Raw genomic sequence first — 55,356 nt, forward strand, 5'->3', positions numbered from 1 at the left:
CGATGAACGTGATGCTGCTTTCGGTGTCGGTCTGGTCCGGGGCCAGTGATGCCACCCGGGACTTGTTCCACTGGATTTCGGCGGCGATCGCGCTGCCCGCGATCGCATTCTCGGGGCAGCCGTTTTTCGTGAACGCCTGGAGCGCGCTGCGGGTGCGGCGGCTGAACATGGACGTGCCCATCGTGCTGGCCATCCTGCTGGCGCTGGCCACGTCGCTCTGGGAAACCTCGCTGAGCGGAGAGCATGCCTATTTCGACGCGGCGCTGACGTTGACCTTCTTCCTGCTGGCGGGCCGTTACCTCGATCATCGAACCCGGGCGGTCGCCTGCTCCGCCGCTGAGGAACTGGCCGCGCTGGAAGTGCATCGCGCGATCCGGTTGACCGAGGCGGGCGAGGTACAGGTTGCGGTGGCCGAACTGACTCCTGGCGATCTGGTGCTGGTACGGCCCGGCGGGCGGATGCCGGTGGATGGCGAGATCACCGAAGGGCGTTCGGAACTGGACCGCTCGCTGCTGACTGGAGAGACGCTGCCGGTCTATGCCGAACCGGGGCTCGCGGTCAGTGCGGGCGAGGTCAACCTGACCGGGCCACTGACTGTGCGCGTCACCGCCGTGGGGCAAGAGACCTCCCTGCACCGCATGGCCGATCTGGTGGCCATCGCCGAATCCGGGCGCTCGCGCTATTCATCACTGGCCGACAGCGCTGCCAAGCTGTATGCGCCCGGCGTGCATATTCTGTCAGCACTCAGCTTTCTGGGCTGGTATGTCTATTCCGGTGATCTGCGTGTTGCGCTCAACATTGCCGCCGCCGTACTGATCATCACCTGCCCTTGCGCGCTGGGTCTTGCAGTGCCTGCGGTGACCACCGCCGCCTCGGGGCGTCTGTTCCGCAAGGGGATGCTGATCAAGCACGCCACGGCGCTTGAGCGGCTTGCAGAGATTGACACGGTGGTGTTTGACAAGACCGGGACGCTGACCGCAGGCACGCCCGAACTCGTGAACCTGGCCGACATTCCTCTGCGCAAGGCGCAGATCGCGCTGGCGCTGGCGCAGGCCTCGTCACATCCGCTTTCAGTGTCGATCGCCGCTGCCGTGGGCAAGGCCGGGATGACGCCTGCCAAGCTCACCGATATTGAAGAGGTGCCGGGCTTTGGCACGCAGGGGATGTTCGAGGGGCAACAGGTTCGGTTGGGCCGCGCCGCGTGGGTCGGGGCAAAACCCGGTGCGCAGACCGCTGCCTGGTTGGCTATCGGCACCGAGGCGCCACTCGCGTTCCTTTTCCATGACGCTCTCCGACCCGGTGCGGTCGAGGCTATGAAAGCGTTGCAGCAGGCGGGCAAGGACGTGCTGCTGATGTCCGGCGACACACAACCCGCTGTTGCGGCTCTAGCCGACCGTCTAGGCATTAAAACCTGGCAGGCCGAGGCGCTGCCCGAGGACAAGGCGCGCCGGGTTCGTGACCTGACCGATCAGGGCAACAAGGTTCTGATGGTGGGCGACGGGCTGAACGATACGGCGGCTTTGGCAGCGGCGCATGTGTCGATCTCACCGGCCTCGGCGCTGGATGCGGCGCGGGTGGCATCGGACATCGTGCTGCTAGGCCATGACCTGTCACCGCTCGCCGATGCCTGCACTATCGCGGTGAAAGCCACGCGGCGCATCCGCGAGAACTTCCGCATCGCGACGGTCTATAACCTGATCGCCGTGCCGCTGGCGGTGGCGGGGCTTGCGACACCTCTTATTGCCGCATTGGCGATGTCGGTTTCTTCGATTACAGTATCGCTCAACGCGCTGCGCCTGAGGTAAGTGATGAATATCCTGACCTATCTAATCCCGATCTCGCTGCTTCTGGGCGGCGTCGGGTTGCTGGGTTTCATCTATACGATGCGCAGCAATCAATATGACGATCCTGAGGGCGACGCGCGCCGTATCCTGAGCGATGAATGGGACGATAACCCGAAACCATGACCTCGCTGCGTGATCCCCTGCATGCAGCCCTTGAAATCGCCGCAATGCCCGGCTATGTCCCGCCCATCCGCTAGCAGAGAGACGTGTGCCACATGGCTATCACTAACCCGATCCAGTTCATCCAGCAGGTCCGCGCCGAGGTTTCCAAGGTCGTTTGGCCGACCCGCCGCGAGGTGCTGCTGACCACGGTGATGGTTTTCATCATGGCGGCCCTGACGGCTGTTTTCTTTGCGCTGGTTGATCTTGGCATCCGCAGCGGGCTGCAGGCCATCCTGGGCGCATTCAACTAAACCGGACCCGGTTTCTTCCCGATCCCTCTTGCGTATCGGGGGTACTCGGAGTAGGTCAGCGCCACCCTTCGGGACGGGCGTGCGGCGATTCGAGTTGCGCGCCGCTTTTTGTTCCGGCGGAAGCGGCTCTGCCGCACAAGAAATTTCAATGTCAGATGCAGTTCGGCAGACGGGCGCATCGCAAGCAGGACAAGGACGGCAAGTTCATGGCGAAACGGTGGTACTCGGTCAGCGTTCTCTCGAATTTCGAGAAGAAGATCGCAGAGCAGATCCGCACCTCGGCCGCCGAGCTTGGGCTTGAGGATGAGATCGACGAGGTTCTGGTGCCCACCGAAGAGGTGATCGAAGTGCGCCGGGGCAAGAAGGTCACGACCGAACGCCGCTTCATGCCCGGTTACGTCCTGGTGCATATGGAAATGTCCGATCAGGGTTATCACCTGGTCAACTCTATCAACCGCGTCACCGGGTTTCTGGGTCCGCAGGGCCGCCCGATGCCGATGCGCGATGCCGAGGTGAACCAGATCCTGAACCGAGTGCAGGAAGGCGAAGATGCGCCGCGCACCCTGATCACCTTTGAGATCGGCGAAAAGGTCAAGGTCAACGACGGCCCGTTCGAGGATTTCGACGGCATGGTCGAAGGCGTTGACGACGACAACCAGAAGCTCAAGGTCACCGTCTCGATCTTTGGTCGGGAAACTCCGGTCGAGCTGGATTTCACGCAGGTCACGAAGCAATCGTGATCTGCTGAACCGGGGATTTCCGCACGGGAAATCCCACACATTCGTGGAAGGCGGTCGTCACGCGTGACGGCACCGGACCACGGGCAACCCTGTCCGGCCATCGCGGTGGTTCGGATGCTTTAAAAGGAGAAAACCAGATGGCCAAGAAGCTTGCTGGTACAATGAAGCTGCAGGTTCCTGCAGGTCAAGCCAACCCCTCTCCGCCGGTTGGTCCGGCGCTGGGTCAGCGCGGCATCAACATCATGGAATTCTGCAAGGCGTTCAACGCCAAGACCGCAGATCTGGAGCCCGGCGCGCCGTGCCCGACCGTGATCACCTACTATCAGGACAAGTCCTTTACCATGGACATCAAGACGCCGCCTGCGTCTTATTACCTGAAGAAGGCCGCCAAGCTGAAATCGGGTGCCAGGAACCCCAGCCGCGAGATCGTCGGCTCCGTCACCTCGAAGCAGGTGCGCGAGATCGCCGAAGCGAAGATGAAGGATCTCAACGCCAACGACATCGAGGGCGCAATGCAGATCATCCTGGGCTCTGCCCGCTCCATGGGCATCGAGGTGAAGTAAGATGGCAAAGCTCGGAAAACGCACCCGCGCAGCGCGCGAAGCAGTGGCTGGCAAGAATAACCTGTCGGTCGAAGAAGCCGTTGCTCTGGTCAAGGCCAATGCAACTTCGAAATTCGACGAAACCGTCGAGATCGCTCTGAACCTGGGCGTTGACACCCGCCACGCAGACCAAATGGTACGCGGCGTGGTCGGTCTGCCCAACGGTACCGGCAAAGCCATGCGCGTTGCCGTGTTCGCACGTGGTCCCAAAGCCGAAGAGGCACAGGCCGCAGGCGCGGACATAGTTGGCGCCGAAGACCTGATGGAGACGATTCAGGGCGGCACCATCGAATTCGATCGCTGCATTGCAACACCGGACATGATGCCGATCGTCGGTCGTCTGGGCAAGGTTCTGGGTCCCCGCAACCTGATGCCGAACCCCAAGGTCGGCACCGTGACCATGGACGTGAAAGCGGCCGTGGAAGCAGCGAAGGGCGGCGAAGTTCAGTTCAAGGCGGAAAAAGGCGGCGTTGTGCATGCCGGTGTCGGCAAAGCGTCCTTCGACGAAGGCAAGCTGGTCGAAAACGTCCGTGCCTTCATCTCGGCTGTGGCCAAAGCCAAGCCAACAGGCGCCAAGGGCACCTACATGAAGAAAATCGCGCTGAGCTCGACCATGGGCCCCGGCGTGACCCTCGACGTGGCAAGCGCCTCGGGCGAATAAGCCAAGGCCCTCGGGCCAGAAGATCAGACCCCGGGGTGCGCGAACCGCGCCCCGGGTTTTTTATGCGCGCCTGCATGACCTGCTGGCCAGTCTGGGTCAATCCACGGTGACGGGCTCGGTAAGTGCCCGCCGCAGCCGGTGTTGCAGGTGTCGGGATTTTTGTGCCTCGAACTCGGTTGGATTGTAGTCCTCACCCGATATTTCCAGCCAGTCTTTCAGCAGCCTTCCCCGGATGCAGAAATCCAGTATGTCCATATCGATTGGGTGGCGGTAGAGTCGAAAGAACATCTCTTTGTTTTTCCTGAGGATACCGCTGCGGTCCAGATCTTGTCCGGTATCATCGCGGAACACATCCGCCTTCAGGAAATCGACAATGTCATAGACCGCCAGTTTCTCGATCACTTCGGTGAAATCCAACCCGAAAACCGTGCCCTGGCCGAGGATTAGGTTCAACCCGTGAAAATCGCCATGTGAAAAGACGCGCAGATCGGGTTGGCTACGCAGCCGCCCGGCATCGGCGCGCATGATGTTCATCATCATCCGACAGTCCTGCGCGATATCGGGCCGGGCGGTTTTGGCCAGTTCCCGGGTGCTTTCCATCATCCATTGCGGCCAGAACGGTATATGTGTGGGGGTGCGAAAGCGGTGCAGGTCATGCAGCCAGGACCCGGCCCGGCGATAGACCTGCGCGACCTTGCCGTCATCAGGGGAGTCATAAATCAGATCAACCGCCGTGGGCCGGTCGATGAACACGGTGACGAAAAAGGCGTGTCCCGGCGAGTAATACACCGGGCGCACGACCTGTGAGGTTTCATTGCCCTGAAAATAGGTGTGCAGGTCCTGCAGGACTCCAAACTCTGCCTTCAGTCGCCCGGTCAGGGGCGACTCGGAGTCGATCTTCAGCGCGTAGGACTCATCGGCGGTGCTGACCCGCATGACGAGACGCGTCTGGGGAAAATTGCTTGAGCGATAGATGCAGTCGAAGGTCGGGCTGGCACCGCCAAGGCAGGCCCTTGCGAACTCGTCCACATAGGTCGACGCAAGCTGCGTTTCATGTTGGGAAAGGGTCAGCATTTGTGATCTGTGGTGCTACTGTGGGTCAGGGAGGGCGCGCCGCTGGCTGCACGACCAGCGCCCGGGCAAATGGACAGGACAGTTTGCATGATGTCAACGGCAGCCAATGGACGGTTGGGACCTAATGCGCGCCTGACGGGTTTCGGTCGCTTCCGAAGCGGTGCAGGATGGGGGCAGACATGCATCGCGAGCAGACCATCGGAGTACCAAATGAGCAAAGATACCCATCTGGCAGAAGTACGTACCTTCTATGACAGCCATCCGATCAGCCTGCCGCAAATCCTGGAAAAACTGGAGCGGGACGGTGTGGATTTGGACACCCTGACCGAAGAGACACTTCAGGCCTATGATCAGGACCACTATTCGGGAGTTGCGGCAAATGACGCTCTGGCCAAGCGGGCGGGCCTCACGGAGAGCGATCATGTGCTGGATATCTGCTGCGGGTTGGGCGGGCCGGCGCGGTATCTTGCCCGCAACTACGGGTGCCGGGTGACCGGAGTCGATCTGACCGCCAGCCGGATCGAGGGCGCGAAACGGCTGACCCGGATGACAGGGCAGGCGGATCGCGTGACATTCCATTGCGCCGACGCGATGAATTCGCCTTTTCCGGATGATGAATTCGATGTGGCCATCAGTCAGGAAGCGTTCTGCCATATACCCGACAAGGGTCAGGTCCTGAGCGAGACCGCGCGGGTTCTCAAATCGGGCGGCAGGCTGGCATTTACCGATATCGTTGCCACTGAAGCGACCTCGGGCGAGAGCCGAGAGCGGCTGGAAAGGGAGCTGGCCTTTGCAGGGCTGTGCACGATCCCCGAATATTGCCAGCGGCTTGAGCGGGCCGGCTTCACAGTGAGGCAGGCGGATGATCTGGGTGAGATCTGGCGCGATATTCTGATCGAGCGCCTTGCGATGTACCGCAGCCTGAAAGACCAGACGGTAGACCGTTTCGGTCTGGCGCATTTCGAAAGCTGGGACAGCGCCTATGCTTTCTTTGTCGGACAGTACAAAATCGGCGGTTTGAGCGGTGTGCGGCTACTGGCCACTCGGCGCTGAGCGCCCGTCCTCGTCTGTTTGGTTTGTAAGATTGCGCGATTTTTGTAGGGTGATTGCCAAGCGCATTGTCAAGCAACGGTTTTTTAGAGGGGTCAGATATGCAGAAGCCATGGGAAAAACACTATTCACAGGCGGCTCTGACATTCGATCCGGCCAGCACCGAGAACCGGACCCTTGCACAGTTGTTCAGGGCGGCCAGCCGATCCTATGGTGATCGTCCTGCGCTGACGACGATCCTACCGACCGGGTCGGAGACCACGATCACCTATGCCGAACTGGACGCGCTGTCGGATCATTTCGCGGGCTTTCTACGCGAAGATCTTGGGATTGCGGCTGGCGAAACGGTCGCATTGATGGCCCCCAACTGCATCGGGTTTTGCGTGGCATCCTTAGGCATCGCAAAGGCCGGGTGTGTCAGTACCAATGTCAATCCGCTTTATACCGCGCAGGAGCTTGAACATCAGCTGACCGACAGCAACGCAACCGTCCTGGTGATTATCGATCTGTTCGGCGACAAGGTCGACCAGGTGATCGGGCAAACGGGTGTCAAACATGTGATCACTCTGTCGCTGGTCGATTTTTTTCCGGCGCTCAAGAAAGCTTTGCTTGGTTTCGTGTTGAAACGAGTGCGAAAGGTGATCCCACACATGTTGACTCCGCATGTCACGATGTCTGAGGCGCTGGCCCGGGGCCGCAAATCCGTTCAGGGCAAGGACGTAGCTGTCTATTCTGATCACGTTGAGCCAACAGATACGGCCTTGTTTCAATACACCAGCGGTACGACCGGGCGCAGCAAAGGTGCCGAGTTGTCCCATGAAGCCGTTGTGCTGAATGCCCATCAAGCGTTTCTGATGACTGAGAGTGAGTTGGGAGACAGTGGTGAAACCGCCTTTGTGGTGCTGCCGCTTTATCATATCACCGCGTATGTGCTGATCTTCGTCGCAGCGTTGAAAATCGGTGGTCACGGGGTGCTGGTGCCCAGCCCGCGCCCGATTTCGAACCTAAAAACGGCGTTTGAGAAATACAATCCCACGTGGTTCACCGGGATCAACACTTTGTTTGCCGCCATGATGGTCGAGCCCTGGTTCGACAGAAGGATGTTTGAAAACATACGTTTCTGCGCATCGGGCGGCGCCGCGCAGCAGGTCGGCGTGGCCACCAAATGGCAGGATCAGACCGGCATCCCTATCCATCAGGGCTATGGGATGACCGAAATCGCCGGTGTTCTCACGCTGAACCCACCGTCCAATAACCGCTTGGGCAAAGTCGGCATTCCGGTGCCGGGGGCAGAAGTTCGCATAGTGGATGAGAACGGCAATGATGTGCCGCTGGGCGAACCGGGAGAGGTGATTGCGCGCAGCCCGACGCTGATGACCGGATATCTGAACCGCCCGGATGCCACGGCCGAGACACTACGCGACGGTTGGCTCTATTCCGGTGACATCGGTGTCATGGATGAAGACGGCTTCCTTGAAATCGTTGACCGCAAGAAGGACATGATCCTCGTCTCCGGCTTTAACGTCTCGCCAAACGAGATCGAGGATGTCATTTCAACGGTGCCGGGTGTGGTTCAGGTCGGTGTTATCGGAATCCCGGACGAGAAATCCGCCGAAGTTCCCGCCGCTTTTGTTGTTCGTGCCGATAAGAGCGTAACCGAGGATGCGATACTTGCTGCCTGTCGCGCTGGGCTGACCAATTACAAGATCCCGAAGCGGGTCAATTTTGTCGATGAAGTGCCCGTGACATTGTCCGGCAAAGTGCTGCGGCGAAAGTTGAGAGAAGATTACCTAAAGTAACCTGCAGACCCCGTGCCGAAGTGGGTGAATCTGTCACTTTACCTCTTGGAAACCCCGCCACTCTGGCCTAAATAGGGCTGCGGAATAAAGCGTGCGATTCGTCGTGCGCTTTATTTTGTTTCGTCCAAGACGGTGGGTGACCCTGCAAGGGGTCTTAATTTCCTGCCTGAGACGGGTAAAGACCAATGAGATCGAGGGCGTGACCTTCGGGCGAATTTTGGCTCAACCCCGTAACAACGGACCTGAACGCCGGGGCCCTGGCCGCGGCAAATATGAGCCGGGATGTCTGACATCCCTAACTTGGAGAGAACTGTGGATAGAGCCCAGAAAGAGAAAGTGGTCGAGGAACTCGGCCAGATCTTCGAAAGCTCTGGCGTCGTTGTGGTTGCCCACTACGTCGGTCTGACAGTTGCTGAAATGCAGGATCTGCGCGCGCGTGCACGCGAGGCGGGTGGATCTGTGCGTGTTGCCAAAAACAGGCTCGCCAAAATCGCCCTTGAGGGTAAGCCGTGTGAAAGCATCGCTGACCTGCTGACAGGGATGACTGTTCTGACCTATTCCGAGGACCCCGTGGCAGCAGCCAAGGTGGCCGAGGACTTCGCCAAGGAGAACAAGAAGTTCGCAATCCTTGGCGGTTCGATGGGTGAGAACGCTCTGGACCGTGCCGGCGTCGAAGCCGTGTCGAAAATGCCGTCGCGCGAGGAGCTTATTGCTACCATCGCGGGCATGATCGGCGCACCTGCTTCGAACATCGCTGGCGCAATTGGCGCACCTGCAAGCAACATCGCAAGCATCCTTTCGACCATCGAAGAGAAGGCGGAAGCTGCGTAAGCGGTTGGCACTGAATGACCGGCGTGGGGTGAGCACCCTGACGTTGGAACACACACTGAAAAACGGAAAGAGCTGATACAATGGCTGATCTGAAAGCACTCGCAGAAAGCATCGTGGGTCTGACCCTGCTGGAAGCACAAGAACTGAAAACCATCCTCAAGGACGAGTACGGCATCGAGCCCGCCGCTGGCGGTGCAGTTGTCATGGCTGGCCCTGCTGACGCCGGTGGCGCAGCCGAGGAAGAAAAGACCGAATTCGACGTCGTTCTGAAGAACGCCGGCGCTTCGAAAATCAACGTGATCAAAGAAGTCCGCGCACTGACCGGTCTTGGCCTGAAAGAAGCCAAGGAACTGGTCGAAGCGGGTGGCAAGATCAAAGAAGCTGTGTCGAAAGACGAAGCTGAAGAAGTCAAAGGCAAGCTGGAAGCAGCTGGCGCCGAAGTCGAAGTGGCCTAAGCCATTCGGCAGGCGCATCAATGATGTGCCGCATAATTTGGCTGGGCCCGGAGAAATCCGGGTCCAGCCGAACCTGTCTTAGAAAGGGCTTTGCCCGATAGAGCGCTTTCTAAGGCAGGGTTTTCGGATCGGGAGGCCGCCACTCGGGACGGTGGCCATGAATTGATCCGGACCTGCTGTCTCGTAGGGGCAAGCTGCCGGGGCCCGACGGCAGTCTTGACCGCTGAGAACCTGAAAGGTGACATCTGACATGGCTCAAACGTTCCTTGGCCAGAAACGTCTTCGTAAATATTACGGCAAAATCCGCGAAGTTCTGGATATGCCGAACCTCATTGAGGTCCAGAAATCTTCCTATGATCTCTTCCTGCGCTCCGGCGATTCCGACCTGCCGCTTGACGGCGAAGGCATCAAGGGCGTGTTCCAGTCGGTCTTCCCGATCAAGGACTTCAACGAAACCTCCGTTCTGGAGTTCGTAAAATACGATCTGGAACGTCCCAAATACGACGTCGAAGAGTGCATGCAGCGCGACATGACCTACAGCGCGCCGCTGAAGGTCACCCTGCGCCTAATCGTGTTCGATGTCGACGAGGATACCGGTGCCAAGTCGGTCAAGGACATCAAGGAACAGGATGTCTTCATGGGCGACATGCCCCTGATGACCCCGAACGGCACCTTCATCGTGAACGGCACCGAGCGGGTGATCGTCAGCCAGATGCATCGCTCGCCCGGTGTGTTCTTTGACCATGACAAGGGCAAAACCCATTCTTCGGGCAAACTGCTCTTTGCCTGTCGCATCATCCCGTATCGCGGCAGCTGGCTGGATTTCGAGTTCGACGCCAAAGATATCGTCTTTGCCCGTATCGACCGTCGCCGCAAACTGCCGGTGACAACCCTGCTTTATGCGCTGGGTCTCGATCAGGAAGGCATCATGGATGCCTATTACAACACCGTGCCGTTCAAGCTGGAGAAGAAGAAAGGTTGGGTCACCCCGTTCTTCCCCGAGCGTGTGCGCGGCACCCGCCCGACCTATGATCTGGTCGACGCGAAATCCGGCGAAGTGATTGCCGAAGCGAGCAAGAAGGTCACCCCGCGCGCTGTCAAGAAGCTGATCGAAGAGGGCGCGGTCACCGATCTGCTAGTGCCGTTCGACCATATCGTGGGCAAGTTCGTCTCCAAGGATATCATCAACGAAGAAACGGGCGCGATCTATGTCGAAGCCGGTGATGAGTTGACGCTGGAATATGACAAGGACGGCGAACTCATCGGCGGCACTGTCAAGGACCTGATCGATGCGGGCATCACCGACATTCCGGTTTTGGACATCGACAACATCAATGTCGGCCCCTACATGCGCAACACCATGGCGGCAGACAAGAACATGGGCCGCGATACCGCGCTTATGGATATCTACCGCGTGATGCGCCCGGGCGAGCCACCCACCGTCGAAGCGGCCTCGGCGCTCTTCGACACGCTGTTCTTCGACAGCGAGCGCTACGACCTGTCCGCCGTTGGCCGGGTCAAGATGAACATGCGTTTGGCGCTGGATGCCGAAGACACGCAGCGTACCCTGCGCAAGGAAGACATCATCGCCTGTATCAAGGCGCTGGTGGAACTGCGTGATGGCAAGGGCGACGTGGACGATATTGACCACCTCGGCAACCGCCGTGTGCGTTCGGTCGGCGAGCTGATGGAAAACCAGTACCGCGTTGGCCTGCTGCGGATGGAACGCGCGATCAAGGAACGCATGTCCAGCGTTGAGATCGACACTGTCATGCCACAGGATCTGATCAACGCGAAACCTGCTGCCGCTGCCGTGCGCGAATTCTTCGGCTCCTCGCAGCTGTCGCAGTTCATGGACCAGACCAACCCGCTGTCCGAAGTGACCCACAAACGCCGCCTCTCGGCACTTGGCCCCGGCGGTCTGACCCGCGAGCGTGCGGGCTTTGAGGTCCGCGACGTGCACCCGACCCACTATGGCCGGATGTGCCCGATTGAAACGCCTGAAGGCCCGAACATCGGTCTGATCAACTCGCTGGCGACCTTTGCCCGCGTGAATAAATACGGCTTTATCGAAACGCCCTACCGTGTCGTGACAGAAGGCAAAGTGACCGACGAGGTTCACTATATGTCAGCGACCGAGGAAATGCGTCACACCGTGGCGCAGGCCAACGCGACGCTGGACGGTGAGGGCCGGTTCATCAACGAGATGGTCAACACCCGTCAGTCCGGCGACTATACGCTCGCGCCTGTCGATGCTGTCGACCTGATTGACGTCAGCCCGAAACAGCTGGTCTCGGTCGCGGCCTCGCTGATCCCGTTCCTTGAAAACGATGACGCCAACCGCGCTCTGATGGGCTCGAACATGCAGCGTCAGGCGGTCCCGCTTCTGCGGGCTGAGGCGCCGCTGGTCGGCACCGGGATCGAAGAAGTCGTGGCGCGCGATTCTGGTGCTGCGATCATGGCGAAACGCGCCGGCATCATCGACCAGGTCGACGCCCAGCGGATCGTGATCCGGGCAACCGAGGATCTGGAATTGGGCGACGCCGGTGTGGACATCTACCGGATGCGCAAATTCCAGCGCTCGAACCAGAACACCTGCATCAACCAGCGCCCGCTGGTGAAGGTGGGTCAGACCGTTCAGAAGGGCGAAGTGCTGGCCGATGGTCCGTCCACCGATATGGGGGAACTGGCGCTCGGCAAGAACGTCGTCGTCGCCTTCATGCCGTGGAATGGCTACAACTACGAAGACTCGATCCTGATCTCTGAGCGTATCGCGCGCGATGACGTCTTTACCTCGGTCCATATCGAGGAATTCGAGGTCGCGGCCCGTGACACCAAGCTGGGCCCCGAAGAGATCACCCGCGACATCCCGAATGTCGGTGAAGAGGCGCTGCGCAACCTCGACGAGGCGGGCATCGTTTACATCGGCGCGGATGTTGAGCCGGGCGATATTCTGGTCGGCAAGATCACTCCGAAGGGCGAAAGCCCGATGACACCGGAAGAAAAGCTGCTGCGCGCCATCTTTGGCGAGAAAGCATCCGACGTGCGTGACACAAGCTTGCGCGTCAAACCGGGCGATTTCGGAACCGTGGTCGAGGTGCGTGTCTTCAACCGTCACGGCGTCGAGAAAGATGAACGTGCGCTGCAGATCGAGCGTGAGGAAGTCGAGCGTCTGGCCCGTGACCGGGATGACGAACTCGCCATCCTCGACCGCAACATCTATGCACGCCTGAAGTCGATGATCCTGGGCAAAAAAGCCGTCAAAGGTCCGAAAGGCGTCAAGGCAGGCTCTGAGATTAACGAGGATCTGCTGGATACCCTGACCCGTGGTCAGTGGTGGCAGCTGGCGCTTGAGGACGAGCGGGACGCACAGGTCGTCGAGGCTCTGAACGAGCAGTACGAAGTGCAGAAGCGTGCTCTGGACGCGCGGTTCGAAGACAAGGTCGAGAAGGTTCGCCGTGGCGACGACCTGCCGCCGGGTGTGATGAAGATGGTCAAGGTCTTCATCGCTGTGAAGCGCAAGCTGCAGCCGGGCGACAAGATGGCTGGTCGTCACGGGAACAAAGGTGTGATTTCCAAGGTTGTTCCGATGGAAGACATGCCGTTCCTGGCCGATGGTACTCCGGTTGACTTCTGTCTGAACCCATTGGGTGTTCCGTCGCGGATGAACGTTGGTCAGATCCTTGAAACCCATATGGGTTGGGCTGCGCGTGGTCTGGGTGTGAATATCGACGAGGCTCTGGGTGAATACCGCCGCTCCGGCGATCTGACTCCGGTGCGCGAGGCGATGAAGCTCGCATATGGCGAGGATGTCTATGAAGAAGGCATTTCGGTCATGGACGAGGTTGATCTGGTCGAGGCGGCAGACAATGTCACCAACGGCGTCCCGATCGCGACCCCGGTCTTTGACGGCGCCAAAGAGGCCGACGTCAACGACGCGCTGATGCGCTCGGGCTTTGACACATCCGGCCAGTCGGTGCTGTTCGACGGTCGGACAGGCGAGCAATTCGCGCGCCCCGTCACCGTGGGCATCAAGTACCTGCTGAAACTGCACCACCTTGTGGATGACAAGATCCACGCGCGTTCGACCGGGCCCTACAGCCTCGTCACCCAGCAGCCGCTGGGCGGTAAGGCGCAGTTCGGTGGTCAGCGCTTTGGTGAGATGGAGGTCTGGGCTCTGGAAGCTTACGGCGCCGCCTACACCCTGCAGGAGATGCTGACGGTGAAGTCGGATGACGTGGCGGGCCGGACCAAGGTCTACGAGTCGATCGTCAAGGGCGAGGACAACTTCGAAGCGGGCGTTCCCGAGAGCTTCAACGTTCTTGTGAAAGAAGTCCGCGGCCTCGGCCTGAACATGGAACTCCTGGATGCGGAAGAGACCGAGTGAGGGCTGTTACCCTCACTCCAATCAACCCTTCCGCACGAATTTGAGGTATCAAAATGAACCAGGAACTGACCAACAACCCGTTTAACCCGCTGACCCCGCAGAAGGTCTTTGATGAAATCAAGGTCTCGCTGGCGAGCCCGGAACGGATTCTCTCTTGGTCCTATGGTGAGATCAAGAAACCCGAAACCATCAACTACCGCACGTTCAAGCCCGAGCGTGACGGTCTGTTCTGCGCCCGTATCTTTGGCCCGATCAAGGATTACGAATGCCTTTGCGGTAAGTATAAGCGCATGAAGTATCGCGGCGTTGTCTGCGAAAAATGCGGTGTGGAAGTCACTCTGCAGAAAGTCCGCCGCGAGCGGATGGGCCATATCGAACTGGCCGCGCCCGTTGCCCATATCTGGTTCCTGAAATCGCTTCCCTCCCGCATCGGCCTGATGCTGGACATGACGCTGCGCGATCTGGAGCGGGTTCTGTACTTCGAGAACTACGTTGTGATCGAGCCCGGTCTGACCGACCTGTCCTATGGCCAGATGCTGACCGAAGAAGAGTTCATGGACGCGCAGGATGCTTATGGCATGGACGCGTTCACGGCCAATATCGGTGCCGAAGCCATCCGCGAGATGCTGGCGCAGATCGACCTCGAGGCCGAAGCAGAGCAACTGCGCGCTGATCTGGCCGAGGCCACCGGCGAGCTAAAGCCCAAGAAGATCATCAAGCGCCTGAAAGTGGTCGAAAGCTTCCTGGAATCCGGCAACCGCCCGGAATGGATGGTTCTGACCGTGATCCCTGTGATCCCGCCGGAACTGCGCCCGCTGGTGCCGCTGGATGGTGGCCGTTTCGCGACGTCCGATCTGAACGATCTCTATCGCCGGGTCATCAACCGGAACAACCGTCTGAAGCGTCTGATCGAACTGCGCGCGCCTGACATCATCGTCCGTAACGAAAAGCGGATGCTGCAAGAGTCGGTGGATGCTCTGTTCGACAACGGCCGTCGTGGCCGCGTGATCACCGGTGCCAACAAGCGCCCGCTGAAATCGCTGTCGGACATGCTGAAAGGCAAGCAGGGCCGCTTCCGTCAGAACCTTCTGGGTAAGCGCGTCGACTTCTCAGGCCGTTCGGTCATTGTGACCGGTCCGGAGCTTAAGCTGCACCAATGTGGTTTGCCCAAAAAGATGGCGCTGGAACTTTTCAAGCCGTTCATCTACTCGCGCCTTGAAGCCAAGGGTCTGTCTTCGACCGTGAAACAGGCGAAGAAACTGGTTGAGAAAGAGCGTCCCGAAGTGTGGGATATCCTTGACGAGGTGATCCGCGAACATCCCGTGATGCTGAACCGCGCACCGACGCTGCACCGTCTTGGCATTCAGGCGTTTGAACCGGTTCTGATCGAAGGCAAGGCGATCCAGCTGCACCCGCTGGTCTGTTCGGCCTTCAACGCCGATTTTGACGGCGACCAGATGGCCGTTCACGTCCCGCTGAGCCTTGAGGCCCAGCTGGAAGCGCGGGTTCTGATGATGTCGACGAACAACGTTCTGTCGCCTGCAAATGGCGCGCCGATTATCGTTCCGTCGCAGGACATGATCCTTGGTCTCTACTATGTGACCCTGGAACGGGAAGGCATGCCGGGCGAAGGCAAGGTGTTCGGTTCGATCGAAGAAGTTCAGCATGCGCTGGACGCAGGTGAAGTGCACCTGCACACCAAGATCACCGCGCGGATCACCCAGATCGACGAAAATGGCTTGGAAGTGCAACAGCGGTTCGAGACCACGCCGGGCCGTGTCCGTCTGGGCGCGCTGCTGCCGCTGAACGCCAAGGCGCCGTTTGAACTGGTCAACCGCCTGCTGCGGAAGAAAGAAGTGCAGCAGGTCATCGACACCGTCTACCGTTACTGCGGTCAGAAAGAGTCGGTCATCTTCTGCGACCAGATCATGACCATGGGCTTCCGCGAAGCGTTCAAGGCGGGCATCTCTTTCGGCAAGGACGACATGGTGATCCCCGATGACAAATGGGGCATCGTCGAAGACACCCGCAGCCATGTGAAGGATTTCGAACAACAGTACATGGACGGCCTGATCACTCAGGGCGAAAAGTACAACAAGGTTGTCGATGCCTGGTCCAAGTGTAACGACCGCGTCACCGATGCGATGATGGGCACGATCTCGTCCTCGGATCGCGACGAGAACGGGGCCGAACAGGAACCGAATTCGGTCTACATGATGGCCCACTCCGGTGCCCGTGGCTCGGTTACGCAGATGAAGCAGCTGGGCGGGATGCGCGGCCTGATGGCGAAGCCGAATGGCGACATCATCGAAACGCCGATCATCTCGAATTTCAAGGAAGGTCTGACCGTTCTTGAATACTTCAACTCGACCCACGGCGCACGGAAAGGTCTGTCCGATACCGCTCTGAAGACTGCGAACTCGGGCTATCTGACACGTCGTTTGGTGGACGTGGCGCAGGACTGCATCGTGCGGGCGCATGAATGCGGCACCGACCGTGCTATCACAGCTGAGGCTGCGGTGAACGATGGTGAGGTTGTGTCCTCGCTTGCCGACCGCATTCTGGGCCGTGTGGCTGCCGATGACATCCTCAAGCCCGGCACCACCGAGGTTCTGATCGCTGCAGGCCAGTTGATCGACGAACGCATGGCGGATTCTGTCGACGAGGCCGGTGTTGTCAGCGCGCGCATCCGCTCGCCGCTGACCTGTGAGGCCGAGGAAGGCGTCTGCGCGATGTGCTATGGCCGTGACCTTGCGCGCGGCACCATGGTCAACACCGGTGAGGCCGTCGGCATCATCGCGGCGCAGTCGATCGGGGAACCCGGCACTCAGCTGACGATGCGGACGTTCCACATCGGCGGCGTTGCCCAGGGTGGCCAGCAATCCTTCCAGGAGGCCGGTCAGGACGGTGTCATCGTCTTCGAGAACCCGCAGATCCTGGCCAACTCGGCGGGTGAGAACCTGGTGATGGGCCGGAACATGAAGCTGATCATCAATGACGAGCATGGTGAAGAGCGCGCCAGCTTCAAGCTGGGCTATGGCTCCAAGCTGTTCGTCAAGGATGGTGACAAGATCGGGCGGGGCGACAAGTTGTTCGAGTGGGACCCCTATACCCTGCCGATCATCGCGGAAAAGTCGGGTACCGTGAAATATGTCGATCTGGTTTCGGGTATTGCTGTCCGTGACGAGACCGACGATGCGACCGGTATGACCCAGAAGATCGTGATCGACTGGCGCGCGGCCCCCAAAGGCAACGATCTGAAGCCAGAAATCATTCTTGTTGGTGAGGATGGCGAACCCGTGCGCAACGACGCTGGCAACCCGGTTCACTACCCGATGTCGGTGGACGCTGTTCTGTCGATCGAAGACGGTGACAAGATCAATGCCGGTGACGTCGTTGCGCGTATCCCGCGCGAAGGCGCCAAGACCAAGGACATCACTGGTGGTCTGCCCCGCGTTGCAGAACTGTTCGAGGCCCGTCGTCCAAAGGATCACGCAATCATCGCCGAGGCAGATGGTTTCGTGCGCTTTGGCCGTGACTACAAGAACAAGCGTCGTATCTCGATCGAACCGGCAGACGAGTCGATGGATGCCGTCGAATACATGGTGCCCAAGGGCAAGCACATCCCGGTGCAGGAAGGCGACTTCGTGCAGAAGGGTGACTACATCATGGACGGCAACCCGGCCCCGCATGACATCCTGTCCATCATGGGTGTCGAGGCGCTGGCCGATTACATGATCGACGAAGTTCAGGACGTCTATCGCCTGCAAGGTGTGAAGATCAACGATAAGCACATCGAGGTCATCGTGCGCCAGATGCTGCAGAAGTGGGAGATCCAGGAATCCGGGGATACCACGCTGCTCAAGGGCGAACATGTGGACAAGCAGGAGTTTGACGCGGCCTGTGAAAAGGCGATCGCCAAGGGTGGTCGTCCGGCACAGGGCGAACCGATCCTGCTGGGTATCACCAAAGCCTCATTGCAGACCCGCTCTTTCATCTCGGCGGCCTCCTTCCAGGAGACAACTCGGGTGCTCACCGAAGCCTCGGTGCAGGGAAAGAAGGACAAGCTGGTCGGCCTGAAGGAAAACGTCATCGTGGGTCGTCTAATCCCTGCCGGGACTGGTGGTGCCACCCAGCGCGTGCGCCGCGTGGCGCAGGACCGCGACAATGTCGTGATTGAAGCGCGCCGGGAAGAGGCCGAAGCCGCTGCAGCGCTTGCTGCGCCGGTGATGGAGGACGACTTTATCAGCGATGATTTCGACACGCTGGTCGATACACCGGAAAGCCGCGAATAAGACGCGCGCGTCTGACGGAAAAGGGGGCTCCGCCGCGAGGCGGGGCCCTTTTCTCTTTTCAAATCTGATGAGGCACTAGGATGGGTGCTTGATTTTCGCGTCCCGGCCCGGTTGCATCCTTACGACGACGGCCGGAAAGCCGCAGCGGAGGACCCATGCGCAATTTCTTTGCACACCTGAAAGACAGAACGATCTGGAGCTTGGCGGGGCTGGCTGCGACGTGGCGCGAAGAATACTCGTTTCGCTGCTGGGTCTGGGCCAACCTTGTCTCGGCAGCCCTGGCATTCTGGCTGCCGCTGAGTGCCGGAGAGCGCGCCCTGATCCTGGCGCTTGGTCTGCTGGTGCTGGTGGCCGAACTCTTCAACACTGCAATCGAGCGGGCGGTGGACTTCACCTCAACCGAGCGACACGAACTGGCAGGTCAGGCCAAGGATGCCGCCAGCGCCGCCGTCGCCCTGACCGCGCTGGCCACCGGGGTGGTCTGGTTGGTGGTTCTGCTGCGGCTGATCGGGGGGTGATGCAAACTATGCTATGGTGACAGCGGCGGGTGTTATTTCAAGACCCGCGTTGGGGGCGCGACGCGCTCATTGGGAGGACCTAAGATGTTTGCAAGAGTAACTCAATATAAAATGAAGCCCGGTACCCGCGAGGCGGCGACAGCAAAGATGGAAGAACTGAGGGGGCAGATCCTTGGGATGCCGGGCATGCACAATTTCATCAACGTGATGAACGAGGATGGCAGCGGCTATGTGGTGTCGATCGTCGAAAGCGAAGCGACCTCGAATGCGAACGCACCCAAGGTGGCTGAACTTTGGGGAGCCTTTGCAGACTACCTTGAAGCCGTACCAACGCCTCAGGGGTATGATGTGATTGCGAATTGGAGCAATTGATCAGCAGATGCGTGGGGCAGGGGGATAGGCGCTGACGCCCATTCCTCGCTCTGGCATGTGGTTTCGACGCGAAAACCCAATTGTTTACGGTCAGTTATAGGATGTTCTTTGGATTTGAGCCGTTTCAGGACAAGCCAGATTCGGAGCAAAATCGTGTTGTGCTATGATGCAGGTATTATTTGAAGCAATTATCTGGAGGGAACCACGATGCCCGATTTGATACCAAATGCCGCCAAGAAGAAGATGGAAGGCGCATGCAAGAAGGTGGGGCGCAAGATCGGAACGACGGTCGCGCCGCTGGACAAGAAGGGGAAACTGGAGAAAGCCTTTGTTAAAAAGTGCCAGAAAGAGGTCAAATCTGTCGACAAGACGGTCGTCAAATTCTTTGCCGAACAACTCAAGAAGGAACTGGCCAAGAAGAACAAGAAGGTGGACGGTGCGGCTACTATTCCCCGGGTAGACGGAAAATGGGTCCCCAAACCGCCGGGGTCTGGCGTTCCATCACTGACTATTCCGATTACAGAGTTTGTTCTGGACCGCAAGCTCGATACAAAGGGCAAGGTTTCGATCAAGGTTTGGGCTGACCCGCGTGAGTTTGAAAAGAAGGACAAAGGTGTGATGGTGAATTTCACCGTTGTGAACTGGTGAGTGAAGTCACACAGGCGGCCTTCTGGGTAGGTCAGTCGGGATGGGCCATGTGACGCGGGATGAATTCAACACCTTTTGCTCGGGGATGAGAGCCACCAGCCACGTAGTACAGTGGGGCAATGCGGATGTCTGGAAAGTGGGTGGCAAGGTGTTTGCAATCTGCGGGTGGAACGAGGGGAAGGACGCCTTCACCTTCAAGGCCACCGATCTGGCATTTGAGGTTCTGAGCGGTGAACCCGGTATCCGCCCCGCGCCTTATCTGGCGTCGCGGGGCATGAAATGGCTACAGGTCTATGAGGACCGCGGCATGAACGAGACGTCCTTGCGCGAGCATATCGTGACGTCTTATGAGCTGGTTTTGGCTGGGCTGACCAAGAAGAAGAAGGTGGAGTTGGGTCTTTAAGGTGGGTGAATTCGCCCATCATGTGTTGTGACAGGCTGAAAGCAAAGAGAGCTAAGGACCCACCTACGCCAGCTCATGGATGTACTCACATCTTCGCCTGCAACAGGTTCAACCTCTTTCGCACGAGATTGAAGTACTTTTCTTCTACAAGGGGTCGCAGCTCCTTCGGGAAGTTCTTCTCTGCAGTGTGGTAGCGGTAATCACCTTCTGCCCAAGCTGCAATTATTCCATCGTATGCTTTCACGTGCGCTATTAGTTGAAGAAATTCGTCAGGATAGACACCCTGATCCACTGCGCCGCTTTCCAGGCCTATTTGTTCATCGTCCGGCTCGATTAATTGCGCGTTCTTAATGATAATATCAGATAGATCTCGATTAATCGGTTGAAATACTTGAATTATCCAACGTCTCCAAACCCCAAGCTCCTCGGACGTGTTTTCAAATTGAGGGTGGAAATAGCCACTTTGACCGTGAGACGGCTTGAACATCTTCCAGAATGTCTCCCAGACTGCTTCACCCGCCAGTAAATTCGCATGCAGTGGCCCGTATAGCTTCTCAATTTGCTCATCCAGCCGTTCTAGGTTCTTTTCCCGCCTATGTTCTCTTAAGTCCTTCTCGTGGTCCTGAGCGCGCCTTTCTCGTTCCTTTTCGCTTTGTCGAGAACGATTTCTTTCCGTGAGCCAGAAAGTGAAGACCCAACCGCCAATTGCAATTGCGACTGGTATGAGAGTTTTCCAGATGTCGCCCATTTTGTCTTAAGTTCTCCGAGACCTGATTAACACTACCGCTTTCTACGCTTCACATTTCCTCCCCGCTGCCCCGGCCTGCCAGCCGTTGACCGGCCTTTGGTCTTCACCGCGTCTTCTGAGGCTTTCTCGACTGCCCATTGCCGCGCCATGGGATCGTCGGCGATGGCCAGATCGACCGCTTCCAAACGTTTGATCTCATCGCGGATGTTGGCGGCCTCTTCGAATTCCAGGTTCTCGGCGGCTTTGCGCATCTTGTCGCGCAACCCGTCCAGATGGGCCTCGAGATTTGCGCCGTGCATCGGTTTATCGATGGTGGCGGTTACACGGTTCATGTCCACGTCACCCTTGTAGAGACCGGCCAGAATATCCTCGACATTCTTCTGCACCGTCTCAGGCGTGATGCCGTGTTCTTCGTTATAGGTGATCTGCTTGGCGCGGCGGCGGTTGGTTTCGCCTAGCGCGCGCTCCATCGAGCCGGTGATCTTGTCGGCGTACATGATCACCCGGCCGTCGACGTTTCGTGCGGCGCGGCCGATGGTCTGGATCAGCGAGGTTTCCGAGCGCAAGAAACCTTCTTTGTCCGCGTCCAGGATGGCGACCAGCCCGCATTCGGGGATGTCGAGCCCCTCGCGCAGCAGGTTTATTCCGATCAGCACGTCGAAGGCTCCCAGTCGCAGGTCACGCAGGATTTCGATCCGTTCGATCGTGTCGATATCGGAATGCATGTAGCGGACCTTGATGCCTTGCTCGTGCATGTATTCGGTCAGGTCCTCGGCCATGCGTTTGGTCAGCGTGGTGACCAGCGTGCGATAGCCATCACCGGCCACTTTGCGGACCTCGTCCAGCAGGTCGTCCACCTGCATGTCTACGGGCCTGATTTCGACCTCGGGGTCCAACAAGCCGGTGGGGCGGATCACCTGTTCGGTGAAGACGCCGCCGGATTGCTCGATCTCCCACCCCGCTGGTGTCGCCGAGACAAAGACCGACTGTGGACGCATGGCGTCCCATTCCTCGAACTTGAGGGGGCGGTTATCCATGCAGGACGGCAGGCGGAACCCGTGTTCGGCGAGCGTGAACTTGCGCCGATAATCGCCCCGATACATTCCGCCAATCTGCGGCACGCTGACATGGCTCTCATCGGCGAAGACGATGGCGTGATCGGGTATGAACTCGAACAGCGTGGGGGGCGGTTCGCCGGGGGCGCGGCCGGTGAGGTAGCGCGAATAGTTCTCGATTCCGTTGCAGACACCGGTGGCCTCGAGCATTTCCAGATCGAAATTGGTGCGCTGCTCAAGCCTTTGCGCTTCGAGCAGTTTGCCTTCACCGACCAGTTGATCGAGGCGCACCCGCAGCTCTTTCTTGATGCCTAGAATCGCCTGCTGCATCGTCGGTTTTGGCGTCACATAGTGGGAATTGGCGTAGATACGGACCTGTTCCATAGTGTCGGTCTTCTCACCGGTGAGCGGGTCGAACTCGGTAAGGGTTTCCAGTTCTTCGCCGAAAAAGCTGAGCTTCCAGGCGCGGTCCTCAAGGTGGGCAGGCCAGATTTCCAGAGAGTCGCCCCGCACCCGGAACGAGCCACGCTGAAAGGCCTGATCGTTGCGGCGGTATTGCTGGGCCACCAGATCGGCCATCACCTGCCGCTGGTCATATTCCTTGCCGACCTTCAGGTCCTGCGTCATCGCCCCATAGGTCTCGACAGAGCCGATGCCATAGATACAACTGACGGACGCCACGATGATCACGTCATCGCGCTCCAAGAGCGCCCGCGTGGCCGAGTGGCGCATGCGGTCGATCTGTTCGTTGATTTGGCTCTCTTTTTCTATGTATGTGTCGGAACGCGGCACATAGGCTTCGGGCTGGTAGTAGTCGTAAAAGCTGACGAAATACTCGACCGAGTTGTCGGGGAAGAAGCCCTTGAATTCGCCGAACAATTGCGCCGCCAGCGTCTTGTTGGGGGCGAGGATGATCGCCGGGCGCTGGGTTTTCTCGATCACCTTGGCCATGGTGAAGGTCTTGCCGGTGCCGGTGGCGCCCAGCAGCACCTGGTTCTGCTCGCCTTCGCTCATCCCTTGGGTCAGTTCGGCAATGGCGGTGGGCTGGTCACCGGCGGGGGTAAACTCGGTCTGCATGACAAAGCGCTTGCCGCCTTCCAGCTTGGGGCGAGCGCGGACGTCTTCAGTGGCAAGCTGGCTGCGGTCGGAATTGGCATACGGCATGAACGATTCCCTTCGCTGCCAGATTTGATCTGTTTTTGTTCTTGTTCAAGAGGAGCGGTGCCGCTGATGTCGGATTCTGTCATCAGGACATTTCGGGCAGATCTGGAATATCCTGCAGAAAGCTCTCGATTTCGTGCAGGGCTTTGGGCCATTCGGGGTCATAGTCGGGCATATTGTTATTTGCGGTATCCAGCCCGACAAAACGCGCATCGGGAATTCCCGCCGCCAGTTTTTGCCCCTGATCCTTGAAATGAACGCGCTCGCGATCGGCATGCAGGATCAGCGCCGGGCAGCGAATGTCGGGCAACAGGGGCTCGATATCGACCACGTCCACGCAATCACTGATCCGCAGAAAATCCTCATGTGTCATCGCCATCTGAATGAAGCGAGCGTAAAGGTCCTGATCCTGTGGGCTGGATTCTGGAAAGAATGCCTGCGCGAAGAGGTGACGACCAGAGGGATAGCTGGCGTCCCAAGCATCGCGCGAGAGGTCCATCATCGCATGCCCCAACGCCAAATCCTGTGGCCTGTTCCGTTTGGCAAGACCGTGCACGAAACCGCTTAACAATATCAGACCAGACACCCGATCAGGGTAACGCGCCGCAAAGGCCGCTGCTACAGCCGCGCCCAGCGAGGCCCCGAATACAGGTGCGCGCGACACACCCGCAGCGTCGAACAGCGCTTTCAGATCATCGACGAAACGGTCGAAAGTGACATCGGCGATGCCTCGGTCGGACAGACCGTTATTGCGGCCATCGCAACGTATCAGCCGATAGTGATGGCTCAGATGTGGCAACCAGCCGTTCATCGGGTTGTGGGTCCAATCACTTTCAAGGTGCTGAACCCAGTTTGGCGCTTTTACAACGGTCCGGCCCTGGCCGGTTTCGGTCCAGGCAATGCGGGTGCCATCGCGTGAGGTTGCAAAGCGGATATTCTGACTTTTAGCGTGTTTCACCCGTTGGGCCTGGGCATCTTTTCCGCGCAGGTCGACTGAAAATACTTCGATCGGCGCCAGCACACCCTTGAACGTCAATGCCCCCTCTGATTTCAACGGAACGCCATTCGATCCGCCGGCGATCTGCTGCGCCACGCGGCTGACAAGGCACCCTCCAGGCTGTGCGGCGGATTGCAGACGTGCGGCCACGTTGACCGCATCGCCGAATACGTCTTCCTGATTGATGCTGACGTCACCTACATGAACCCCGGCGCGCAGTTGGATCGCGTTACCCTGCATGTCCTTTTGAATTGCATGGGCAGTGGCGATCGCGTCAGAGGCTGTGCCGAAACGAACCAGTGCTCCATCCCCCATCAATTTAAAGATGCGGCCATTGCCGATGCGCACACGCGGTCGGACCACAGTATCGAAGACCGTCCTGAGATCCTCCAAAGTGGCGTCAGGGTTGCGCGCCATGCGCTGAGAATACCCCACCACATCCAGCGAAACGATCGCAGCGATTGCGCGCTCCATGTTTTGCCCCCGCGCCGTTAAACAGTTGCCGATCTCCGTTTTGCCAACTTGCGATGCCAGGGACGCTTCTGTCGAGTCCGGAGACTTTTGTGCAGTGCTTACTCTTTGGCGTGGTCGGTCCCGGCTTTGTCTGTTCAACGGTGCTTGCCCCACCCAACCGAGTGCGGCATAAGATGGGCTCGCATGACCAAACGGAGACGGCAATGCGCGCTCGCATCTACCAACCTGCCAGAAACGCGATGACATCGGGGATGGCGAAGACCCGGAAATGGGTGCTGGAATATGCCCCCGCCTCGACGCGCGAAATTGATCCGCTGATGGGCTGGACGTCGTCCGCCGACACTCAGACGCAAGTGCATCTGCAGTTCGACAGCAAGGAAGAGGCGCTGGACTATGCCAAGGCGCATGGGATTGATGCCCAGGTGACCGAGCCGCACAAGCGCAAGCAGAATGTTCGCCCGATGGGGTATGGTGAGAATTTTGCGACCAACCGGCGCAGCCCTTGGACCCACTGACTTGACGGCCGGGTTGCTGGTCGGGCGCGACAACGCTCGGAACGCCGACATACGCGCCCTGCTGCTGCGCCATTTCGAGCTGATGCGCGATGCCTCGCCCGAGGAAAGCTGCCATGTCATGGAACCCGACGCGCTGCTGGAAGCGGGCGCGGTTCTGATCAGCGCACGGCAGGGCAATGCCGTGCTGGGCATTGGCGCCCTGACCGAGATCGCGCCGGGCCATGGCGAGCTGAAATCCATGCATACCGCCGCCGAGGCGCGCGGGCGCGGCGTGGCGCGCGCCATCCTGCAGGTGTTGATTGCCAAAGCGCAGGACCGCGCCTTGCAGCGGGTGAGCCTTGAGACCGGATCGGACGCGCTTTTTGCCCCCGCCCGCGCGCTTTATACCGCGCATGGCTTCAGCGAATGCCAGCCCTTTGGGAACTACCGGGAAGACCCGCTCAGTGTGTTCATGACCCGGACGCTCGGGTCACGCTCAGATCTGACCGGATGACACCTTGCCCATCGAGGTTGCGATACCGCCCTGCAGCAGCGGCGACAGGCTTTCCACGCCCACCGTCAACCCCTCATCGGTCAGGTCAACCTCGATCCCCGAGGCGTTCCAGAACCGCGAGCCGGTTTTGGTCAGCGTGTCATAAGGTTCGTTCACGAAGGCGGTGATCGTGATTGTGCTGCCATCCTCGCTGAGGGACAGATCCTCGACCTTGCCGACTTTGAAGCCCTTGTGGAGCAACGGAGCCCCCACCCAAATCGACCCGGTCTCGGCCGAGGTCAGCTTGAATTCGATCCCCTTGACATTGGGCGATATGATCGCCCTGAGGCGAATAAGGGACGCCAGCGGCGCTACGACAAACACTTCGATCGTCGACGAGTGCCCGACGAATTCGTCCAGCTCATATAGAGCCAGCCGCGCATGGGTGCTGAGGTTCCAGCGATAGTGGATGCTGAGCGCAAGAAATCGGACAATCAGGAATTTCGCGATCGGGATCAGCAGGTTGACCGCCATGATGACCGTCGCGACCAGATAGTAGCCTTTCTTGAAAAAGATTATGACACTTTCGATGATCGTATGCGCTGCCTCGCGTGCGCTGATCATGCCATCGCCTTGCGGATGGTGGACCAGATCGTACAACGACAGACCGAGGCGTTTTGGAACCCGATCACCAGCACCAGCACCAGCACGCAGAACAGCCAGAACGAAATGCCAAAGGTGATCGTGGCCGACCCGCCGATCTTGATCAGCACCATTGCGGTTCCGATGTTGGATATCTCGGTCATCGCCTGAGGGGCCAGCGCCTCGGCTCAGGCGAGGGCCAGCTGGGCATGGGGCAGCGCCGGGTGCCCCTGCCGCAGCGGCCAGACCGAATAAACCAGCAGCGCCGCGCGTAGCATCGTCAGCACCACCACAACAAGCAGCACGCACAGGCCCAGCAGCAAGTACCGGCCTTCGGAAATAGCCAGGATCACCTCCACGATTGAGGCATTGCGCTCCAGCCCCGCCTTGGACATGCCCAGAAACGGAAAGCACAGCGCACCAGCCATCAAAACGGCCGAGACCAGGGTAAAGGCCAGGGTCCGGTCACTGGTTTCCGTCTTGATGGTGATCAGGTGGTATGGCTGCGGCTGCACTTGGCGCGCTGACCCGGGCGCAGCTCTTCCAACTCATGCAGAAGGTCGCAATGCGGGCAGGCGATCAGGCTGTCCAGATTCTCATAATGCAGACCTGTGGTCATAGCGTCATTGCCGCCAGTACCGGCATATCGGGCCGGGTCTTCATACAATGCTCCGCTGGGCTTGGTTCGAGTGTCGGACGCGCGCTCAAAATAGAATCGCAGCCCAGTAAGAATATCGCAGCGCTGTAGACGAAGGCAATCATGTTCGCGCGCAGGTGTGTTCAAGCCAGATTGCAGGCACACCCTGCCCGCGCAATATGTCGAAATGGCGCGACTGGCCGGCCTATCTGGCGCTTCTCCGGCCGGAGCCGCCCTTCGGGGATATGCGCTGCCTCAGCTCACTAGCAATCGCAATCCCTGAGTCACGTCCGAGCGCACCGCCAGCCGCAGCCCCGGCTCATCGCCCGCCTTTAGGGCGGCGATGATCAGACGGTGGTAACGTGGCGGGTCGGTCCGGCGCAGGCGGCCATAAAGCGCGCGCATGGTCGGACCCAACTGCAACCACACGGTTTCGGCGATGGCCAGCATGGCCGGTGCCTGAGCGCGCAGGTAGAGCGTGCGGTGAAACTCCAGATTGGCGCGGATATAGCCCACCGCGTCGCGCTTGCTGACCATCTCGGCGACCGCGCCGTTGATTGCAACCAGTCGATCGATAAGCGCGATGTGGGCGCGCGGCAATGCACGGCTGGCCAGTTCGACTTCAAGCAGGGCGCGCAGCGCGGCCAGTTCCTCGATCCGGTCATTGCTGAGCTCTGGGGTCGACACCCGGCCCGAGCTGGACAGGAACAGCGCGCCTTCGGCCACCAGCCGCCGCACCGCCTCACGTGCGGGGGTCATCGACACATCGTATTCCTTGCCGATCCCGCGCAGCGTCAGCGATGCGCCTGGCGCGATCTCGCCATGCATGATCCGGGTCCGCAGGCTGCGGTAGATGCGATCATGGGCAACCGGGGCCTGATCTGGCGCGCGCGTGGTCAACATAAGACCATGTGATCACAAAAGCGGCAGAGGTCAACCATCAGCATCCTCAAATCGGAACCGGTGCAGCGCGCCACCCTGTTTGCGCAACCAGCGGCGGGGTGCCTCATAGGGTCCGTGAATACGTTCGACCTGCGCCCAAAACTGCGCCGAATGGTTCATCTCGGCCAGATGGGCCACCTCATGCGCCGCCACATAGCGCAGCACCGCGGACGGAGCGAGGATAAGCCGCCAAGAATACATCAGCGCCCCTTGAGACGAGCACGACCCCCAGCGCGACCGCGTATCCCTTAGCGTGATCCGGGTATAGTTCCGCCCCACCGCCTGCGCATAGTGGTCCGATGCCGCAACCAGCCGATCGCGGGCCAGCTCCTTGAGGTAGCGCTGCAGCCGCCGCGCCTCGGCTCCTGTGGGCACGGCGATCTCATCGGCACGCAATTCCACCCGCCGACCTGACGCCGCGATAATGGTGCGCGTCATCCCCTCAACTGGGATCTGAGCGCCCGGCGCCATAAGAACCTGATCGGGACGAGCACTGATGTGATTGCGAATCCAGCCTTCCTTGGATCGGGCAAAATCGAGCGCCTCGCGTTCGGGCACGCCTTTGGGCAGGGTCAGGGTGACCCGACCGTCAAGCTGCGATATCCGCAGGCTGATCCGCCGCGCCCGCGCCGAGCGACGCAGAAGCAGTGGTACCGGCGGCGCGCCGGGAAGGTGATGATCGGCCATGTTTGCGTCCCCCGCCCTTAAAGGCTTTGACAGTCCCTACAGCATATGGCAGGTGACCAGAATCTTCATACGACTCACGTGATATCAAGGGGATTTTCTATGCCCAAGGAAGAATGGGGCGTAAAGCGCGCTTGCCCGACCACCGGCAAACGGTTTTATGACCTGAACAAGAACCCGATCGTCAGCCCCTATACCGGCGAGGTCGTGGAGTTCGACACCGGCAAGAGCCGGATGATCGCCGCTGACGCCGAAGACGCCGCATCGGTCAAGGCCAAGCAGAATGCCGAAGGCGAAGATACCGTTCTGGAAGATGACGACAATGTCGACATCGAACTGGAAGACGATCTGCTGGACGACGACGAGGAAGAGGACAACGTTCCTCTCGAAGAAATCGCCGACGTTGCCTCCGAAGACGACGACGCCTGATGCCTCGCCGCTTTGCCCGGCTGGGCAGCGGCGGCCAAAAAATGCCGGCTCCGACGATTTAACACTTGCGCTCGGGGCTAGCCTTTCATAAACGTCCGCCACTGATTGATCAGTGCAGGATCGGGGCCTTAGCTCAGTTGGGAGAGCGCTTGCATGGCATGCAAGAGGTCAGGGGTTCGACTCCCCTAGGCTCCACCATTTTTCTCCTCAGTTCGAATTCACTCGCAGTCACAGGGCTTTGTAGATAAGGCCTTTGACGTGTCAGTCTTTTTCACCCCCAAGGAAACTTGGGCTCTGCCAGAATTCCCATTGTGGGGGTCTGTGTGGGGTTCGCCAGTGAGAAAGTATGCAAGATGGCCAAACTGACAGACAAGCAGATCAAGGCTGCGAAACCGGGCGACAAGAAGGTCAAGCTGGCAGATGGCGGTGGCCTCGCCCTGATCGTTCACCCAAAGGGCAGCAAGACGTGGATCTGGCGCTACAGGGTCGATGGCAAGCAGCGTGAGATGACCTTGGGCTCCTATCCCTCTGTCGGCCTCAAGGGCGCGCGCCAGCGCGTCGAGGCGCAGAGGAACCTGCTGGACACCAATATCACCCCCGACGTGGCGGAGATGCGCGCAGAGGTACAGGCTCGGTCAGGTCTGACGGACACCACCTTCAACGGGGTTGGGCACCGTATCCGATCCGCCGTAAGAACGGTGACGACGATGACGATCTGTTCGACCACCTCTACGACGAGATCAGTACGCATCGATAGTTGCGTCTATGCATTGGTTTTGACTTTGGCTGCCTCGTTCTTTGGATTTTAGTTCGAGCATTATTGTGGACTGGGCGGGGTGGATTTCGGTTTCTTTCGCTCTGAAACAGATCCAATGATCGAGACAAAACCCTCTATGGGTTTAGTGTTTGCCTTTAACTGTGAACAATACCCGGTAAGCCGGTGGAACTAGATTTTTGACTAACAACACCAATTCTTTTTAGGTTCAGGACCTATAAACCGGCTCAGACATCAACGGCGGCTCCATGTCCGCAGCGGACGTTCGGACAAAACCGCCAATCCGATTTGTGATTCGAATGTCGGCTATCGAATGCCTCTGGATCGTGAGGCAATTACCAAAAACCAATGTGACCGGCAGCGACCTCGTTTTCGATTTCCTCGAATGGACCTCGCGTCACAACTTTTCTCTGCCCGGCAGCAAATACGGCTTCGCACGGCATGTTCAACGTCAGGTTTTCTTCGTTGTCACCAGTTAAGACCGCCAACCGCTTTTCAGTCATTCCGTACACGACAGTTCCAATCCCGGCCCAATAGCACGCACCAGCACACATGCAGCAAGGCTCAACTGAAGTATAAAGGGTACATGTCTCCAAATAGTCCGGTTGATATTTTCGGCTGGCTGTTCGCGCAACGTTCAATTCGGCATGTCCCACACCTTTTTCATACGAATACGTATTTCCGGCGCGAAGCAGGATGTCGCCTTGAGGGCCGACCAATATGGCTCCAAAGGGATGATTACCTGTGTCTCGACATTCCTTGGCTATCTTAATGGTTTCACGCAGATATTTAAGGTCAGTTGACATTTTTTCCATTCCACTTGCAAGCTCGACAAACGCGATTTGCCCGTTGCAGACTCGTTGCAACATAAGCAGTTCCGTTGCTCAAACAGGGCTAACCGCGCCATCCTCATTTTCGGACAGAAAGGCCGCGCGACGTTCAAACAATCCGGGAAGAATTTCGTGAACTTCACTGATCACTTCAGACAGGTCGGCGGTTTCAAGGTGCCCGCCTTTCACGATCTGTTTTCCGTCCACCATTGTCATGACCACGTCTGATCCGCGTGTCGAATATACGAGGTTGTAGTGGAGGTTGAAAAACTCACCGTCACTGATCAACGGTGTCATCCGCGGCGTGTCCGTTCGCACAGCAATTATGTCGGCTTTCTTGCCAACTTCCAACGAACCAATCTCTTCCTCCAGACCAATGCTTTTTGCGCCGTCTATTGTGCCCATCCGCAGGACTTCCCACGCGTCCAACGCACTTGCGTCCAGATTGTTCAGTTTCCCAAGAAGGGACGTGCATTTCATGTCATCAAACATGTCGAGATTGTTATTCTCTTTTTCTCCATCTGTGCCGATACCGACAGCGACGCCAGCCTTTAGCAGTTTTTCTACCGGCGCAATGCCGCTCGCGAGTTTCATGTTGCTGACCGGGTTGTGGGCCACGCCAACGTTATTTGCGGCAAGGACGTCGATTTCAGAATCGTCCAACCACACACAATGCGCAAGAAGCGTATTGCGTGGCTCAAAGAACCCGAAATCCTTGAGAACATGAACCGAACGCTTGCCATAACGACGGTCCATTTCCTGCAATTCAATCTCTGCTTCATTGCTGTGAGTGTGGAAGCCAGTGTCGTATTTCAATGCAAGATCGATGAAATCCCTGTGCTTTTCGGGCGAAGCATAGAACAAATGCTCCAACCCAACCCAAACGTTGACTCGCCCATTCGATTTGCGATGCCAATCTTCCAGAAGTTTCTCGTTAGTTTCCAGAGTTTCAAAATAGTCATAGTCCGGGTGTTCGCCGACATAAGGAACAAGTACTGCACGTGTACCGATGGTGTCTGCTGCTCTGGCGCTGCCGTGCATATAGCGCCACATGTCAACGATGGTCGTCGATCCAGAGAGGGCTGATTCCGCATAACAAAGCCATGAGGCCGCTTCCGCCTCACGCGCATTGAGCACCCGGTGCATTGGGTCAATATACATTCTCAGCCAATCCCAGACTGGTAATCCCTCGGCTGTGCCACGCAAAATACCTGAATGGCAATGCGCGTTAACTATACCGGGCATTAGTAGGCAATCTTGAAGTTCCTGGATTTCTACCTGCGGATTTTCACGTGCCAACCGTTCTCGTGTACCAACAGTCGCGATTTCATTTCCCCGCACTAAAATCGCCCCGTCGTTCAAAACAGTGTTTTGCGCATCCATGGTCAGTACGTGCGGTGCGCAAATCAAAAAATCGCGTGCCATCTCTTAATCCCTTTGAACTTTTGTTAAGTTAGGAGGAAAGGGTGTTCCAATCTATGATAATAAACAGGACAAGCCGGACTGAAAATTAGGACACTTGAATGCCTCTTCTGACCCAAGCCGCCCATGTTATCGAAATTGTTGCCAGCTCCGGCTCGATCCGAAAAGCTTCGGAACGCGTGAACCTAGCTCCGTCAGCGATAAATCGACATGTTCTGAACTTGGAGCGGGAACTTGGAACCCCGTTGTTCCTGCGACATCCAAAGGGGATGAACTTGACGGAGGCAGGGAAGCTGGTCGTCGATTACATCAGGAATTTCCAGATACAAGATCAGGCCATGCGAAGTGAAGTCGAGGTCTTGAAAGGGCGTGCCGGGCATGTGCGCCTGGGGATTATGGAGTGTTTCGCTGAAGGCTTTCTGGCAACGGTTTACGATGAAATGAACAAGCAACACGGGCAGATCGCCATTGATGTTAGTGTTGCCGGCACCTCACAGCTTGTTCAGCAGATGCTGGCGGGTGAACTTGATCTTGTTGTCGCATTTAACATGCCCGGGGATCTCGGGTTTCGATGTCACTATGAAGCAAGGCTGGATATTGGAGCGGTGATGAAGCCCACTCCTGAGTTTAGCTCGAAAGGCTTGGTCGGGAAGGCGGATTTGCAAGGGCAACAGCTGGTGCTTCCAGACCGTTCCTTGTCATTGAACGCGACCGTGAAGTCCATGATCCAGCGCATGGGTCTGAACTCGCAGGCGATTGCAAAATCTAACTCGGTAAGCGCAATCAAACAGCTTGTTGTGCAGGGGGCAGGTGTCAGCTTTTTGACATGGGCGGATGTACGCGACGAGGTAACCCGTGGTGATTTATTGTTCCGCCAGATCGAAGGTCAAAACGTATATGAACTTCTGACCCTCAGTGGTCGAAATCCAGCGCAAATGTCAGAGGCAACACAGGCGCTGGCCCAGATATTGGTGCAAACCCTGGAAACCGTAGAGGCAGGCGCAAAATCCAAGGCCGGGTGAAGAGATCGCTACTGTTCATAGATCACTGACCGCAGCCCGCATCGAGTCGCGTGCCCCGTTGAGAATTCCGCCCTTAGTTGGTTGCGAAGTCTCAACAGAAGACCGCAAGTCGACAACGGTGTTCTAATAATGCGAACAATTCGGGCGAATGTATGCGCTTGATTGCATCAGTTGGTGATTGGTAATTTTCTGCATCAAATCCGAACAGGAAGCCGGAACAGTGCTGGTCTGCGGGCAACGTCGCACGTTGTGTCTCCCCCAGATATTTGCAGAAAAATTGCAAATGTCGAGCGGCAGCGTTCAAGCAGAATGGACCCGGAGGATGAAGAGGGAGGAAGTTCGATGGAAAACAGACGTAAATTCAATAGACTTACTTTAAGTGGGTTTTGTGTCGCTGCATCAATTGCATTTGGCTCAGCTCCCGTTATTGCTGAAGAAAAGTTGAAAGTTGGGTTTGTCTACCCGAGCCCAATTGGTGACAATGGCTGGTCTTATCGGCACGAAGTCGGACGGCAGGATGTCATCGCTCATTTTGGGGACAATGTCGAAACAACATTCGTGGAAAGCGTACCTGAAGGCCCAGACGCCACCCGCGTGATCACTCAGCTCGCCCTATCGGGGCACGATCTGATTTTTACCGCGTCCTTCGGTTTTATGGAGCCTACGCTGCAAGTTGCTGAAAAGTTTCCAGACGTTCGGTTCGAAAACAACACAGGCTTCAAAACTGCGCCCAATGTGAGCGTTTACAATGCTCGCTTCCATGAAGGCCGGGTCATATTTGGAACAATCGCCGGAATGATGACGGAAACGAATACCGTAGGTTACATCGCGTCATTTCCAATCCCCGAAGTCATCATGGGAATAAACGCGTTCACTTTGGCGGCGCAAAAAGTAAATCCGGATATCGAGGTGAAAGTTGTTTGGGTTAACACTTGGTATAATCCAGCGCTGGAAGCCGACGCTGCGCAGGTTTTGCTGGACCAGGGCGCTGATATCATTACTCAGCACACAAACAGCCCAGCACCTTGCCAGCGAGCAGAGGAGGCAGGGGTTTATTGCTTTGGGCAGGACGCAGACATGTCTCAATTCGCTGAACAGGCACACCTAACTGGCATCGTGAACAATTGGGGTCCGTACTACATACGTCGAGTCCAGGATGTAATGGATGGTTCTTGGGAAACCGGTCACACATGGGATGGCATTAGTGATGGATTGGTCATGATGGCACCTTACAATAAATCCCTGCCAGACGGTGTCAAAACGGTCGCGACTGGGATCGAACAAGCCTTGAAAGACGGAACTTTGAATCCGTTTTCCGGCCCCATCGTTGACGCAAATGGCGATACCGTTATCGGACAAGGAGATGCGCTGACTGACAAGCAGGTTCACGAAATGAACTGGTTTGTGCGGGGTGTAGAAGGCGAACTGCCCTCTTGAGGAACCTATTGTTCCTTCATCTTGATGGGAATGTGTTGTTGATCGCTTCTTGGGGTTCATCCCAACTGTCGAATTGGCAATAGCACTTTCAATAATCTACGCAGCTGCAATGGCGGTTTGGCCACCAGAGAAAGGACATGGCGACCTGAAGGCTTTTGCCATCACGCCCGGCATTGGGTTGCTGCACGGGTTTGGGTTCTCCTTCATGTTGCACCAAATTCTACGAGTTGATGCACCAAACGTTTGGCACAGCTTGTTGGCTTTCAATGTTGGAGTAGAGGCTGGACAAGTCATGATCGTTCTATTGGTCTGGCCCTTGGTGTTGTTGTTGCGCAAACAACCAGGTCGTATCTGGGTCAACTCTCGCGCTGTCGTTGCGGCGTGCGCAAGTCTGGTCGCATTGGTTTGGGTAGTGGAACGGGCAGAGTTCTTTCTCTGATCCTTGCGTTTGTTCACTTGAAATACGTTAGTCGCTGGTCGTCTGATACGCGACTTTTGCCGACGCACGGCAAATTTTTGCGTATCGCTTAATCTGCAAGGTTTTTTTGCGAATGTCCGGTTCGGGCTGAGGCTGTGTGAAAACTCCGGCCGTCCGGCGCTAGGGTCAGGACTCATAGCCAGTAAATGACGATAGCGGCGAGCGCGATTGCTGAGAGGAAGACCTTCGGACAGCGGTCGTATCGTGTTGCGATCCGCCGCCAGTCTTTCAGCCTGCCGAACATGATCTCGATCCGATTACGTCGTTTGTATCGGCGCTTGTCGTATTTGACTGTTTTCTTGCGTTGCTTTCGTCCTGGGATGCATGGGCGTATCCCCTTGTCTTTCAACGCTTCTCTGAACCAATCGGCGTCATAGCCGCGGTCGCCGAGCAGCCAATCGACCTCCGGTATGCTGCTCAGCAGGGCCCGCGCGCCGATGTAATCGCTGACCTGCCCAGCAGTGACAAACAGGTTCAGTGGTCGCCCCTGGCTGTCGCAAATCGCGTGGAGTTTGGTATTCATCCCGCCTTTGGTCCGACCGATCAGGCGTCCACGCCCCCTTTTTTAACGCCCATGCTGGTCGCTGTGCGGTGGGCCTTCAGATAGGTGGCGTCGATCATGACAGTCTTTTCTTCGCCGTGATCGGCGGCCAGACCGACCATCATCTGCGCGAAGATGCCCCGATCGCTCCACCGCTTCCAACGATTGTAGAGCGTCTTGTGCGGCACATAGGTTGCCGGGGCGTCGCGCCACCTTAACCCATTGCGGTTTATGAAGATAATCCCGCTCAATACACGTCGATCATCGACGCGAGGCTTGCCATGGGACTTCGGAAAGTAAGGCTCAAGACGCGCCATCTGCGCATCCGTCAGCCAGAAAAGATCAGACATATTCACCGCTCGTTTTTCAGCCGTGAATCACGCATCAAAACGAAAATCAATGGGTCCTGACCCTAGGGGAGCAATGAACCGTTGCTCCGACGTATGATCCCTTGTTCATCTAATACCACCAATACCATCAGCAGTTTAGCTCGAATATGATACACAAACTCCGTGAGTAAATTCACTTCTCAATGGGGTACGACGTCAATTTGTCTACATGTCCGCGATTAATGAATCGTTGTTTAAAGTAACACTACGTGTGAAACGCTGCTCAGCGTCGTAACTCGTTCTCATTTCTATTTTTCAAAATAATTGTTGGTCGCCCGCTATTTGAATATGCACCTTGGGTCAGTTTTGTTGTGCAGATTGCGCCTTGCCCGGTTCGATTGGAAATCCGAAATGCACTTTCGACCTTCCTCTGTGTTTCCACCCGAAGAATTGTCTTCTTATCCAGTTTTACTCGAGTTGATCCTCAAAGCGGAACCCTTCTTCTCCGCTATCAAGCCGATGAGTGTAAACCGCTGGCGGCAGTTCGATACCAATGCTGGGAAAGCTGACGCGGTAGGCCAAGAGGCCAAACAGGCGAACCTGAAACCGTGCGCCTCCATAGTTCCCTTCAAAGGCAATCCCATGAAAAGCGTCTGGTTTGTCGGCCCACAGGTATTTCACTATCTCTTCCGCCAATTCCTCATCTTGATCCAGTAGGACCGTACGAGGCGGATCGAAGGCTTGGTCATAGATCTTGCCGCCTATGAGAAGTGCTGCAAATTCATAGGCTGTCTTCAAAGGAACGAGCGGGCTTATTGGGGGCTCGGAATATGTTGGGCTCGAGGGATGATCTTGCCATTTCCTGACACGCAAGCCTTCCTCCAATTCTGTATCCTGCCCAGCCGGAGCATCTCTCCAGCGCAATATCGCCTATTCAACTTCCGATGCCGTGCCACCTCCTTTTCCGATGCGTGACTTGATCTGAGTTAGCGTGTCTTCTTCCGGCACCACAATAGAGCCGTCCTCCAAGCAAAACACACCTGTCTTGCCATCTTTTCGCACTTTCGACGTCGAAGACAGATCGCCAAATTGACCTTGGTACTCAGCGCCGCGCTCGAGTTGTTCCTTCAACTGGGTGAGGTCTGGCCCTAGCCCCGATGCCGCTTTGCGAAGTTCTGGTGTGAGGCGAGCCGCAGCTTCGAATGTGGAGCCAAATTGACTGTTGCACTCGCGGCAAAGGAAGCGGGAGGTGAGGATACCTCCGAGGCTATCTGGTATTATATGATCAAGGCTCAGTTCCTCTAAACCAAGGCAGGCGATACACCTTGGATGCTCCCACTCAATTCTCAATTTTCGTTCCTCGATGTTGATTATGCTCTGGCCCAGATACCTGAGTGAAGGCAACAAGGACAAGGCGGACGACAACGACGAAGAGGATGAGTGAAGCATCGGCCGAACCTTCTTAGCTCAGTCGGAGCGCTTCATTTGAGGGTGGACAAGAGGCTGCTATTAACAGCACAGTTTTAACTGAAGTTCTTAAACGGGCTGAATTGGAAAAGTAATATAAAACAAATAGATATATCCATTCATTCTATATGCATACTACTTTGAGTCGAATTGTTTGTAGTGACGCAATTGATGCCTTTCGTTTTTGGTAGAATGCAACAGTAAGCAAATTCTAAGCAGGGGCGACTTAGAGGGGTAGATGCAACGCTTGCAACACCTTCATCAGAAGAACCGCCTCTAACATGGGACCGGAATTCCGCGACATCATCTTCTTCTTGCAACAGCTTCGCCCGTTGGACGAATGTTGATTTCAAGGTATAACAACTATCGTTAGGATGCGCTGCTATATCGATGAGTGAATTTGAAACCCTGAAATCCGAATTGCGTGCCTGCACTCTTTGTAGAGATTTGCCGCTTGGACCCAATCCGTTGTTTCAGCTGAGTGAACAGGCAAGAATCCTGATTGTTGGACAGGCGCCCGGCCGTATTACGCACAACAAGGGGCGTCCTTTCGATGATCCTTCAGGTGATCGGCTACGCACCTGGTTAGCAATCGACAAGGACACGTTTTATTCGGATCCAAAGGTAGGCATTTTCCCAATGGGTTTGTGTTTCCCCGGGGGAGGGGCTGGCGGTGACAAGCCGCCACGTCAAATTTGCGCGACAACTTGGCGTGCTCCGGTATTACGGGCTCTACAGGACGTACGGCTCACTTTGATTTTGGGCGCGTATGCGATTGCGTGGCATGCACCATCGCTTAGAGGGATGTCCGTTGCAGACGCGGTAAGGCACTCAAGTGAGTGCGACGACGGAGGTTTTATCCTCCCGCATCCAAGTCCGCGAAACAACCGTTGGCTAAAACAAAATCCTTGGTTTGAGGCAACCGTCGTGCCACGCATACAGCGCAGTGTTCATTCTCTACTGAACAGCTAGGTTGACCAAATGGTCAACTCCTACGGATTGGCGTGACCGAGAGGGACTCGGCGTGGTGTGGTCGTGCGCCTTCGGTTTTGACCTTGCCCCACCCGCCCTGGCGCAATACGGCTTGGCTCAGGAAAAACCCCTGGTTTGAGGCTGATTTGCTGCCGGCTCTGTCGCAGCAGTTGTGGGATGTGAGACATGACTGATCAAACGGCGCTGGATGCCGCCCATGCGGCGATGGAGCGGGACGGAGCGGACGATGGCGCGCGGCTGCGGTTCTTTGAGCGACTGGCGGATAGCGAGCTGTTTTTGCTGCTGACGCAGGAAGCGCAGGGTGAAGAGATTTCGCCCGAGTTGTTTGACGTGGCCGATGGCCGCTTTGTCTTGGTATTTGATCGAGAGGATCGGCTGGCCCGGTTCGCAGGTCGACCCGCGCCTTATGCCGCGCTGTCTGGCCGGGTACTGGTGGGGATGCTGGCGGGGCAGGGGATCGGGCTTGGCCTAAATCTGGATGTGGCCCCCTCGGCCCAGCTGATACCGTCCGAGGCAGTGGACTGGTTGCTGGATACATTGGGTCAGGTACCCGATCAGGTCGAGGGCCACATCGCCGAACTGCACGCGCCTGCGGGTCTGCCGGATCGTCTGCTGAACGCGCTTGACGCCAAGCTGGCCACTGCCGGTGGTCTGGCTCAGGCGGCCTATCTGGTTGGTGTGACCTATCAGGGCGGCGGGCGCGGTCACCTTCTGGCGTTCGTGGAAGCCTATGAAGGTGCGCGCGATGCGCTGGCCAAGGCGACCTCAGAGGCGCTGACCTTTTCAGGCATCGAAGCCGGAGCTATGGATGTGGGTTTCTTTGCCTCAACCGATCCCGTTGCGGCAAAGCTGGCCCGTCACGGGTTGCGCTTTGACCTGCCTCAGCCGGAGCCGTCAGCACCACCACCTGCGGCGCCGGGCATGGACCCGGAAAAGCCGCCAGTGTTGAAATAAGAGATACGCTGGCACTGCAGGCGCGACCGGTCAGGGCCGCGCCAAGAGGCAGATCACTCTGCCGCTGGTTCCAGCTTGTCCTGGGTGCGATGCTCGAAATCGCTCGCGTCATGGCGCTCGTGCAACTGCGTATGCGGCTCACCAAATGCCCGGTTGACCATCCGTCCGCGGCTGACCGCAGGACGGGCGTCGATCTTCTTGGCCCAACGCAGCACGTTTTCATAGCTGGCAACATCCAGGAATTCCGCTGCATCATAGAGCCGCCCGAGCACCAACTGCCCATACCAGGGCCAGATCGCCATGTCGGCGATGGTATAGTTATCGCCCGCAATATAGTCCTTGTCAGTCAACTCGCGTTCCAACACATCGAGCTGACGCTTGGCCTCCATCGCGAAGCGGTTGATCGGGTATTCCCATTTCTCGGGCGCATAGGCATAGAAGTGGCCAAAGCCGCCACCCAGATACGGCGCACTGCCCATTTGCCAGAACACCCAGTTCATTACCTCGGTCCGCGCCGGACCATCTTTTGGCAGGAATTTCCCGAATTTCTCGGCCAGGTGAAACAGGATCGAGGCGCTTTCGAACACCCGCAGTTCGTCATCGCCTGAGCGATCCAGAAGGGCGGGAATCTTCGAGTTCGGATTGACCCCGACAAAGCCGCTGGAGAACTGGTCGCCCTCGCCGATATCGATCAGCCAGGCGTTATATTCGGCACCGGAATGACCCAGCGCCAGCAACTCCTCCAGCATGATCGTGACCTTCACGCCATTTGGCGTCGCCAACGAATAAAGCTGCATCGGGTGATCGCCGGTTGGCAGGTCTTTATCATGGGTCGCACCGGCGATAGGCCGGTTGATGCTGGCAAAGCGTCCGCCGCTTTCGGCGTCCCAAGTCCAGGTCTTCGGAGGGGTATAGGTCGATTGATCGGTCATCAGCAGGTCATCCGTTTCTTGCAGGGCATTAACGGCCCGAGACCCGCAGCTAATACCGCGGTGGCCAAAGTCCAACCCCGGCTGTCGCATAACCCGACATATTGAAACATTTCGGTAGGCGGCGCTCACGAATTCTCGTGCCATGTCACAGCGCCGCGAGCGGGGCTTCGCAAGGGCCGCAAAGCCCCTATTGTCAGTGTCACGCCGGTGATGCACCGGCACCTGATTGCGACATAACCCCTCAGAGGACCCGCCTTATGAAACGTTTTGCCTTTGCCCTTGCGACCGCCGCCGCCACCGCCTTGGCCTTTCCCGCTTTTGCCGGACCGCAATTCATCGACGACACAGGCTTTGCCGTGTCAGGCTACGATGTTGTGGCCTATCGCGACCTGCCGCAGGTAAAGGTCGGTGAGGCGCAGCCCGAAGGCATCAAGGGCAACACAGCTTTCACCTCTGAATATAACGGCGCGACATTCGCCTTTGCCAATGCGGAAAACCGCGACAAGTTCCAGGCCAATCCCGCCTTTTATGCACCGCAATATGACGGGCATTGTGCCTATGGCGTCTCGCGCGGCGGCAAGGTGCCTGGCAACCCGAACCTGTGGCGGATCGTCGATGACAAGCTCTTTCTGAATATCACGCCGAACGTAGTGATGTTCTGGGAAGAGGACATTCCCGGCAATATTGATCTGGCGCAAAACAACTGGCCCGGCATTGAAGCAGACACCGCATCAACCAACCCGATCCCAAACTTCGAGTCAGCTGCTCCGGTCAAATAGCAGACCTGTCGTTTCCCAAGCTACCTCGCAAGCGCTCGGTTCCGGACCGGGCGTTTTTTTGTTGTTTGGCAACACTGCTTACACATGGTAGCAGGTCTCGATTATGCGTTTGCGATAAAAGTGTAGTCTGCGCGGAGTAGTATGCAGGTTTTACCGTTTGGCTATCAACACCGAGTAACATTGTCTTCCAGCAGCACTCCAATGGGGGGCGGACATGAAGAAGCTAACCATTTACGAACTGGATGCTGACCCGCTCAGCAACACCGATGTAACGGTGCTGAACGCGTTTCAGGTCGATATTATCGATACGGATGACTTTCTTGAAAATCCCGACGCAGACGGCAACCCGCAGTTGGCTGTAGGTGGCATCCCCGGCTTCATCGGAGATTCAACGTCGTTCCAGGTTTTTGAAACCTATAGTGGGGATGTTGCCGGGAATCCCGTCACTTTCACGTTGTTGCAATGGCAAGGCACACAATACATGATCTTGACCGCGGGGTCGGTGGACGTTGGCGAGACGATCGAAAATACCAACAACAACATCGTACCGGCGGGCCCCTCCGAATATGATACGCTGCCGGATTTCGTGTGTTTCGTCGTAGGCTCGCTGATCCTGACCCCGGACGGAGAGCGCCGGATCGAGACGCTGAAACCCGGCGATGCGGTCATCACCGCCAACGGTTCCGCCAAGCAGATTCGCTGGATAGGCAGGCGGAGGCTGACCGCTACGGAGTTGCGGCGCAATCCGCATCTAAGACCAGTGCGAATCAAGGCGGGTGCTTTCGGACCGGGGCGCCCGGCGCGTGACCTCAAGGTGTCGCCGCAGCACCGCCTGCTGGTCACCGCCGCCGAGTTGGAAATCTGTTTCGGAGCGCCCGTTATGCTGGCCCCCGCCATGGCATTGGTCGACGGGGTGCAGATCTGCCAGGACACTGCCGAGGTCGGGGTGGAATATGTTCATATCCTCTTCGATCAGCACGAATTGGTGCAAGCTGAAGGGATCTGGTCGGAATCGCTCTATCCCGGGGACTGCACAATCGACGCCATGCCGGAGCAGTCTCTGCGAGAGCTTGATGCGCTTTTTCCCGATCTAAGGGCGACGGCCGGATCGGTGGTCTTTCCGGTTCTGAAACCGTTCGAGGCCAATATCTTCAAGACCAAATTGCGTGTGTGCGAGCCTCGGGTTCGCTGAAGCGCGGCACCAAGCCCCTCGAAACGCAAACAGCCCACGCAGGGTCGGGCGCGGGCTGTCGGGCATTTTTTTCGTGATGGTGCCTCAGCGGCGGCGGTCGCGGCGAGCGCTCATCGGTTGAAAGGCCACGCCCACATGCGCCTCGCAGTAGGGTTTACCTTGCTGAACGGGCAGGCCGCAGAACCAGAAATCCTCGGTGGCGGGGTCACCCACGGGCCATTTGCAGGTGCGCTCGGTCAGTTCCATCAGGCTGATCTTCTTGGCCTTTTTCTCGATCTCGTTGACCTTGGCGAGCGCCTCGGGGCTGATTTCATTGGCCGAAGGCTGCGGCGGCAGCGGCTGGCCAGCCGGAATGATCTGCTTGCGTGGCGGCAGCGGTTTGATCTCGGCGGCGGCAGCCGGTTCGGGGATCGGGCGCGCCGGTTCGGTCTTGGGTGCCGGTTTCGGCTTTGCCTCGGCCTTTGGCGCGGGCTTTTCCTTTGGCTCGGTCTTGGCGGGGGAAGCCCCGCCGGTGCGGTTCGACAGGCCCAGACGATGCACCTTGCCGATCACAGCATTGCGCGTGACACCGCCCAGTTCCTTGGCGATCTGACTGGCCGACTGGCCCTCGCCCCACATTTTCTTGAGCAGTTCCACACGCTCGTCTGTCCAGGACATGGCTTGCCTTTCAAAGCGGGAAAGCGGCCCCTGACGGCGCCGCCTTCGAAATATTACCTGACGCCCTATTCTAATCACTGCCGCCTGAGTTACAAGGCAGATCGGCATCAGATTCGGAGCCAGACCATGCACGACCCTTCAGCATTGGGCCAACGCCGCTTCGGGCGGGTGAACTGGCTGGGCCTCTATACCTTGGCGCAGCGCGAGACCATTCGCTTCCTGTCGGTCTGGACGCAGACCATTCTTGCGCCTCTCGTGACGGCGGGCTTGTTCATGCTGATCTTCTCGATCGCCATCGGGCCGGGGCGGCCCGATGTGATGGGTGTGCCGTTCCTGACCTTTCTGGCGCCGGGAATTCTGACAATGACGGTTATCCAGAACGCTTTTGCCAACACCTCGTCCTCGGTGATGATTTCCAAGGTGCAGGGCAATATCGTCGATACGCTGATGCCGCCCCTGTCGGCGACCGAGATCTTGCTGGGCTATCTGGCGGGTGGTATGGCGCGCGGCGTTCTGGTGGCGCTTGCCATCGCGAGCGGCATGGCGCTGGTGCTGGGTGTGGTCCCGCATCATCCGCTGCTGGTGCTGGTTTTTATCGCGCTGGGGTCGGTGTTTATGGGCGCGCTGGGGCTGGTTGCGGCGATCTTTGCCACCAAGTTCGACCAGATGGCGGCGATCACCAATTTCATTGTCACGCCCTTGGCGTTTTTGTCGGGCACCTTCTATTCGGTCCAAGCCCTGCCGCCGGTACTGAACGTGATCACTCATATCAATCCGGTCTTCTATCTGATTGATGGCGTGCGGTTCAGCGTGATCGGGGTTTCAGACAGCTCACCGGTGCTGGGCCTTGCGATCTGTCTGCTGGTAACATTGGCGGTCTGCGCGATGGTCTGGCGGATGTTGAATAGCGGCTATCGCCTTAAGGCATGAGGCGAGTCAGGCCCGTGCCAGCCGCGCCTCGCGCAGGGCCAGCAACAGCGCACCGGCGACAATGATCGCCGCGCCGGTCAGGCTGACCGCATCCGGGATCACACCGAACACCGCAAAGTCGATCAGGGCGACAAAAACCAGCGTGGCATAGCTGAACGGTGCCACGAAAGACGCATCCGCTCGCGCCATTCCGTTCACAAAGCAGAACTGCGCACAGGCCATCAGCCCACCCAGGCTGGCAAGGGCTGCCCATTGCGCCCCGTTTGGTGCCTCCCACACCGGCAGCACCGCGACCGTGGCGATGGTCAACCCGATGCTGTTGTTGATCAGCAGCACCTGAATCGGCCGTTCGCGCCCCGAAAGCGCCTTTATGAAGATCAGTTCGAACCCAATCACCATCGCTGCCGCAAGCGCCAGCAGCGCTGCGGGCTGGAAACTGGCAGGCGTTGGGCGCAGCAGCACCAGCGCGCCCAATAATGCAATGCAGGCCGCCAACCAGCGAACCGGTCCGACCCGCTCGCCCAATAGCGGAATGGCCAGCATCATTCCAAAGACCGGGTTCAGGAATGAGATTGCGGTGGCGTCGGTTACCGGAATATAGGCCACAGCCGCAAAGATCAGCGTGATGCCGATCCAGCCACAACTTGTCCGGCCCAGATGCAGCCGCCAATGCACCCGGCTCAAGCGGGGCCGTGTTGCCAGCACCACGCTGGCGATCAGCAGGAACGCAAACAGAAACCGCCCGTGGCTGACCTGCATCGGATGCAGCGCCGTGCCAAGCGCTTCCGTGCCAAGCGCCTTGGCCAGCAGGGTCGTGCCCGCCAGAAAGACCGAAGCGGCAACGATCAGCAGGGCCGCAAGGGCTGGGTTCTGGCGGGTGGCACGGGTCATGCGCAAGCGGTGAGGCAAGCCACGCCCTGACGCAAGTGGAAAGTGGCCTCAGGATTCCGTCGGAGGTGTGGCCAACACCTGCTGCGCACGGCGAAGGCTGTCCAGAAACCGCTCGGACCGCTTTATGCGGTAGGTGATCTCGTCGATCCGGGCCTGCAGAAACGCCTCGCCATCGAAATCGTCGCTGTCTGCGGCCTCAAGCTGCGACAGGAACAGGATCACGTCCGCAATACTCATGCCAGCAGCCTGCGCGTCCGCGATCTGTTCAAGCTGGATCAGCGTGTCCTTGGGGTAGTCACGATAGTTGTTTGTAGCCGCCGCGCCGGGGCGTGAGTGGATCAGCCCCTGTTTCTCATAAAAGCGCAGCGTGTCCCGGCTTAGCCCGCTCCGCTTTGACAGTTCACCGATCCGCATGGCAAAACCATTGACTCCACTCCATGGTTTTGATCCTATGAAAGATGCCTGCTGCAAGCAAGCCAGGATGAGGAACGTCATGTCGGACCGATGCCAAAGCTGTGGAATGCCGCTGTCGAAAGACCCCGAAAGTGGGGGCAGCGAGGCGGATGGTAGCCGCAGCGCCACCTATTGCTCGATTTGTTACACCAATGGGGCGTTCCGCCACCCGGATGCCACGCTGACCGAGTTTCAGGCCCATTGTGTCGACGCACTGGCCGCCAAGGGCATGCCACGTATTCTGGCCTGGGCCTTTACCCGCGGCATGGGCAAGCTGGGTCGCTGGCGCGAGGCCTGACGCGGTCTTCACTCGCGATAAGGGGTTTCCAAACCGGAAATCCTTGGGTATGCACTGCCACCATGTTCAAACGCACCTATATTCGCCTGCAGCGACGCCGACGCCTGATCGCGTGATCCGGCCCGTTTGAACCTGCGCCCAGTTTGGCGCACCCTCTCACCAAATCAGTTGACGAACCCGGCCCCGGTGTATCACTCATGTGTTTCACGCGCTTGGGCCCACCCCAGATGAAAAGGATGATCCGATGATCCCGTCCGTTCTGCCGACCTATAACCGTGCCCCGCTTGAGTTTGTGAAGGGCGAAGGCGCCTGGCTGACCGAGGCGGATGGCCGACGTTTCCTAGATTTGGGAGCCGGGATCGCGGTGAACGCATTGGGCCACGCCCATCCGGCGCTGGTCATGGCGCTGACCGGGCAGGCGCAGAACCTGTGGCATGTTTCGAACCTCTACCAGATCCCGCAACAGCAGGCGCTGGCCGACAAACTGGTGGACAACACCTTCGCCGATACGGTCTTTTTCACCAATTCCGGCACCGAGGCCTGCGAATTGGCGGTCAAGATGGCGCGCAAGCATTTTCACGACAAGGACCAGCCTGAAAAGGTCGAGATCATCACCTTCGACGGCTCGTTCCATGGCCGTTCCTCGGCGGGAATCGCAGCGGCTGGCTCGGAAAAGATGACCAAGGGGTTCGGCCCCCTGCTGCCGGGCTTTGTGCTTCTGACTTTCGGAGATCTGGATGGCGTCACCAACGCCATCACCGACAAGACCGCAGCGATACTGATCGAGCCGGTACAGGGCGAGGGCGGCATTCGCCCGGTTCCTGACGCCGAGATGAAGGCCCTGCGCAGGATTTGTGACGAAAATGAGCTGTTGCTGATCCTGGATGAGGTGCAATGCGGCGTGGGCCGGACCGGCAAGCTCTTTGCCCATGAATGGGCGGGCATCACGCCGGACATCATGATGGTGGCTAAGGGTATTGGGGGCGGCTTCCCGCTGGGTGCGGTGCTGGCCACCGAAGAGGCTGCGTCGGGCATGACCGCGGGCACCCATGGCTCGACCTATGGTGGCAACCCGCTGGGCTGCGCGGTGGGCTGCGCGGTGATTGACCATGTCGCCGACACCGAATTCCTTGCCGAAGTAAATCGCAAGGCGGGTCTGTTGCGCCAGAAGCTCGAAGGGTTGGCCGCCGAACATCCCGAGGTCTTTGACCAGGTGCGTGGCACTGGCCTGATGCTGGGCATCAAATGCAAGGCCACCAATATCGACGTGGTGAATGCGGGCTATGACAATCAGGTCATCACCGTCCCAGCGGCCGACAACGTGATTCGGCTGTTGCCACCACTAACCCTGACCGAGGACGACATCGCCGAGGCGCTCACCCGCCTCGACAAGGTTGCCGTGCAGGTCGAAGCCAGCCTCGCATCCGCCTGACCCTCTTCTGTATTCAAAAATCTCAGAGGTGTGGGGGTTGGCCCCCACCTCCGCCATCAGTCAGAAACGAAACGCTATGAACCATTTTCTCGACATCCACAAAACCGAAGCGACTGATCTGCGGGCCATGATCGATCAGGCTGGGGCGATGAAAACGGCCCGCCTGGGTCAACCCAAAGCCGCGCTTGATGCAGACCAGCCGCTCAAGGACCGGATGGTGGCGCTGATCTTCGAAAAGCCCTCGACCCGGACGCGGGTGTCCTTTGATGTGGGCGTACGCCAGATGGGCGGGCAGACCATGGTGCTGTCGGGCAAGGACATGCAGTTGGGACATGGCGAGACCATCGCTGACACCGCCCGAGTGCTCAGCCGTTATGTGGACATGATCATGATCCGCACCTTTGACGAGACCATCCTGACCGAGATGGCCGAATATGCCGACGTGCCGGTGATCAACGGGTTGACCGACCGCACCCACCCTTGCCAGATCATGGCCGACGTTCTGACATTCGAGGAACATCGCGGGCCGATTGCGGGCAAGAAGGTGGTCTGGACCGGCGACGGCAACAATGTCTGCGCCTCGTTCCTGCACGCGGCCGGGCAGTTCGGCTTTGACTTCACCTTCACTGGCCCGGCCCAGTTCGACCCGGAGGAGGAATTCATCGGTTTCGCCCGTCAGAAAGGCTCGACCGTGGTGACCGAGCGCGATGCGTTCAAGGCGGTCGAGGGAGCTGATCTGGTGGTTGCAGACACCTGGGTGTCGATGCATGACGCGCAATCGGCCAAGGAACGCCGCCACAACATGCTGCGGCCCTATCAGGTCAATGCCGAGTTGATGGCCCACGCCAAGCCCGACGCGCTGTTCATGCATTGCCTGCCCGCGCATCGCGAGGAGGAAGCGACGTCCGAGGTGATGGATGGCCCGCATTCGGTGATCTTCGATGAGGCAGAAAACCGGCTGCACGCGCAAAAGGCCATCATGCGTTGGTGCCTCGGCCTGTGATCTGGCGGCCCGGCTGACTTTTCTTGTGGGCCAGGCAGTTGCGTCTGATTGTTGCACAGGCCGGATTAGGCTTGCGCAAGGAAGGCGGCTCTTTCATATGGAGGCCGATGAGAAACCGGATGCGCATCTCCCTTGCTCTGGCGGTCTCGGCGCTCCTGGCGCTGACCGGGCAGGGGCTTGCCATGTCGCGCGGTGTTTCAGCCTCGGTCGGGCAGATGGTGATTTGCACCGGAACCGGGCCAGTCGTGGTCTATGTCGATGCCGAAGGTCAGCCCACCCGGCCGCCGCATTACTGCCCCGACAAAGCGATGTCTCTGCTCGGGGCACTGGAACTGGTCGAGGTGGAACCCAGTGTCGCTCCACCCCCGGTATCCGCGCCGCCGGTCTCCCTGGAACTTGTCCTTGTGCGCGTTCAACCCGGCCATGCCCTGGCGCGCGCACCCCCGTTTGTGGCCTGACTTCGGACTTCCAAGATTTCAGATCTCAGACCAAGGAGAGACCACATGTCTTTCAAATCCCTGCTCCTGTCCGTCCCCACCTTTGTCGCCATGGCAGGCACTGCCTTTGCTGGCGGTATCAGCGTCGAAGATGCCTATGCCCGCGCATCGGGTAAAAATGCCAAGGCCGGTGCGGCCTTCATGGTGATCGTGAACGACACCGATCAGGATGATCGCCTGATCGGGGTTGCCGCCGAGATCTCGTCACGGGTGGAACTGCACACTCATCGCGAAAGCGGCGATGGGGTGATGCAGATGATCCATGTGGAAGAGGGCTTTGAGATCCCGGCGGGTGAAAGTCACGCGCTGGCGCGCGGCGGTGATCACGTGATGTTCATGGGGCTGAACCGATCGCTGGAGCATGGCGATACGGTTCCCGTGACGCTGATTTTCGAGCAGGCCGGTGAGGTGCAGATCGACATCCTTGTCGATCTGGAGCGCAAGCCCGATCATGGTGTTATGAAACACAAGACCCACAGCGATGGTTGAACCGGGGACGCCCGGTCTCGGGCCGCGCTGCGGCCGTCGCCCGCGCGTCGGTCCGGGGCGGTGCCCGGACCGGTCAGCGCGCTTTGGCCAGCAGGTTCTCGACCCAAGAGGGAACCGTGCTGGTGGCAGGGCCGGTCACAACTTGATCAAAGGCGGAGGCTCCGTCGGAGGGGTCCAGGTTGATCTCTACCGTTGCAGCGCCCGCACGCCGTGCTCCCTGTACAAAGCCCGCCGCCGGATAGACCTGGCCCGAGGTGCCGATCGCAGCAAAGATGTCGGTGCTGTCCAGGTGATCGAATATCTCATCCATGAAGTACGGCATTTCGCCAAACCAGACCACATCGGGCCGCCCGGCAGCGACTTGGCAGACGGGGCAGGGCTGCCCGCTTTGCATCTCGGTCGGGGCTTGCCAGCGATGGTCACACACCGCGCAGAGCGCGCCGGCCAGCGAGCCGTGCATGTGGATCACGCGCTCTGCTCCGGCGGCTTCGTGCAGGCTGTCCACGTTCTGCGTGACGATAACGACCTCGCTCGGCCAGTGCCGTTGTAGCCGTGCCAGCGCCGTGTGCGCGGGGTTTGGTTTGGCCGCTGCCGCCTGAACGCGGCGGGCATTGTAGAAGGCATGCACAAGTTCGGGATTTCGGGCGAAGCCCTCGGGAGTGGCCACATCCTCGATCCGGTGCTGCGCCCAGAGTCCATCTTCGTCGCGAAACGTGCCCAGCCCGCTTTCTGCGGAAATTCCTGCCCCGGTGAGGATCACGATCTTTTCCATGTCAGTCTTTCTGGTCTATTCCTGTCCGGCAAAGGAGCCGTACCCATGACCCATCGTATCCTGTTTGTCTGTCTTGGAAACATTTGCCGTTCGCCCGCCGCCGAAGCCGTGTTTCGAGCGTTGATGCCCGAAGCCCACACCGATAGCGCGGGAACATCGGATTGGCATGTGGGTAGGCCGCCCTATGCGCCGATGCAGGAGGCGGCCGGCGCGCGCGGTATCGACATGTCGGACTTGCGAGGGCGTCAGTTCTCGCGTGCCGATTTCGATCTGTTCGACCTGATCATTGCCATGGACGCAAGCAATATGGCCGATATCGAGGCCCAGCGCCCGGCGGGGCACGCGACGTCCGTACGCCTGTTAACCGATTTTGCCTCTGAAAGCGGCATGGATCACGTGCCCGATCCCTACTACACGCGCGATTTCGATCAGGCGCTTGATCTGATCGAGCAGGGCGCGCGAGGCCTGCAAAACTCCTTGCGGGGCAAGTAATCAACCGCTCTTTTGCGCCAGCAGTAAGGTCATCCCGTAACACTCTGGGTCCTGCGGGGTGAAGGCCACGACCTGCAAGCCGTGCTCTGCAAGGATGTCGGTATATTCCTGTGGCGACAGGCTTGCGTGATACACCGAGTCATCTCCGACTTTACCGGCGACCTCGCCTGCTTCGGGCCCCACGGTCAGCAACATCGCGCCGTCTGTACGCAGGTGCCGGGCCAAGCCCGGAAGCACGTCCCGCTGTTCGGCCTGCGTCAGGTGGAAGAAGCTGGTCCAGCCGATAATTCCGTCGAACCGCTCGGCTAGATTCAGCCCCCGCATGTCGCCAAGCCGCCAGTCGCCTTCAGGGTGTCGTTGCCGGGCGATGCGGATCATGGCATTTGAAGCATCCATCCCGACGACACGGTGCCCCAGCCGCAAGAAATAGGTCGCGATGGGCTCGCCGGACCCGCAGCCAAGGTCCAGGATGCTGGCCCGATCCGGCAGCAGCGCACCGAACCGGTCGAGCCAGGGTTTTTCCACCAACGCCCGGGGCCGAGTGTGTGCAAACCAGTCGGCATTGCGCTCATAGACCTGCTGTGTCCGGCGCGCGAGGTCCGAGGGCGTCTTGCCAGTCAACCCGCGATGACCTTGAACTGATCGCCTAGCCAGGGCATCTGCGTCACTGCCGGGTCGATCATCTGACTTTGCACCAGCCGGCGCATCATCTGCGCCACATCGCGTGGCACCGTGTCGGCCCAATCGGCCCCGGCAAAAAGCGAGATAGTTCGGGCAAAGGGCGCGGTGGGCAGGGGGAAGGCTTCGATCTGACCGTGGAACCGGCCCGCCCGCATGAAGCCCAGCGGCGTGGTCACCGCCCAGCCCAGACGCCGCCCGGCCATGGCCATCAGGGCCAGATGCGAGCCGATCTCGAAACGATGCTCGAAATGCAGGTTCTGCCGGGTCAGATAACCCTCGATCTGGTGGCAGATCAGCTGCTCGTCAGTATAGCGCAGCAAGGCCAGGTCGCGCAGCTGATCGAAGACGGCCATATCGCCCGAGACCATTCCCCTGGGTGCCACCACCATGAACGGATCGCTGACCAGGGGATATTCTGTGACTCCCTCAAGCGGCTCACCGGGGCTGGCGGCCACCGCGATATGCAGGTCTTGCGCGCGCATCGCCGCGCTGATCTCGCGGCTGGGCGCGGTGATCAGCTTGAACCGGCATTGCGTCAGGCTGTTGGCCAGCATAGTGGCCAGGCGCGGGGTCAGATCGTTGTCGAAATCGTCGATCAATCCGATCGAGAGTGTGGTCAGATGGCTCAGGTCCATCACTGTCAATTCGCTCTGCGCCAGCCGCAGTTCACCCAGCGCCGACTCGGTGCGGGACAGAAAGGATCGCCCTGCCGGGGTCAGCCGCATGGGGCGTTTGCCGTGATCGACCAGATCGATGCCCAGCGCCGTTTCGAGATTGCGCAGCTGCTGGCTGACGGCAGGCTGGCTCAGCCCCGTGGTTTCAGCGGCCTGCGCCACCGATCCGGTCCGCGCGAGCGCCTCGAACACTTCGAGACCGCGCAATGTCACGCCTTTGGTCAGCATGTCATCTCCGCCCGTAGTTTCCGGTTTTCTTAACCCCTGCAGCGAGGGCGTCAAGAAAATCGTCGAAATCCCGGCGGGAGGGCGCCGAGTGTATAAGTTTTAAGAAATCAGAGCGGCAATCAGGGACAAGACATTGCCCCGTCCATCTATAGAACCGATCAGCGGCAGGAATTCTGTGCCCGCGCGCCAAAGGCCTTGTAGCGCCGCCAGAGTCGTTCATCGCTGCTCCGGTCGGACATGCGGATTTCCTGCGCCTCATGCGGGTCCGAGAACCAATGGGCCACCTTGCGCCGCTCCGCCGCGCTGAGCGATTGGTTTGCCACCCGCTGGATGCAATTGCACAACCGCGTATTGGCCGCAGGCCGGTCAGAGGCACGGCATGCCTTGCTGATCGCACCTGCATCCACAGGCAATGGCGCCATCGCGGCCAGACTGCCCGCGCATAGAACGACTGTCAGAATCTTCTTCATCTCGCACCTCAAACTTCACGACGGAGTTTGCCCCCATTCGAATTAACAAAGAGTATGTCGCAAAGTGATTCGCCGATCAACGCCCTTGTCACCCCAGGGCTGCACTTAACGACAGGTGGTGACGCTGCAGCGCGCGCTCGGGCCAATCATCGCAAAACGACAAACCCCTTCGTCTTTGGGGCGGGTGAGGGATAAACCTCCACCAAATCAACCCGCGCCGCAGGTGGCCCCATGTGCAGGAGCGCCACCATCTCGTCGACCCGCGCAACAGGCCCGGACAGACAGGCTGCGACCGAGCCATCCGCCTCATTGCGCACCCAACCCTCCAATCCCAACCGCTCAGCTTCCTGTCGCGTCCAACCCCGAAACCAGACGCCCTGCACGCCACCGGTGATCTTCACGGTGATGGATTTGGTCATGGTCATTCGCATGCCCCAGCGCTGAACACCACTCAAGTTTCAACGGAATGCGCACAGAAACAAGGCTGAAAGTCGCCGCGCGCGCCCTTGGTTTGACCACAAAATGCAAACAAGACCGTCTTTTGCCATGCACAGAACGATTGCTGACCGGCTTGAAAACTCCCAGATGGGTTACTTACTCTACAAGCAGAGGCCAGTTCCCAAGGTCGAAAGGCGCAAGATTTGCAGGAGCGAAGATCAGAGCCTAGCAAATTGCCATTCTGGGCGACAGCCGGATTTGCAACCTCTGTGGGTGTTTCGTGTGCTTGGGTAGGCTTGGCCTATCTTGCGTTTTACTTCCCGGAAACCGTCCTGGGCGGCAGGAGTTTTCTGGGGTTTTCAATTTTTTTGATAGGATGGTGGCCCTTTGTGGTGATCATGTGCGTTCTGCATTTTCGACAAAAGAGCCACGACGGAATGCAGGATACGCATACCCGCCCGGATCAGTCTTGATTGGTACTAGACGATAGCGTCGCACGGCGGCAATTGTTAGCCAGCCGCCTTAATGCGCCCCTTGTTCGCAAGACCCGATCCTGCTTGACCAACTTCGCGTTCCCCTCCATATCCCCAACCCATGACAGACCTCGCTCATATCCGCAATTTCTCCATCGTCGCGCATATCGACCATGGCAAATCCACCCTTGCCGACCGGCTCATTCAAGAGACCGGGACTGTCAAGGATCGCGACATGAAGGAACAACTGCTCGACAGCATGGATATCGAGCGCGAGCGGGGCATCACGATCAAGGCCAACACTGTCCGCATCGACTATACAGCGGACAATGGCGAGCAATATGTGCTGAACCTGATCGATACGCCCGGTCACGTGGATTTCGCCTATGAGGTCTCGCGGTCGATGCGTGCGGTCGAAGGTTCGCTGCTGGTCGTCGATAGCACCCAAGGGGTCGAGGCGCAGACGCTGGCGAATGTCTATCAGGCCATCGACGCCGATCATGAGATCGTCCCGGTGCTGAACAAGATCGACCTGCCCGCCTCCGATTGTGACCGCGTGGCCGAACAGATCGAGGATGTGATCGGCATCGATGCAACAGATGCCATTCAGGTCTCAGCCAAAACCGGGCAGGGCATTCACGAGACGCTGGAGTCCATCGTGACCCATCTGCCGGCGCCGCAGGGCAAGCTCGACGCGCCGCTCAAGGCGATGCTGGTGGACAGCTGGTATGACGCCTATCTCGGTGTCATCGTTCTGGTCCGCATCATGGACGGCACGCTGAAAAAGGGTTTGCGGGTCAAGTTCATGTCGAACAACACGCTGCATCATGTCGACCGCGTCGGCGTCTTCCGCCCCGAGATGGAGATGGTCGACAGCCTCGGCCCCGGTGAAATCGGCTTCCTCACCGCCTCGATCAAGCAGGTCCGCGATACGCGCGTGGGCGACACCATCACCAACGACCGCAACGGCACCGAAGACGCGCTGCCGGGCTTCAAACCGGCGCAGCCGGTGGTGTTCTGCGGCCTCTTCCCGGTGGACAGCTCAGAATTCGAGGACCTGCGCGATGCAATCGACAAGCTGGCGCTGAACGACGCAAGCTTCAGCTTTGAAATGGAAACCTCGGCCGCGCTGGGCTTTGGCTTCCGCTGCGGCTTTCTGGGCCTCTTGCACCTCGAGGTCATCCGCGACCGCATCGAGCGCGAATACGATATCGAGCTGATCACCACCGCGCCGTCGGTGGTCTATCACGTCTACATGCGCGACGGCACCATGACCGAGCTGCACAACCCCGCCGACATGCCCGACATGACGCTGGTCGATCATATGGAAGAGCCGCGCATCAAGGCCACCATCCTTGTTCCTGATGAATATCTGGGCGACGTGCTGAAACTGTGTCAGGACCGGCGCGGCATCCAAGAGGACCTGACCTATGCCGGCACGCGCGCCATGGTGGTATATGATCTGCCGCTCAACGAGGTCGTGTTCGACTTCTACGACCGGTTGAAATCGGTGACCAAGGGATATGCCTCGTTCGACTATCACATGACCGGATATCGCGAGGACAATCTGGTCAAGATGTCGGTGCTGGTGAATGACGAACCCGTCGACGCGCTGTCGATGATGGTACACCGCGACCGGGCCGAGATGCGCGGCCGCGCCATGTGCGAAAAGCTCAAGGACCTGATCCCGCGCCACATGTTCAAGATCCCGATTCAGGCGGCGATCGGCGGCAAGGTCATCGCGCGCGAAACGCTGTCCGCCCTGCGCAAGGACGTGACCGCGAAATGCTACGGAGGCGACGCCACGCGGAAACGCAAACTGCTGGACAAGCAGAAGGCGGGTAAGAAAAAGATGCGCCAGTTCGGGAAGGTCGACATCCCGCAGGAGGCATTTATTAGCGCCTTGAAAATGGACAGCTAAGGCTGTCCGTTTTCATGGCGGGTGGGCGGCAGCGATTTTCAACGAAAATTGCGTGCCCACTCGGTAAGAATGGCAGACATCTTGTTAGTGGTAGCGAATGGCATTGATGATGTGACCGCTCTCCTTTGTGGATTGTTGCAGACCCACCTTGGAACTTCCATGCCGTCCGGGGGCGGTCACATCATCAAAGCCCACCCCAACCATCCCTTCTGCCCGGCGGCATCGCCGGGGTCGCGCTGGCCCACCCCCCACGGGTCGGCGCTGCCCTCAGTTCTGCTGACCAGCCGTTAGCGCCCCTATGCACAACCCGCTCAAGGCTGTGACCCACATCACAGCCAACCCCCGCCCCCTCTGCTACGTTTGACCTAACGTAAACAGCCAGCGAGGTGCCGAGATGTCCATGATCCCTGTCATCGCCCTCGGTTCGGCTGGTCTCTATGCCCTTGCCATGATCGGCATGAAACTGTGGTGGACCGCACCCGGTCCGGGCATCGCCCTGCTGATCATTGCGGCGATCCTTGCGGGCGCGACGCTTGAGATGACGGCGCTGCGCAGTGA

58 protein-coding genes, 1 tRNA gene and 1 pseudogene (2 of these 60 cut by a window edge) are annotated in these 55,356 nt (G+C 58.5%); 37 read left to right on the forward strand and 23 right to left on the reverse strand.

The features are described from left to right. From AB1E33_RS21725 to rplA, 6 genes are all read left to right on the forward strand, one after another. Positions 1–1,805 carry the 3' portion of a heavy metal translocating P-type ATPase gene (locus AB1E33_RS21725; protein ID WP_372579340.1) on the forward strand. The gene continues 373 nt to the left of window position 1, outside the view, so 1,805 of the gene's 2,178 nt are visible here — the last part of the coding sequence; its start codon lies off the left edge, out of view; its stop codon occupies positions 1,803–1,805. A 3-nt stretch (positions 1,806–1,808) separates the two neighbouring features. Beyond that, positions 1,809–1,967 carry a cbb3-type cytochrome oxidase assembly protein CcoS gene (ccoS, locus tag AB1E33_RS21730; protein ID WP_372579341.1) on the forward strand — a complete coding sequence of 53 codons (159 nt, stop codon included), beginning with the start codon at positions 1,809–1,811 and terminating at the stop codon, positions 1,965–1,967. Between the two features lie 92 nt (positions 1,968–2,059). Further along, positions 2,060–2,257, forward strand: a complete 198-nt coding sequence (secE, locus tag AB1E33_RS21735) for a preprotein translocase subunit SecE (protein WP_306201108.1) — start codon at positions 2,060–2,062, stop codon at positions 2,255–2,257. Positions 2,258–2,463: 206 nt separating this feature from the next. After that, positions 2,464–2,997: a transcription termination/antitermination protein NusG gene (gene nusG, locus AB1E33_RS21740; RefSeq protein WP_372579429.1), complete on the forward strand. Its 534-nt coding sequence runs from the start codon at positions 2,464–2,466 to the stop codon at positions 2,995–2,997. 137 nt (positions 2,998–3,134) lie between these two features. Continuing rightward, positions 3,135–3,560 carry a 50S ribosomal protein L11 gene (gene rplK, locus AB1E33_RS21745; protein ID WP_372579342.1) on the forward strand — a complete coding sequence of 142 codons (426 nt, stop codon included), beginning with the start codon at positions 3,135–3,137 and terminating at the stop codon, positions 3,558–3,560. Between the two features lies 1 nt (position 3,561). After that, positions 3,562–4,260 (forward strand): 50S ribosomal protein L1, encoded by a 699-nt coding sequence (gene rplA / locus AB1E33_RS21750; RefSeq protein WP_372579343.1) that lies wholly within the window; start codon positions 3,562–3,564, stop codon positions 4,258–4,260. Positions 4,261–4,356: 96 nt separating this feature from the next. Here the strand turns inward: rplA and AB1E33_RS21755 are convergent, their stop codons facing one another. Further along, positions 4,357–5,334 (reverse strand): phosphotransferase, encoded by a 978-nt coding sequence (locus AB1E33_RS21755; RefSeq protein WP_372579344.1) that lies wholly within the window; start codon positions 5,332–5,334, stop codon positions 4,357–4,359. Positions 5,335–5,544: 210 nt separating this feature from the next. On the opposite strand from AB1E33_RS21755, the gene AB1E33_RS21760 reads away from it, so the two are divergent. From AB1E33_RS21760 to AB1E33_RS21805, 10 genes are all read left to right on the forward strand, one after another. Next, positions 5,545–6,387, forward strand: coding sequence for a class I SAM-dependent methyltransferase (locus AB1E33_RS21760; RefSeq protein WP_372579345.1), 843 nt, complete (start codon positions 5,545–5,547; stop codon positions 6,385–6,387). 98 nt (positions 6,388–6,485) lie between these two features. Beyond that, on the forward strand, positions 6,486–8,183 hold the full coding sequence (locus AB1E33_RS21765; RefSeq protein WP_372579346.1) for an AMP-binding protein: 1,698 nt from the start codon (positions 6,486–6,488) through the stop codon (positions 8,181–8,183). A 312-nt stretch (positions 8,184–8,495) separates the two neighbouring features. Further along, positions 8,496–9,014 carry a 50S ribosomal protein L10 gene (rplJ, locus tag AB1E33_RS21770; protein WP_249709248.1) on the forward strand — a complete coding sequence of 173 codons (519 nt, stop codon included), beginning with the start codon at positions 8,496–8,498 and terminating at the stop codon, positions 9,012–9,014. Positions 9,015–9,094: 80 nt separating this feature from the next. After that, positions 9,095–9,469: a 50S ribosomal protein L7/L12 gene (rplL, locus tag AB1E33_RS21775; protein WP_249709250.1), complete on the forward strand. Its 375-nt coding sequence runs from the start codon at positions 9,095–9,097 to the stop codon at positions 9,467–9,469. A gap of 250 nt (positions 9,470–9,719) precedes the next feature. Next, positions 9,720–13,856 carry a DNA-directed RNA polymerase subunit beta gene (rpoB, locus tag AB1E33_RS21780; protein WP_372579347.1) on the forward strand — a complete coding sequence of 1,379 codons (4,137 nt, stop codon included), beginning with the start codon at positions 9,720–9,722 and terminating at the stop codon, positions 13,854–13,856. A 53-nt stretch (positions 13,857–13,909) separates the two neighbouring features. Continuing rightward, a complete protein-coding gene (rpoC, locus tag AB1E33_RS21785) occupies positions 13,910–18,151 on the forward strand; it encodes a DNA-directed RNA polymerase subunit beta' (protein WP_372579348.1) in 4,242 nt (1,413 codons plus the stop codon). Between the two features lie 155 nt (positions 18,152–18,306). Then, positions 18,307–18,669: a diacylglycerol kinase gene (locus AB1E33_RS21790; RefSeq protein WP_372579349.1), complete on the forward strand. Its 363-nt coding sequence runs from the start codon at positions 18,307–18,309 to the stop codon at positions 18,667–18,669. Positions 18,670–18,753: 84 nt separating this feature from the next. Further along, positions 18,754–19,041: a hypothetical protein gene (locus AB1E33_RS21795; protein WP_372579350.1), complete on the forward strand. Its 288-nt coding sequence runs from the start codon at positions 18,754–18,756 to the stop codon at positions 19,039–19,041. Between the two features lie 207 nt (positions 19,042–19,248). Beyond that, complete coding sequence (locus AB1E33_RS21800) at positions 19,249–19,689, forward strand: hypothetical protein (protein WP_372579351.1); 441 nt, start codon at positions 19,249–19,251, stop codon at positions 19,687–19,689. 49 nt (positions 19,690–19,738) lie between these two features. Continuing rightward, positions 19,739–20,092: an MmcQ/YjbR family DNA-binding protein gene (locus tag AB1E33_RS21805; protein WP_372579352.1), complete on the forward strand. Its 354-nt coding sequence runs from the start codon at positions 19,739–19,741 to the stop codon at positions 20,090–20,092. Positions 20,093–20,177: 85 nt separating this feature from the next. Here the strand turns inward: AB1E33_RS21805 and AB1E33_RS21810 are convergent, their stop codons facing one another. The 3 genes from AB1E33_RS21810 to AB1E33_RS21820 form a co-directional block, all read right to left on the reverse strand. Further along, positions 20,178–20,840 (reverse strand): hypothetical protein, encoded by a 663-nt coding sequence (locus tag AB1E33_RS21810; protein ID WP_372579353.1) that lies wholly within the window; start codon positions 20,838–20,840, stop codon positions 20,178–20,180. A 32-nt stretch (positions 20,841–20,872) separates the two neighbouring features. Next, a complete protein-coding gene (uvrB, locus tag AB1E33_RS21815) occupies positions 20,873–23,059 on the reverse strand; it encodes an excinuclease ABC subunit UvrB (protein WP_372579354.1) in 2,187 nt (728 codons plus the stop codon). 82 nt (positions 23,060–23,141) lie between these two features. Beyond that, positions 23,142–24,527 (reverse strand): alpha/beta fold hydrolase, encoded by a 1,386-nt coding sequence (locus tag AB1E33_RS21820; RefSeq protein WP_372579355.1) that lies wholly within the window; start codon positions 24,525–24,527, stop codon positions 23,142–23,144. A 203-nt stretch (positions 24,528–24,730) separates the two neighbouring features. Here AB1E33_RS21820 and AB1E33_RS21825 point away from each other — a divergent pair, with 203 nt between their 5' ends. Together AB1E33_RS21825 and AB1E33_RS21830 are read left to right on the forward strand one after the other, a co-directional pair. Continuing rightward, positions 24,731–25,042, forward strand: a complete 312-nt coding sequence (locus tag AB1E33_RS21825) for an ETC complex I subunit (RefSeq protein ID WP_372579356.1) — start codon at positions 24,731–24,733, stop codon at positions 25,040–25,042. Position 25,043: 1 nt separating this feature from the next. Further along, on the forward strand, positions 25,044–25,535 hold the full coding sequence (locus AB1E33_RS21830; protein WP_372579357.1) for a GNAT family N-acetyltransferase: 492 nt from the start codon (positions 25,044–25,046) through the stop codon (positions 25,533–25,535). Here AB1E33_RS21830 and AB1E33_RS21835 read toward each other — a convergent pair. From AB1E33_RS21835 to AB1E33_RS21855, 5 genes and pseudogenes are all read right to left on the reverse strand, one after another. After that, positions 25,518–26,138: a paraquat-inducible protein A gene (locus AB1E33_RS21835; RefSeq protein WP_372579358.1), complete on the reverse strand. Its 621-nt coding sequence runs from the start codon at positions 26,136–26,138 to the stop codon at positions 25,518–25,520. The genes AB1E33_RS21830 and AB1E33_RS21835 overlap by 18 nt on opposite strands. Further along, positions 26,135–26,671: pseudogene (locus AB1E33_RS21840) on the reverse strand (paraquat-inducible protein A). Before AB1E33_RS21840 ends, AB1E33_RS21835 begins: the two are co-directional and overlap by 4 nt. Next, entirely contained in the window at positions 26,647–26,823 is a 177-nt protein-coding gene (locus AB1E33_RS21845) for a hypothetical protein (protein ID WP_372579359.1), read from the reverse strand. Before AB1E33_RS21845 ends, AB1E33_RS21840 begins: the two are co-directional and overlap by 25 nt. A gap of 225 nt (positions 26,824–27,048) precedes the next feature. After that, on the reverse strand, positions 27,049–27,696 hold the full coding sequence (locus AB1E33_RS21850; RefSeq protein WP_372579360.1) for a GntR family transcriptional regulator: 648 nt from the start codon (positions 27,694–27,696) through the stop codon (positions 27,049–27,051). A 30-nt stretch (positions 27,697–27,726) separates the two neighbouring features. Continuing rightward, positions 27,727–28,422 carry a M48 family metallopeptidase gene (locus AB1E33_RS21855; RefSeq protein WP_372579361.1) on the reverse strand — a complete coding sequence of 232 codons (696 nt, stop codon included), beginning with the start codon at positions 28,420–28,422 and terminating at the stop codon, positions 27,727–27,729. 99 nt (positions 28,423–28,521) lie between these two features. Here AB1E33_RS21855 and AB1E33_RS21860 point away from each other — a divergent pair, with 99 nt between their 5' ends. From AB1E33_RS21860 to AB1E33_RS21870, 3 genes are all read left to right on the forward strand, one after another. After that, entirely contained in the window at positions 28,522–28,848 is a 327-nt protein-coding gene (locus AB1E33_RS21860) for a TIGR02300 family protein (protein ID WP_372579362.1), read from the forward strand. A 122-nt stretch (positions 28,849–28,970) separates the two neighbouring features. Beyond that, a tRNA-Ala gene (locus AB1E33_RS21865) sits at positions 28,971–29,046 on the forward strand. A gap of 155 nt (positions 29,047–29,201) precedes the next feature. After that, complete coding sequence (locus tag AB1E33_RS21870) at positions 29,202–29,657, forward strand: Arm DNA-binding domain-containing protein (protein WP_372579363.1); 456 nt, start codon at positions 29,202–29,204, stop codon at positions 29,655–29,657. 301 nt (positions 29,658–29,958) lie between these two features. Here the strand turns inward: AB1E33_RS21870 and AB1E33_RS21875 are convergent, their stop codons facing one another. Together AB1E33_RS21875 and AB1E33_RS21880 are read right to left on the reverse strand one after the other, a co-directional pair. Beyond that, positions 29,959–30,492 carry a nucleoside deaminase gene (locus AB1E33_RS21875; RefSeq protein WP_372579364.1) on the reverse strand — a complete coding sequence of 178 codons (534 nt, stop codon included), beginning with the start codon at positions 30,490–30,492 and terminating at the stop codon, positions 29,959–29,961. A 15-nt stretch (positions 30,493–30,507) separates the two neighbouring features. After that, entirely contained in the window at positions 30,508–31,878 is a 1,371-nt protein-coding gene (locus AB1E33_RS21880; RefSeq protein ID WP_372579365.1) for an amidohydrolase family protein, read from the reverse strand. A gap of 98 nt (positions 31,879–31,976) precedes the next feature. On the opposite strand from AB1E33_RS21880, the gene AB1E33_RS21885 reads away from it, so the two are divergent. The 3 genes from AB1E33_RS21885 to AB1E33_RS21895 all read left to right on the forward strand — a co-directional run bounded on the left by AB1E33_RS21885 (position 31,977) and on the right by AB1E33_RS21895 (position 34,773). Further along, positions 31,977–32,897 (forward strand): LysR family transcriptional regulator, encoded by a 921-nt coding sequence (locus tag AB1E33_RS21885; protein WP_372579366.1) that lies wholly within the window; start codon positions 31,977–31,979, stop codon positions 32,895–32,897. Between the two features lie 342 nt (positions 32,898–33,239). Continuing rightward, entirely contained in the window at positions 33,240–34,334 is a 1,095-nt protein-coding gene (locus AB1E33_RS21890) for a BMP family ABC transporter substrate-binding protein (RefSeq protein ID WP_372579367.1), read from the forward strand. A gap of 49 nt (positions 34,335–34,383) precedes the next feature. Beyond that, the gene (locus AB1E33_RS21895; protein WP_372579368.1) at positions 34,384–34,773 is read left to right on the forward strand and encodes a HupE/UreJ family protein; all 390 of its coding nucleotides are present in this window, start codon (positions 34,384–34,386) and stop codon (positions 34,771–34,773) included. A gap of 172 nt (positions 34,774–34,945) precedes the next feature. Here the strand turns inward: AB1E33_RS21895 and AB1E33_RS21900 are convergent. The 3 genes from AB1E33_RS21900 to AB1E33_RS21910 form a co-directional block, all read right to left on the reverse strand. After that, a protein-coding gene (locus tag AB1E33_RS21900) for an IS5 family transposase (RefSeq protein ID WP_372579369.1) occupies positions 34,946–35,703 on the reverse strand; the annotation gives its coding sequence in 2 pieces (ribosomal slippage) (positions 34,946–35,367 and positions 35,367–35,703; 759 coding nt in all). 447 nt (positions 35,704–36,150) lie between these two features. After that, complete coding sequence (locus AB1E33_RS21905) at positions 36,151–36,567, reverse strand: hypothetical protein (RefSeq protein WP_372579370.1); 417 nt, start codon at positions 36,565–36,567, stop codon at positions 36,151–36,153. A gap of 45 nt (positions 36,568–36,612) precedes the next feature. Further along, entirely contained in the window at positions 36,613–37,131 is a 519-nt protein-coding gene (locus AB1E33_RS21910) for an HNH endonuclease (protein WP_372579371.1), read from the reverse strand. 408 nt (positions 37,132–37,539) lie between these two features. Here AB1E33_RS21910 and AB1E33_RS21915 point away from each other — a divergent pair, with 408 nt between their 5' ends. Both AB1E33_RS21915 and AB1E33_RS21920 read left to right on the forward strand, forming a co-directional pair. Continuing rightward, the gene (locus AB1E33_RS21915; RefSeq protein WP_372579372.1) at positions 37,540–38,121 is read left to right on the forward strand and encodes a uracil-DNA glycosylase family protein; all 582 of its coding nucleotides are present in this window, start codon (positions 37,540–37,542) and stop codon (positions 38,119–38,121) included. A 186-nt stretch (positions 38,122–38,307) separates the two neighbouring features. Beyond that, positions 38,308–39,096, forward strand: a complete 789-nt coding sequence (locus tag AB1E33_RS21920; protein ID WP_372579373.1) for an SseB family protein — start codon at positions 38,308–38,310, stop codon at positions 39,094–39,096. A gap of 53 nt (positions 39,097–39,149) precedes the next feature. Here AB1E33_RS21920 and yghU read toward each other — a convergent pair whose 3' ends face one another. Continuing rightward, a complete protein-coding gene (gene yghU, locus AB1E33_RS21925) occupies positions 39,150–40,028 on the reverse strand; it encodes a glutathione-dependent disulfide-bond oxidoreductase (protein ID WP_372579374.1) in 879 nt (292 codons plus the stop codon). 257 nt (positions 40,029–40,285) lie between these two features. Here yghU and AB1E33_RS21930 point away from each other — a divergent pair, with 257 nt between their 5' ends. After that, the gene (locus tag AB1E33_RS21930) at positions 40,286–40,807 is read left to right on the forward strand and encodes a YHS domain-containing (seleno)protein (protein ID WP_372579375.1); all 522 of its coding nucleotides are present in this window, start codon (positions 40,286–40,288) and stop codon (positions 40,805–40,807) included. Positions 40,808–41,021: 214 nt separating this feature from the next. Further along, positions 41,022–41,999 (forward strand): Hint domain-containing protein, encoded by a 978-nt coding sequence (locus tag AB1E33_RS21935; RefSeq protein ID WP_372579376.1) that lies wholly within the window; start codon positions 41,022–41,024, stop codon positions 41,997–41,999. Between the two features lie 84 nt (positions 42,000–42,083). Here the strand turns inward: AB1E33_RS21935 and AB1E33_RS21940 are convergent, their stop codons facing one another. Continuing rightward, positions 42,084–42,656, reverse strand: a complete 573-nt coding sequence (locus tag AB1E33_RS21940) for a GcrA family cell cycle regulator (protein ID WP_372579377.1) — start codon at positions 42,654–42,656, stop codon at positions 42,084–42,086. A 126-nt stretch (positions 42,657–42,782) separates the two neighbouring features. Between AB1E33_RS21940 and AB1E33_RS21945 the strand changes: the two genes are divergently transcribed. Further along, positions 42,783–43,586: an ABC transporter permease gene (locus AB1E33_RS21945; protein WP_372579378.1), complete on the forward strand. Its 804-nt coding sequence runs from the start codon at positions 42,783–42,785 to the stop codon at positions 43,584–43,586. Between the two features lie 6 nt (positions 43,587–43,592). Here AB1E33_RS21945 and AB1E33_RS21950 read toward each other — a convergent pair whose 3' ends face one another. Both AB1E33_RS21950 and AB1E33_RS21955 read right to left on the reverse strand, forming a co-directional pair. After that, a complete protein-coding gene (locus AB1E33_RS21950) occupies positions 43,593–44,477 on the reverse strand; it encodes a DMT family transporter (RefSeq protein WP_372579379.1) in 885 nt (294 codons plus the stop codon). A gap of 48 nt (positions 44,478–44,525) precedes the next feature. Continuing rightward, on the reverse strand, positions 44,526–44,891 hold the full coding sequence (locus AB1E33_RS21955) for a MerR family transcriptional regulator (protein ID WP_372579380.1): 366 nt from the start codon (positions 44,889–44,891) through the stop codon (positions 44,526–44,528). Between the two features lie 79 nt (positions 44,892–44,970). On the opposite strand from AB1E33_RS21955, the gene AB1E33_RS21960 reads away from it, so the two are divergent. The 5 genes from AB1E33_RS21960 (at position 44,971) to AB1E33_RS21980 (ending at position 48,649) form a co-directional block, all read left to right on the forward strand. Further along, positions 44,971–45,228 (forward strand): zinc ribbon domain-containing protein, encoded by a 258-nt coding sequence (locus AB1E33_RS21960; protein WP_372579381.1) that lies wholly within the window; start codon positions 44,971–44,973, stop codon positions 45,226–45,228. 244 nt (positions 45,229–45,472) lie between these two features. Continuing rightward, on the forward strand, positions 45,473–46,660 hold the full coding sequence (locus AB1E33_RS21965) for an aspartate aminotransferase family protein (protein WP_372579382.1): 1,188 nt from the start codon (positions 45,473–45,475) through the stop codon (positions 46,658–46,660). 76 nt (positions 46,661–46,736) lie between these two features. Beyond that, positions 46,737–47,663: an ornithine carbamoyltransferase gene (argF, locus tag AB1E33_RS21970; RefSeq protein ID WP_372579383.1), complete on the forward strand. Its 927-nt coding sequence runs from the start codon at positions 46,737–46,739 to the stop codon at positions 47,661–47,663. A gap of 119 nt (positions 47,664–47,782) precedes the next feature. Further along, the gene (locus AB1E33_RS21975) at positions 47,783–48,121 is read left to right on the forward strand and encodes a hypothetical protein (RefSeq protein ID WP_372579384.1); all 339 of its coding nucleotides are present in this window, start codon (positions 47,783–47,785) and stop codon (positions 48,119–48,121) included. Between the two features lie 45 nt (positions 48,122–48,166). After that, positions 48,167–48,649, forward strand: a complete 483-nt coding sequence (locus tag AB1E33_RS21980) for a copper chaperone PCu(A)C (protein ID WP_372579385.1) — start codon at positions 48,167–48,169, stop codon at positions 48,647–48,649. A 73-nt stretch (positions 48,650–48,722) separates the two neighbouring features. Here AB1E33_RS21980 and AB1E33_RS21985 read toward each other — a convergent pair whose 3' ends face one another. Next, entirely contained in the window at positions 48,723–49,421 is a 699-nt protein-coding gene (locus AB1E33_RS21985) for an NAD-dependent deacylase (protein WP_372579386.1), read from the reverse strand. 45 nt (positions 49,422–49,466) lie between these two features. On the opposite strand from AB1E33_RS21985, the gene AB1E33_RS21990 reads away from it, so the two are divergent. Then, on the forward strand, positions 49,467–49,913 hold the full coding sequence (locus AB1E33_RS21990) for a low molecular weight protein-tyrosine-phosphatase (protein ID WP_372579387.1): 447 nt from the start codon (positions 49,467–49,469) through the stop codon (positions 49,911–49,913). Here AB1E33_RS21990 and AB1E33_RS21995 read toward each other — a convergent pair whose 3' ends face one another. From AB1E33_RS21995 to AB1E33_RS22010, 4 genes are all read right to left on the reverse strand, one after another. Next, positions 49,914–50,534 (reverse strand): class I SAM-dependent methyltransferase, encoded by a 621-nt coding sequence (locus tag AB1E33_RS21995; protein ID WP_372579388.1) that lies wholly within the window; start codon positions 50,532–50,534, stop codon positions 49,914–49,916. Then, positions 50,531–51,496, reverse strand: a complete 966-nt coding sequence (locus AB1E33_RS22000; RefSeq protein WP_372579389.1) for a LysR family transcriptional regulator — start codon at positions 51,494–51,496, stop codon at positions 50,531–50,533. Before AB1E33_RS22000 ends, AB1E33_RS21995 begins: the two co-directional genes overlap by 4 nt. Positions 51,497–51,654: 158 nt before the next feature. After that, positions 51,655–51,966 carry a hypothetical protein gene (locus tag AB1E33_RS22005; protein ID WP_372579390.1) on the reverse strand — a complete coding sequence of 104 codons (312 nt, stop codon included), beginning with the start codon at positions 51,964–51,966 and terminating at the stop codon, positions 51,655–51,657. Between the two features lie 146 nt (positions 51,967–52,112). Next, complete coding sequence (locus tag AB1E33_RS22010; RefSeq protein ID WP_372579391.1) at positions 52,113–52,391, reverse strand: acylphosphatase; 279 nt, start codon at positions 52,389–52,391, stop codon at positions 52,113–52,115. Positions 52,392–52,998: 607 nt separating this feature from the next. On the opposite strand from AB1E33_RS22010, the gene lepA reads away from it, so the two are divergent. Then, positions 52,999–54,798, forward strand: coding sequence for a translation elongation factor 4 (gene lepA / locus AB1E33_RS22015; protein WP_372579392.1), 1,800 nt, complete (start codon positions 52,999–53,001; stop codon positions 54,796–54,798). A gap of 394 nt (positions 54,799–55,192) precedes the next feature. Further along, on the forward strand, positions 55,193–55,356 hold the 5' portion of the coding sequence (locus tag AB1E33_RS22020; RefSeq protein ID WP_372579393.1) for a hypothetical protein. Its footprint extends 151 nt past the window's final position; the window shows 164 of its 315 coding nt (coding positions 1–164); the start codon lies at positions 55,193–55,195; the stop codon falls past the right edge of the window.

Origin of the sequence: Ruegeria hyattellae (assembly GCF_041537925.1) — a bacterium.
Lineage (GTDB): Bacteria > Pseudomonadota > Alphaproteobacteria > Rhodobacterales > Rhodobacteraceae > Ruegeria_C.

Bases quoted from the DNA above. Each gene is read 5' to 3' on its own strand.
- ccoS (WP_372579341.1), top strand. From the start codon at position 1,809: ATGAATATCCTGACCTATCTAATCCCGATCTCGCTGCTTCTGGGCGGC.
- secE (WP_306201108.1), top strand. From the start codon at position 2,060: ATGGCTATCACTAACCCGATCCAGTTCATCCAGCAGGTCCGCGCCGAG.
- nusG (WP_372579429.1), top strand. From the start codon at position 2,464: ATGGCGAAACGGTGGTACTCGGTCAGCGTTCTCTCGAATTTCGAGAAG.
- rplK (WP_372579342.1), top strand. From the start codon at position 3,135: ATGGCCAAGAAGCTTGCTGGTACAATGAAGCTGCAGGTTCCTGCAGGT.
- rplA (WP_372579343.1), top strand. From the start codon at position 3,562: ATGGCAAAGCTCGGAAAACGCACCCGCGCAGCGCGCGAAGCAGTGGCT.
- AB1E33_RS21755 (WP_372579344.1), bottom strand. From the start codon at position 5,334: ATGCTGACCCTTTCCCAACATGAAACGCAGCTTGCGTCGACCTATGTG.
- AB1E33_RS21760 (WP_372579345.1), top strand. From the start codon at position 5,545: ATGAGCAAAGATACCCATCTGGCAGAAGTACGTACCTTCTATGACAGC.
- AB1E33_RS21765 (WP_372579346.1), top strand. From the start codon at position 6,486: ATGCAGAAGCCATGGGAAAAACACTATTCACAGGCGGCTCTGACATTC.
- rplL (WP_249709250.1), top strand. From the start codon at position 9,095: ATGGCTGATCTGAAAGCACTCGCAGAAAGCATCGTGGGTCTGACCCTG.
- rpoB (WP_372579347.1), top strand. From the start codon at position 9,720: ATGGCTCAAACGTTCCTTGGCCAGAAACGTCTTCGTAAATATTACGGC.
- rpoC (WP_372579348.1), top strand. From the start codon at position 13,910: ATGAACCAGGAACTGACCAACAACCCGTTTAACCCGCTGACCCCGCAG.
- AB1E33_RS21790 (WP_372579349.1), top strand. From the start codon at position 18,307: ATGCGCAATTTCTTTGCACACCTGAAAGACAGAACGATCTGGAGCTTG.
- AB1E33_RS21795 (WP_372579350.1), top strand. From the start codon at position 18,754: ATGTTTGCAAGAGTAACTCAATATAAAATGAAGCCCGGTACCCGCGAG.
- AB1E33_RS21800 (WP_372579351.1), top strand. From the start codon at position 19,249: ATGCCCGATTTGATACCAAATGCCGCCAAGAAGAAGATGGAAGGCGCA.
- AB1E33_RS21810 (WP_372579353.1), bottom strand. From the start codon at position 20,840: ATGGGCGACATCTGGAAAACTCTCATACCAGTCGCAATTGCAATTGGC.
- uvrB (WP_372579354.1), bottom strand. From the start codon at position 23,059: ATGCCGTATGCCAATTCCGACCGCAGCCAGCTTGCCACTGAAGACGTC.
- AB1E33_RS21820 (WP_372579355.1), bottom strand. From the start codon at position 24,527: ATGGAGCGCGCAATCGCTGCGATCGTTTCGCTGGATGTGGTGGGGTAT.
- AB1E33_RS21825 (WP_372579356.1), top strand. From the start codon at position 24,731: ATGCGCGCTCGCATCTACCAACCTGCCAGAAACGCGATGACATCGGGG.
- AB1E33_RS21835 (WP_372579358.1), bottom strand. From the start codon at position 26,138: ATGATCAGCGCACGCGAGGCAGCGCATACGATCATCGAAAGTGTCATA.
- AB1E33_RS21850 (WP_372579360.1), bottom strand. From the start codon at position 27,696: ATGTTGACCACGCGCGCGCCAGATCAGGCCCCGGTTGCCCATGATCGC.
- AB1E33_RS21855 (WP_372579361.1), bottom strand. From the start codon at position 28,422: ATGGCCGATCATCACCTTCCCGGCGCGCCGCCGGTACCACTGCTTCTG.
- AB1E33_RS21860 (WP_372579362.1), top strand. From the start codon at position 28,522: ATGCCCAAGGAAGAATGGGGCGTAAAGCGCGCTTGCCCGACCACCGGC.
- AB1E33_RS21870 (WP_372579363.1), top strand. From the start codon at position 29,202: ATGGCCAAACTGACAGACAAGCAGATCAAGGCTGCGAAACCGGGCGAC.
- AB1E33_RS21875 (WP_372579364.1), bottom strand. From the start codon at position 30,492: ATGTTGCAACGAGTCTGCAACGGGCAAATCGCGTTTGTCGAGCTTGCA.
- AB1E33_RS21880 (WP_372579365.1), bottom strand. From the start codon at position 31,878: ATGGCACGCGATTTTTTGATTTGCGCACCGCACGTACTGACCATGGAT.
- AB1E33_RS21885 (WP_372579366.1), top strand. From the start codon at position 31,977: ATGCCTCTTCTGACCCAAGCCGCCCATGTTATCGAAATTGTTGCCAGC.
- AB1E33_RS21890 (WP_372579367.1), top strand. From the start codon at position 33,240: ATGGAAAACAGACGTAAATTCAATAGACTTACTTTAAGTGGGTTTTGT.
- AB1E33_RS21910 (WP_372579371.1), bottom strand. From the start codon at position 37,131: ATGCTTCACTCATCCTCTTCGTCGTTGTCGTCCGCCTTGTCCTTGTTG.
- AB1E33_RS21915 (WP_372579372.1), top strand. From the start codon at position 37,540: ATGAGTGAATTTGAAACCCTGAAATCCGAATTGCGTGCCTGCACTCTT.
- AB1E33_RS21920 (WP_372579373.1), top strand. From the start codon at position 38,308: ATGACTGATCAAACGGCGCTGGATGCCGCCCATGCGGCGATGGAGCGG.
- yghU (WP_372579374.1), bottom strand. From the start codon at position 40,028: ATGACCGATCAATCGACCTATACCCCTCCGAAGACCTGGACTTGGGAC.
- AB1E33_RS21930 (WP_372579375.1), top strand. From the start codon at position 40,286: ATGAAACGTTTTGCCTTTGCCCTTGCGACCGCCGCCGCCACCGCCTTG.
- AB1E33_RS21935 (WP_372579376.1), top strand. From the start codon at position 41,022: ATGAAGAAGCTAACCATTTACGAACTGGATGCTGACCCGCTCAGCAAC.
- AB1E33_RS21940 (WP_372579377.1), bottom strand. From the start codon at position 42,656: ATGTCCTGGACAGACGAGCGTGTGGAACTGCTCAAGAAAATGTGGGGC.
- AB1E33_RS21945 (WP_372579378.1), top strand. From the start codon at position 42,783: ATGCACGACCCTTCAGCATTGGGCCAACGCCGCTTCGGGCGGGTGAAC.
- AB1E33_RS21950 (WP_372579379.1), bottom strand. From the start codon at position 44,477: ATGACCCGTGCCACCCGCCAGAACCCAGCCCTTGCGGCCCTGCTGATC.
- AB1E33_RS21955 (WP_372579380.1), bottom strand. From the start codon at position 44,891: ATGCGGATCGGTGAACTGTCAAAGCGGAGCGGGCTAAGCCGGGACACG.
- AB1E33_RS21960 (WP_372579381.1), top strand. From the start codon at position 44,971: ATGTCGGACCGATGCCAAAGCTGTGGAATGCCGCTGTCGAAAGACCCC.
- AB1E33_RS21965 (WP_372579382.1), top strand. From the start codon at position 45,473: ATGATCCCGTCCGTTCTGCCGACCTATAACCGTGCCCCGCTTGAGTTT.
- argF (WP_372579383.1), top strand. From the start codon at position 46,737: ATGAACCATTTTCTCGACATCCACAAAACCGAAGCGACTGATCTGCGG.
- AB1E33_RS21975 (WP_372579384.1), top strand. From the start codon at position 47,783: ATGCGCATCTCCCTTGCTCTGGCGGTCTCGGCGCTCCTGGCGCTGACC.
- AB1E33_RS21980 (WP_372579385.1), top strand. From the start codon at position 48,167: ATGTCTTTCAAATCCCTGCTCCTGTCCGTCCCCACCTTTGTCGCCATG.
- AB1E33_RS21985 (WP_372579386.1), bottom strand. From the start codon at position 49,421: ATGGAAAAGATCGTGATCCTCACCGGGGCAGGAATTTCCGCAGAAAGC.
- AB1E33_RS21990 (WP_372579387.1), top strand. From the start codon at position 49,467: ATGACCCATCGTATCCTGTTTGTCTGTCTTGGAAACATTTGCCGTTCG.
- AB1E33_RS22000 (WP_372579389.1), bottom strand. From the start codon at position 51,496: ATGCTGACCAAAGGCGTGACATTGCGCGGTCTCGAAGTGTTCGAGGCG.
- AB1E33_RS22005 (WP_372579390.1), bottom strand. From the start codon at position 51,966: ATGAAGAAGATTCTGACAGTCGTTCTATGCGCGGGCAGTCTGGCCGCG.
- AB1E33_RS22010 (WP_372579391.1), bottom strand. From the start codon at position 52,391: ATGACCATGACCAAATCCATCACCGTGAAGATCACCGGTGGCGTGCAG.
- lepA (WP_372579392.1), top strand. From the start codon at position 52,999: ATGACAGACCTCGCTCATATCCGCAATTTCTCCATCGTCGCGCATATC.